Genomic DNA, 57,389 nt, shown 5'->3' with positions numbered 1-57,389 from the left:
TCATCTGATCCTTTTTTCATTGCCAATAAACTAGATATTATCATTATTCACGAAGACTTAGGAAACACCCTGGGATACTATAGCAAACATTTTCGTACGAAATTCATTCACATTAATGAAAAGGTAAGTGAAAAAAGTGGTTTCTTTGTTTGCGCTCACGAACTAGGACACGCCTTGCTTCATAGTGATTCTAATACTCCATTCTTGAAAAAAAACACTTTCTTTTCAACAGAAAAAATTGAACTGGAAGCAAACTTTTTCGCAATGCATTTATTGTTTTCTTCCGTTCAAAGGGGTATTACTTTTTGTGAATTCAAGGAATATGGCATTCCGAAAGAACTTGTACAAAATTACCATAGTATTTTTTTAAGCAAAAAGCGAACAAACGTTCTTGAATAGATCTGAAAATAAAAGCAGGGAGTGAATTATTTTGGCTAGTTTCAGACAACATGAAAACGGTACGTGGGAATATAGAATTAGATATAAAGATAAAAGAACAGAGAAGTATAAAGAGAAATCAAAAAGGGGCTTTAAAACAAAAAAAGAGGCTAGGATCGCTGCGGAAAAAACAGCGCACGATCTTGAATATGTTGGTTTTGATTCAACAAACGAAACAGTCGGGGGGTACTTTCCCGTTTGGTTAGAAGTATATAAAAAACCATCCGTAAAAAAAACAACCTACTCTTTGCAAGAAAGAACTATTAGAATCAATATTCTACCTAGATGGGAACATTACCGTTTAAGAGATGTTGAACGGAATGAATATCAAAAATGGTTAAATGAATTGATTGAAAAATATAGTGAAGGAACTATTAGAAGAATTCACAGTATAATGAATTCAGCTTTAAATGAAGCTGTACATGATTTTAGAATCCTTCAAGAAAACCCGTTGGTAAACATAAAAATACCTAAAAAGAAGGAACAGAAAAAAACATTAAAATACTTTACCCTTTCAGAAACTGAAAGATTTTTAAATCAAGTCAAAACACCTGTTAAAAATGCAAAATATACACATTCAATTCAGTATTACGTCCTTTTCACTTTAATTGCAAGAACAGGTTTACGAATCGGAGAGGCTCTCGCATTAACATGGGATGATATAAATTTAAAAAACGGAGAGTTAACAGTCGATAAAACTCTAGTATATCCCTTGAACACTCAACCTTACATTTCAACACCTAAAACACAATCTAGTTACAGAACAATAAAACTTGATGATCATACAGTGTCGTTATTGAAAAAACACCGAGTTAACAGACACGAAGTCGTTTTAATGTACAACAATTATATTCAGCCTGAAAATAACATTGTCTTCTTTCAGCATGAAGGTAAGTGGTTAAAAACAAATGTTGTGAGAGAGTATTTTAAAGAAGTCTGTAAAAGAGCTAATCTTCCCGTTCTGTCTCCACATACATTGAGACATAGCCATGCTGTACACCTTTTAGAAGCAGGTGTGAATATTAAATATGTATCGGAACGGTTAGGGCATTCTAGCATAAAAACAACCGCAGATACGTATCTCCATGTCACCAAAAAAATTGAAGACCAAGCAATGGAAATGTATCTGCGGTATGTTCATTAATTAAATTTTGTGGGTGTTTTGTGGGTGCTTAATATAAATACAATGCCTAAACACCTTTAATCCCCGGTATATCAACGGTTAACCTATACTACCTTCCATTTCAAACTTAATCAATCGGTTCATTTCAACGGCGTATTCCATTGGCAGTTCTTTTGTGAATGGCTCGATGAAGCCCATGACGATCATTTCTGTTGCTTCTTCTTCAGAAATTCCGCGGCTCATCAAGTAGAATAGCTGTTCTTCTGATACTTTCGATACCTTCGCTTCGTGCTCTAATGAAATGTTGTCGTTTAAGATTTCATTGTAAGGGATCGTATCAGATGTTGATTTGTTATCCATGATGAGTGTGTCACACTCGATGTTTGAGCGTGCACCTTCTGCTTTGCGTCCGAAGTGAACGATTCCGCGGTACGTTACTTTACCGCCTTGTTTCGAAATTGATTTTGATACGATCGTTGAAGATGTGTTTGGTGCAAGGTGAATCATTTTCGCACCTGCATCTTGGTGCTGACCTTTACCTGCAAGGGCAATACTTAATGTCATACCACGAGCGCCTTCACCTTTTAGGATGACTGCTGGGTATTTCATTGTCAGCTTAGAACCGATGTTTCCATCAATCCATTCCATTGTTGCATTCTCTTCACAAATCGTACGTTTTGTCACAAGGTTGAAGACGTTGTTTGCCCAGTTTTGAATCGTTGTATAACGGCAGTAGCCGCCTTTTTTGACGATGATTTCAACAACCGCACTGTGAAGTGAGTTTGTTGTGTAAACTGGAGCCGTACAGCCTTCTACGTAATGCACATGTGCGCCTTCGTCAACGATGATCAGTGTACGCTCGAACTGACCCATGTTTTCAGAGTTGATACGGAAGTACGCTTGAAGTGGAGTATCTACTTTTACGCCTTTTGGTACGTAGATAAATGACCCACCAGACCATACAGCCGAGTTAAGCGCAGCAAATTTGTTGTCAGTCGGAGGAATGACTTTTGCCCAGTGCTCACGGAAGATGTCTTCGTTCTCTTTTAATGCGCTGTCTGTATCTTTAAACACAATGCCTAGATCTTCAAGGTCTTGCTTCATGTTGTGATACACAACTTCAGATTCATACTGAGCAGATACACCAGCTAAATACTTTTGCTCTGCTTCTGGGATACCAAGCTTATCAAAGGTTTGTTTGATTTCTTCTGGTACTTCATCCCAAGAACGCTCAGAGCGCTCAGATGGCTTTACGTAGTACGTAATTTCATCAAAGTTTAATGCATTTAAATCTCCGCCCCATTGTGGCATCGGCATGTTGTAAAAGTGCTCAAGAGATTTCAAACGGAAGTCGAGCATCCACTGAGGCTCTTCTTTCATACGAGAAATTTCTTCAACGATCTCTTTTGTCAGTCCGCGCTCTGAACGGAAAATGGAAACGTCTTTATCAGAAAAGCCGTATTTATATTCACCAACATCTGGCATTTTTTTAGCCATCCATTTTCACTCCAATCTTATGATTTGCCGTTATCTTCGGCAGATGCGCCTTTTTCAAGCGCCTTCCAGGATAATGTTGCACATTTGATGCGGGCTGGGAATTTTGCCACTCCCTGCAGCGCTTCAATGTCACCAAGATCAATGGAATCGTCGTATTCTTTTCCTTGCATCATATCGGAGAAAATCCGAGACATTTTCAAAGCAGTTTCAATATCTTTCCCTTTAATCGCCTGCGTCATCATTGAGGCAGATGCCATCGAAATCGAGCATCCTTCTCCTTCAAATTTCGCATCAGTGACTTTTTCGTCTTCGATTTTCATCGTAAGACGAATACGGTCACCACACGTTGGGTTGTTCATATCGACGACAATGCTGTCGTTTAACACACCTTTGTTTCTCGGATTTTTATAATGATCCATAATCACTTGTCTGTACAGTGTGTCTAAGTTTACATTAAAAGACATTCGTAAAATACTCCTTTGTCTTACGGAGCGCTGCAATAAGTTGGTCAATCTCTTCTTCTGTATTATACAGGTAGAAGCTTGCTCTTGCAGTCGCTGATACACCAAGCCATTTCATGAGCGGCTGTGCACAGTGGTGTCCAGCACGAATGGCGACACCTTCCGTATCCAGAACAGTTGACGCATCATGCGGATGGACGTCGTCTAAGTTAAACGTCACAAGCCCAGCTCGGTGCTGCGGTCCATAAACAGTCGCACCTTCAAGCTCCTTAAAGCGCTCAAGCGCGTAAGTGGCAAGCTGATGCTCGTAACGGCTGACTTCCTCCATACCGATGTCATTTAGGAAGTCAATTGCTTTTCCTAGTCCAACTGCTCCAGCAATAATCGGTGTTCCCGCTTCAAATTTCCACGGCAGCTCTTTCCATGTGGAATCATACAAATCCACAAAGTCGATCATTTCACCGCCAAACTCAGCAGGCTCCATATTATTCAACAGGTCCTTCTTCCCGTAAAGCACACCGATGCCAGTCGGTCCACACATTTTATGCCCAGAGAATGCGAAAAAGTCACAATCTAGATCCTGAACATCAATTTGCATGTGCGGAGTGCTTTGTGCACCGTCGACGACAATGATTGCCCCATGTTCGTGGGCAATTTTGGCGATCTCTTTAATCGGGTTGATGGTTCCTAATACGTTTGAGACATGTGTGACAGCGACGATTTTCGTTTGATGTGTGATCGTTTGCTTCACATCTTCAAGCGATAGCGTGCCGTCTTCCTGTAACGGAATGTATTTCAATGTGGCGCCAGTTGCTTTCGCTGCTTGCTGCCAAGGGATGATATTCGCATGATGCTCCATATGCGTAATGACAATCTCATCGCCTTTTTTGAGGTTGGCTCTAGCATAGCTGATCGCCACTGTGTTTAGTGCAGTTGTTGTACCTCTAGTAAAAATAATCTCCTGGACAGATGAAGCACGGATGAATGCACGAACTTTCTCTCTCGCACCCTCGTATGCGTCCGTTGCTCTTGTGCCAAGGGTATGAACACCCCGGTGGACGTTCGAGTTGTAAGACCGGTAATACTCATTCATTGCATCAATGACCACTCTTGGTTTTTGAGAAGTCGCTGCACTGTCCAAATACACCAAATCATGTCCGTTCACTTGCTGATGAAGGATTGGAAATTGCTCACGAACGTCTTTGATATTCATTATTTTACTTTCCTTTCAATTACAGAAATCAGCTGCTTTTTAACTCCTTCAATCGGCAGTTCTTTCACAACTGGATTTAAGAAGCCGTAAATCACAAGTCTTTCTGCATCTTCTTTGGAAATTCCACGGCTCATGAGGTAGTACAATTGAATTGGATCGACACGTCCAACAGAAGCAGCGTGCCCTGCTGTCACATCATCTTCATCAATTAATAGAATTGGGTTTGCGTCACCGCGTGCTTTCTCACTCAGCATGAGGACACGTGATTCCTGCTCTGCATTTGACTTTGTTGCGCCATGCTCGATTTTGCCAATTCCGTTAAAGATAGAGGATGCTTGATCCTTCATCACACCATGCTTCAAGATATACCCTTCAGAGTTTTTACCGAAGTGGATGATGCTTGTTGTGAAGTTTTCAGTTTGGTTTCCTCGGCCGACAACAACTGATTTCGTATCACCGAATGTACCGTCGCCCATCAGTTTTGTGATGTTTTCAGACACGACATCTCCATCATTCATCAGGCCAAGCGCCCATTCGATTTTACTGTCACGGCCATTTGCCATACCGCGTCTGTTCACATATACTGTGACACCTTCTGCAAGGTTATCTACAGCGCCGTATGTGACGCGGGCGTTTGCGCCTGTGAATACTTCAGAAACGATATTGAAGATTGCTTCTTCTGGTTTTGCTGTACTGATGTAGTTTTCTACATATGTCACAGCACTATGATCGTCTGCTACGACGATGACATGGTTGAACAAAGTCGTTTCGTCATTTTCATGAAGATAAACAGCTTGAATTGGTGCTTCAAGCTCTACGTTTTTCGGAACATAGAGGAAAGCTCCGCCATTGACTAAAGCAGCGTGTAAAGCTGTAAGTTTATGCTCATCCACTTTCACTGCATCTGTCATGAAGTATTGTTTCACTAAATCTCCATGCTCACGAATCGCTGTATGAAGATCCGTGAAGATCACACCTTTGTCTTTCGCTTCAGCTGAAAGAGACAAATAGGCCGGCGTTTGATCACGCTGAATGTAAACTGTCTTATCTGTGTCCTCTAAATCAATAAGAGATTTCACTTCTTCTGGAAGCTCTTCTAATGATCCAAATGGTGCACTTTCGACTGTATGCTGTTTGAAATTCGTTAAATTCCATTTTGAAATATTCGTTTTGTCAGGCTTTGGCATTGGGAGGTCTTCTGCTTTTTCAAGAGCCTGTAAGCGAAGGGAGCTCATCCATGCCGGTTCCTGATGCTTCTCGGAGAAGCTTTTGACATAATCTTGATCTACTGATAATTTCGTTTCTAATGTCATCAATAATCCTCCTAACGCTTACGCTTCTTGACCAACAGTTTCGTCTTCAATTCCTAACTCTTTTTTAATCCAGTCATAGCCTTCTGCTTCTAGACGCTGTGCGAGTTCTGGTCCGCCAGATTTCACGATACGACCTTGCATCATGACATGAACGTGATCTGGTGTGATGTAGTTCAGTAGACGCTGATAGTGAGTGATCATTAAGCAGCCAAAGCTTTCGCCGCGCATTTTGTTAATTCCTTTAGAAACAACTTTCAGGGCATCGATATCAAGACCAGAATCGATTTCGTCAAGGATGGCGATCTTTGGTTCAATCATCATTAATTGAAGAATTTCGTTGCGTTTTTTCTCCCCGCCTGAGAAACCTTCGTTTAGGTAGCGCTGTGCCATATCTGGATCCATTTCAAGGAACTCCATGTTTTCGTCCATTTTGCGGATGAATTTCATAAGAGAGATTTCATCGCCTTCTTCTCTGCGTGCGTTAATAGCAGAACGAAGGAAGTCAGCATTTGTGACACCGCTGATTTCAGATGGGTATTGCATCGCAAGGAAAAGACCAGCTTGAGCGCGCTCATCTACTTCCATTTCAAGAACATCTTCGCCATCAAGCAAGATGCTGCCTTTTGTTACTTCATATTTAGGGTGACCCATAATTGCAGCAGATAAAGTAGATTTACCTGTTCCGTTTGGTCCCATTACTGCGTGGAATTCTCCACCTTTTATCTCGAGGTTTACACCCTTTAAGATTTCTTTCCCTTCAATCTCAACGTGCAAGTCCTTAATTGTTAATGTCGAAGCAGTCATATATCGATACCTCCAAAATAATCATTATTCTCAATTTATTCTCATTCTAATTTTATAACAAATTAAAACTGAATACAACACATTCACGATAAGCGTGAGAGGATGCTCTCAAAATTCTAACAAAAAAAGCAGGTAGATAAAAGGATTTATGTCGAAAAGACTGTTTTCATAAAGAAAGGGCGGGAAACTGTTCTCCCCGCCCCTCAGCTATTATTAGCCTCTTATATTCATTTTTGCGAGCTGTCTTTTCTCATCTCGATAGGACTGCTCTCGTTTATATTCCACTTTCATCCTTAAGTCATGGTCTCTTTCGTACTCTGCATAGCTCATGCCATGAGCTTGATGCATGGCCTTTTCCATCTCGGCGGTATAATCCAATCCCAGTGTACTATGGTCCGAACAAATAATAAACCATTCCCTTCCTTGAGTGTAGCTTTATTGTAGCAAACGTATGCGGCTTCACTCAAAAGGGATATGACGCTCTATGACGTCATATTTTCTCACACATTCGGTTGAGAAGTACTCAACTCCTTGATATGGAAAAATACCTTGTTTTCCTTCTTTTAATGCGTCTGTCCTCCAAATTCATCAATACATTGCTGAACGACAGTGATTCCTTGGCTTAGTGCTGCCCCGCCGCCAAAAGCTGCCGCCACGCTCACAACCTCTAGCAGATTCTCTTCTGTCGCCCCTTGATCGAGCGCTCCCTTTGTATGATAAATCATGCAGTATTCATCCTGTGCATGAATACTGATGCCGAGGGCAATCATTTGTTTTTCCTTTTGCGTTAATGAATCGCTTTGAAAGCACTGCTCCGTAAATTCATTAAATTTCTTTCCAAACACCGGCATTTTCTTCTGGAATTCACCCATTGCGGTTTTATAATCAGTCAGTGATTGCTGCATGGATCCGCTCATATGCTGTTCATTCATTTTGATTCCATCCCTTCAGGTCATTTGTACGTTTTTATTATGAGCGAGATTTGAAAAAATACACAAAAAACCTCGCTTTGAAAGAAGCGAGGTCGAAATGTTGTTATTCAGATACAGGCAATACTGCACCGTCATATTTTTTGTCGATGAATTCTTTGATTTTATCAGAGTGAAGAACTTCCATTAATGCCTTGATCTTATCTGATTTTTCGTCACCTTTGCGAACCGCAACGATGTTTGCATATGGATTGTTCTTTGTTTGCTCAAGTTCGATTGAATCTTTTTTCGGATTCAATTTATTTTGGATCGCATAGTTGACGTTGATAAATACAGCATCGCCTTCACTGTTTTCATAAGCTTTCGCAGTTAATTCAGGCGCGATTTTTTTGAATTTTAGGTTCTTTGGGTTTTCTTTAATGTTCTTTACTGTTGCGTTGATTGTATCAACCTTTGGATCAAGCTTGATGACACCAGCATTTTGCAGAAGGGCAAGCATACGGCCTTGTTCAGCTACGTTGTTTGTCATGATGATTGTGCCGCCGTTTGGAATATCTTTTACTGATTTGTATTTCTTAGAGTAGATACCGAAAGGCTCAAGGTGAACCGCACCAGCACTCACTAGGTTATAATCTTTGTTTGATTTATTTTCTTCGTTTAAGTAAGGGATATGTTGGAAAAAGTTCGCATCCACTTCTTTTTCAGCTAACGCTTTGTTGTACATTTTATAATCGCTAAGCACTTTCACTTTTAAATCGTAGCCTTTTTCTTTTAGAAGTGGTTTTGCTTCTTCAAGAATTTCGGCATGCGGCGTTTTTGAAGCGGCAACCGTAATGGTTTTGCTTTCACTTGCGTTATTAGATGAACCGCACGCAGCTAAAATACCTGCAAATGCTAGAAATAGTGCACTTAAAATCAATTTCTTCATGAATAAATCCTCCCTTAACGTTTATCAATTTTATTTGTAATCAAATCACCGATTATTTGAATAATAAAGACGATGATGAGAATAAACACAGTGGCTACAAGTGTGACATCTGTATTACCAGATTGGTACCCTTCCACATAGGCGAGGTCACCAAGTCCGCCTGCTCCAATTGCACCTGCAATCGCAGTAGAGCCAATTAGAGCAATCGCTGTTACGGTAATACCTGAAATAAGGGCTGGCAATGATTCTGGCAGCAATACTTTGAAAATGATTGTTGACGTTTTCGCTCCCATTGATCGTGCTGCTTCAATGACTCCTTTGTCTACCTCACGCAGTGCAATTTCGACAAGACGTGCATAGAATGGAGCTGACCCTATGACAAGGGCAGGGAGTGCTGCATTAGGACCAAGAATCGTATGCATTAAGAATTTCGTGAACCCTAGTAAAAGAATAATTAAAATGATAAAAGGAATCGATCTGAAAATGTTGACGACAGCGCCGATGACAGCATTAATCGGTTTATTTTCCCAAAGACCGCCTTTACTCGTTAGAAAGAGTAATAGTCCAAGGATAATACCAATGGCAAAGGCAAATGCCAATGAAATCAGTGTCATATACACCGTTTCACCTGTTGCACTCCAGATGACGTCTAAATCAACGTTCGGAAACCATTTCTCAAACATGTGTCATCACCTCGATTTCAACCTGTTTGCTTTGGATATAGGCGATGGCTTTTTCTACCTCAGTCTCTTCTCCATTAATGTGGATAAAGAGTGTTCCAAACGCGCCTTCCTGCGTTTGAGAAATCTTCCCTTGAAGGATATTCACATCGACATTGAAGGATCGAATGATTTCAGTGATCAGCGGCTGCTCGGCAGAGTCTCCAATAAAGGACAACCGTACGACCTGACCTTCTTTTACTCGTTCTAAGACGTGCTCGATTGTTTCTTTCGCTTCCTCTGGTTCCGCAAGCTGTTTCACAAATCGCTTCGTCATTTCTTCCTTTGGCTGTCTGAAGACGCGTAATACTTCGCCTTCTTCAACAATACGTCCATTTTCCATGACTGCGACGCGATGACAAATTTTGCGAATGACGTGCATTTCGTGTGTAATGAGCACAATCGTGAGCCCTAGTCGTTTATTAATATCGGCCAAAAGCTCAAGGATTGAATCGGTCGTTTGCGGATCTAGCGCAGATGTCGCTTCGTCACATAGAAGAACCTTTGGATCATTCGCTAATGCTCTCGCAATGCCGACACGCTGTTTTTGCCCGCCGCTAAGCTGAGAAGGATACGCATTTTCTTTTCCTTCTAAACCGACCAATTTAATCAGTTCATTCGCACGCTCTCTCCGTTTCGATGTCGGTACACCTGCGATCTCAAGCGGGAACATAATGTTTTGTCTCACCGTTCTTGACCAAAGTAAATTAAAGTGCTGGAAGATCATGCTGATTTCTTGTCTTGCTTTCCGAAGTTTCGCATTCGATACTTCATTGATCCGGTTGCCTGCCACTTCAACAATTCCTTCTGTTGGCAGCTCCAGACCGTTTAATAGGCGAATAAGCGAGCTTTTTCCTGCACCGCTATACCCGATAATTCCGAATATTTCACCTTTATCAATATCCAAGTTGACGTCTTTCACGGCATCAACATTTCCGCTTTTTGAATGATACGTTTTTGATACATTCTGTAAATGAATCACAGTCTGATCACCTGCTTTCTTGCTGAATCTATAGGTTTCCATCACATACGTTATTTATTCTTCTTTCTGTCATGACTCTAGCCTGACGTCAGGTCAGTAAAAAAGACCTAACTGCAACGCAAGCAGAAAGGCCTTTTATGTCAATTACGCCTTTCTCTCATCTTTCAAAGCGCTGCGGCTTTGAGTGAATTGGCACCAATTTCAGCTATGCTGACGGTTGCCGGGTTTCATAGGGCACGTCCCTCCACCTCTCTTAATAAGAGAAAATATGTTGTTTTATGTGATGTTCATGTTTTTACTAACGTAGAATATCATGCTATCTGAGATATGTCAACGCTGTAAATCGCTAATTTCCAAGTAAACAACTACGTTATCATTTTTCGAAAAAAACCGTTCGTCAGCCAAAGCACTGCCTCTAGTCTAAGGAGCGCACGGAATGACCCTTTGACTTTGACTTGTCCTCTGCTGATTAACTGCTGTAAGGACATATCTCCATCTAATAATTGTAGAATCTCTTTCCTCTCACCATAAAAGATGAGATCCGATAACTCAATTGCAGGTAGTTTCTTCACTTCACCACGTTCATCCACAATCAATGTACAAGAGTCAGTTTCCGCCTCAAATGTAATCTTCAAGGATGATGATGAGAGCAGCGGTTTTAATAATAAACGCTGCCCTGTGTTACCATGGGCTTTCACATTTTCCACATGTATAACCTCCCTGTCATTTGGTTATACATAACATTTCTCTACAAACATCTTCTTGTCCTTTATAAATAACTCGACAAATTTTCAAATGAATTTCTTGAAATATGACAAAAAACCGCTTTATTTAGCGGTTTCAATCATTTCATGAAGATATGGAACTGAGTGAAAGGCATAGCCTTTTTGCACCAATTCTCCTTTTTTAAACAGTAGAAAGCAAGGAACACTCTCGATCTCAAATGCTTTTGCAAAGCCTGGTGAATAGTTTAAATTGTTTTCGTAAAATGGTACATCCGGCTGCATGGCGTCTACGACTGCCAGCATTTTCTTTGCCAGCTGGCATGTTCCGCAAAACGGTGTATATAAGTATAAAAGAAATAAATCGTCCTCTATCTCTTTGAATTCGTGTTCTTCAATCTCTTTCATAATACGTCCACCCTCATAAATATTTCGAATGAACATCAATGTTTGCAGCTAATAGGATAGATGCAATGTGGGCTGACGGTGAAGCGGCCACTTCGCGGTACGTTCTGTCGACAAAAAGATGAAGTGCTTCAGGGAATTCTTTTCGAAATTGCTTCCGCAGTTTGTCGCCTGCATCGTCACTGTCTGCTAATATGTAAACGTCTTTCCCCACTAAATCGTCCACAAGCTGGTCCAGCTTCGATGTACTGATCGTGCCATTGGTGCAAATGATGGTAACAGGTTCACTTATGACTTCTTTCAGCTTTTGTTTGTCTGTTTTACCTTCTACAATGATGACCTTTTCTATCTCGACATTCATCACGATCACCCGGCCCTTTTGACGTTGATTCACTTCTTCCTTAGATTACAATCTTTCATTCAGGTTGTAAAGATTGGGCGCCTCGTCATCAAAAAGACTGCAGTTTTTGTTCACTGCAGTCTCCTCTGTGATTAGCACCACCCATTTTCATCGTCACAGTCTACATATTTTTCTGTCCCATCGGTCAATGTATCCGTTAGACGATAAAAACGATTTTGATCATAGGAATATCCCGATTTCAGCTCATATTGGTTTTCACTAATCATTGTGCCAATCTCTTCATTTTGATGATAAAGCACCATGCCGCTTTCTTTGAATCGTCCAGTGACATGCTCTGTTATATCCACCTGTTCTTTTTGAAAAGACAAATTGGACACCCCCCATAAAGGTAGAGTGTCCAATTTCACATGAATTAGTCTTCTTTTGTCATTTCTTCATATTGCTCAGCAGTCATTAAGTTCTCGATTTCAGATGCATCAGCTGGTTCTACAACGATCATCCATGCTTTTTCATATGGAGAGTCGTTGACGAATTCTGGGCTGTCATCCAGCTCATCGTTCACTTCGACGATTGTGCCATTGATCGGTGCATAAAGTTCAGAAACTGTTTTCACTGATTCTACACTTCCGAAAGGCTCGTCCGCTGTGATTTTGTCTCCTACTTCAGGAAGCTCAACGAACACTATATCGCCAAGCTCAGATTGAGCAAAATGCGTAATACCGATACGCACCTTATCTCCTTCTACTTTGACCCATTCATGTTCTTCTGAATAACGTAAATCTTTTGGTGTGCTCATTCAATACCCCTCCAGTCTTTTCTTACAATCTATATTGAAGATACCACAATCTGAATGAAAGTTACATCATTTCCAGACGCTTTTAAATGTATCTTCGTTAAATCCAACTGTTACTCGTTTACCGTCTGTTGTAATCGGGCGCTTGATCAGCATTCCGTTAGACGCGAGTAATTCTAGCTGCTCGTCCTCTGACATTGCAGGAAGTTGATCTTTCAGCTGCAGCTCCCGGTATTTTTGTCCGCTTGTATTAAAGAATTTCTTCAGCTCTAAACCGCTTTTTTCGTAAAGGGCTTTTAATGTTTCTTTATCAGGCGTCTCTTCGACGATATGTATGCTGTTGATGTCTTTATTGTGTGCTTCAAGCCACTTTTTTGCTTTTCGGCATGTACCGCAAGATGGGTATTCGTAAAAATCTAAAGCCACCATTTTCACCTCCTGAAATTGTGACAACATTTTATCACAAAATATTTTAAAAACCTAAATGTATGCTTACAAAAAGGTGCGGAGTGATATCCGCACCTTTTAAGCCATCCTTATACGATATATTTCTCTGCTTCAAAGATTCGTTTTGCCACTTCACGCTTTTTGGCGATGACATTGATTGGAGTAAATCTTGTCAGCTTGCGAAGGGCTGACAGGCTCATGCGGAGTGAATCTCCTTCCTCCATCGCAATCAAGGATTCTTTTGCATGGGCTTCAATCTTTAAGAAAGCCTCCTGCGTGAAAATTTGTGTGTAAGCCAGCTTTTGAGCGTTCTTTTCTGCGCCTGATGCAGCGACTGCCTTTTCCGTACGCAGAATTGCTGATTCAGCAGCAAATATTTCATTGACTATATCGGCTATGTTCACAAGAATTTCTTGCTCTTTGTCTAAGGCTTTCCCGTATTTCATGGCTGCCATACCAGCTACCATTAAGGCGACCTTTTTCGCATGGGCGAGCAAATATTTTTCTTGATCGAGCGGCTGATCGCCTGGCTCTTCCGGCATCATCATCATTAGCTCTTCCTGTAAAGTCTGCGCTTTTTGAAGCAGCGGAAGCTCTCCTTTCATCGCTTTCTTCAAGAATGTACCTGGTACAAGCAAACGGTTGATTTCGTTTGTCCCTTCAAAGATCCGGTTAATTCGTGAGTCGCGATAGGCTCTTTCGACCTCGTATTCTTGCATGAATCCATATCCGCCGTGAATCTGCACGCCTTCATCCACAATATAATCTAACGTTTCAGAGCCAAGGACTTTACAGAGAGAGCATTCAATCGCATATTCCGCAATGGATTGAGCAATTTGTTTGCCGTCTTTTTGCTCTTCGTCACTTAATAGACCCATCCGCTGTTCAAATAATCCAACCGTACGGTAAACAGCACTTTCCATCGCATAGAGCTTTGCTGACATATTGGCTGCTTTTTCACCAATTAAGCTGAATTGAGAAATTGGTGTTTTGAACTGCTTACGCTGGTTCGCATATTCTGCCGACAATTGAATGACGCGCTTTGATGCACCGATTGTGCCGACTGCCAGCTTATAACGTCCGATATTTAAAATGTTAAAGGCAATCACATGTCCTCTGCCGGCTTCACCGAGCAAATTCTCCTTCGGTACTTGGGCATCTTCAAGAATTAATGTTCTCGTCGATGATCCTTTAATGCCCATCTTTTTCTCTTCAGGTCCCGTTTTGACACCTGGAAAATCCTTTTCGACAATAAAAGCAGAGAAGTGTTCACCATCAATCTTCGCATATACAACAAAGACATCAGCAAATGCGGAGTTTGTGATCCACTGCTTTTCTCCATTGAGGACATAATGGGTACCTGCTTCATTCAGAACCGCAGTTGTTTTTGCTCCAAGGGCATCAGAGCCTGATCCTGGCTCAGTGAGTGCGTACGCCGCAATGGTTTCTCCAGAGGCGAGTCCTGGCAGGTACGTTTCCTTTTGCGCTTGATTTCCGAAGAGCACGATCGGCAGAGAACCAATACCGACATGAGCGCCATAGGAAAGTGAGAAGCTTCCTGCTCTAGCGAATTTTTCAGTAATGATTGCTGAACTGATTTTATCCAATCCAAGCCCGCCGAATTCTTCAGGTACATCGGCTCCTAAAAGCCCAAGCTCTCCAGCCTTTTTGAGAAGCCTGACCGAATGCTCAAACTCATGATTTTCAATTTGATCTATATGCGGAACCACATCTTGTAAAATATAATCCTCTGTTGTCTTTCCAATCATTTGATGTTCATCAGAGAAATCCTCCGGTGTAAAGATATGCTCATAATTCGTCTCATCAATTAAAAAGCTTCCACCCTTTTTTACATCTTCCAATGCTTTCATCCTGATTTCCCCCTTTAGATCAATTCAAAAATGCCTGCTGCTCCCATGCCCCCGCCGATACACATTGTGACAATGCCAAATTGCTCGTTTCGCCGTTTCATTTCATGAATAAGTGACAGCGTTAGTTTCGTTCCTGTACAGCCGAGCGGATGTCCAAGCGCAATTGCCCCGCCGTTGACATTCACTTTTTCTTCATCAATTCCTAAATGGCGAATGACTTGAATTGCCTGAGAGGCAAACGCTTCGTTTAATTCAAACAGACCAATATCCTTCAGCTCAAGTCCAGCGATTTTCAGCGCACGCGGTATGGCTTCAACCGGACCGATCCCCATCACCTCAGGCGGTACACCGCCAACAGCAAATGCTCTGAATTTAGCGAGCGGCTGAAGAGAAAGTGAGGATGCTTTCTCGCGGTCCATCATCATCACACACGCAGCCCCGTCACTTGTTTGAGATGAGTTCCCTGCGGTTACCGTGCCTTTTATCGAAAAGGCTGGACGCAAAGTAGAAAGAATCTCTTCCGTTGTACCTGCTCTCACACCTTCATCCTGTGAGAACGTGAATTGATGCTCTTCTAATTGATATTGCTCTCCTATCCGCCGGTCTGTTACATCAACGGGCACAATTTCATCAGAAAACTTCCCTTCTTGAAGTGCCTTTGCTGCCTTTTGATGACTCCTCACCGCAAAGGCGTCCTGATCTTGACGTGTGACCTGATACTTTTGCGCCACTTGCTCTGCCGTGTGCCCCATGCTCATGTAGTATTCAGGTGCTTGCTCTGCCAAGAGGGCATTCGGACGAATGGAATGCCCCATCATCGGCACCTGCGACATCGATTCGACTCCTCCGGCTAAAATCGTGTCTGCCTGCCCGAGCATAATTCGTTCACCCGCATAAGCGATAGACTGAAGACCAGACGAGCAGTAGCGGTTTATGGTGATGGCAGGTACCGTATAAGGCAGTCCCGCTAATGCTCCAATATTTCGTGCTACATTTAACCCCTGCTCTGCTTCTGGCGTTGCACAGCCAATGATCAAATCATCTATTTGACCGTCGTATTCACCGGCACGCTTTAACGTTTCTTTTACACATAATGCGCCCATATCATCAGGCCGGACATGTTTTAATGATCCCTTTTTCGCCTTCCCTACTGGTGTTCTTGCGCCAGCGACAATGACTGCTTCTCTCATTTTGACTCCCCCTTAGTTACGTAAAGGTTTTCCTTTGACGAGCATGTGCTGCATACGTGCCTGTGATTTCACTTCTCCTACAAGACTTAAAAAGGCTTCTCTTTCAAGCTCTAATAAGTATTGCTCCTCTACCTCTGTTCCAAATGGCAGTTTCCCGCCGGAAATGACATGAGCTAATTTTTTTACAATGGTCATGTCATGCTCTGAAATGTATCCAGACAGTCTCATATTTTCAGCAGCCAAAATCATCGCTGCATAGCCTGTTTCTCCCATGACCGGCACCTTTTGCTTGAGCGGCGCGCGATAACCGGCTTCATCAAGAGAGAGCACCAGTTGTTTTGCATCATAGATCAGGTGATCTCCGTTCATACTAATCCGGTCGCTCACGCGGAGCATGTTCATATCCCGCGCTTCCTCAGCTGAAGTTGATACTTTTGCCATTGCAATTGTTTCAAATGTTTTCAGCGTGGCATCCTGTATAGCCGTCTGCGACGGCTTCGCTGCTCCTTGCAGGTGACGAATATATAATTCTTTATTTCCACCGCCCCCTGGGATCAGTCCAACTCCCGCTTCCACAAGTCCCATGTAAGTTTCGCTGGACGCCTGTATAGCCGCTGCCGGCAGACAAACCTCCGTACCGCCTCCTAATGTCATCCCAAACGGTGCGGCTACAACTGGGCGGTCGCTATATTTCACCTTCATCATCGCCTGCTGGAAGCGCCTGATCACAAAGTCAATTTCAAAGAAATTGTCGTCCTGTGCTTCCATTAAAATCAGGGCAAGGTTGGCGCCAACACAGAAGTTCTTCCCTTGGTTTCCGATAACAAGCCCTTTGTAATTCTTTTCCGTCTCATCAACAGCGCGATTGATCATATCGATGACATCTAGTCCAATGGCATTGCTTTTAGAGTGAAATTCGAGCAAGGCGACATCATCACCAATATCAATCAGGCTCGCACCAGAATTTTTGAAGATGACGTCCTGTTTCTTTTTCAATCTAGCTAAAGAAATATGTTTGTCGTTCCCTTTTTCCTGTACGTAAGCCCCATCCTGATAAAACGCACGCTCACCATCAGCATTCTCTTGATAGAATGTGTCGTGTCCTTTTGACAGCATGTCTTGCACCCATGCTGGGATGCTGTGGCCTTCTGCTTCCATGCGCTCGGCGGCTTTTTTGACGCCTATTGCATCCCACAGCTCAAATGGGCCTTGCTGCCAGCCGAATCCCCATTTCATTGCGTTATCGATGGACTGAATATCATCCGCAATTTCGCCTTTTAGATGCGCTGAATAAAGAAGTACGGGCGCTGTCATATTCCAAAGCAATTGCCCTGCACGGCCATCTTGATAAATAAGCGCTTTCAACTTTGCTTTTGTTCCCTTTTGCTGTTTCGCCATCTCAATGCCTGGATCTTTGAGCTTTGTGCGCTCTCCATATGTGAGCGTCACTGGGTCAAGCTCTAAAATGACCTTGCCATTTTTTTGATAAAATCCTTGTCCTGCCTTGCTGCCAATCCATCCTTTTTCAAGCATTCTTTCAATAAACTCAGGCAGCTGGAAAATCTCTTTTTCCTTTCCTTCTACCTGTTCATAGACGTTTCGTGCCACATGAGAAAATGTGTCAAGCCCCACTACATCGAGTGTACGGAAGGTCGCACTTTTCGGTCTTCCAATGAGGGGTCCTGTGACTGAATCCACTTCTCCAATGGTGTATTTGTTCTCAAGCATTTCACGCACTGTGACAAGAAGCCCATACGTGCCAATGCGGTTTGCAATAAAGTTCGGTGTGTCTTTAGCTTCAACCACACCTTTGCCGAGTACATCCTCGCCAAACGTTTTCATAAATGACAGTACTTCTGGATCTGTTTCTTGAATAGGAATGATTTCTAAGAGCTTTAAATAACGAGCTGGGTTAAAAAAATGTGTGCCTAAAAAGTGGCGTTTAAAATCATCTGATCGCCCTTCTGCCATTTTTTCAACCGAAATACCAGATGTATTGCTCGAAACGATGCTTCCTTCTTTGCGGTGTTCGTCGATGAGAGAGAATACGTGTTGTTTTATGCTGAGCTTTTCAGTGACGACTTCAATGATCCAGTCAGCATCGTGTAATAAGGAAAGGTGGTCTGTGAGATTTCCCGGTGTGATGTATGATAGGTTTTTTGCTGAAGTAAGAGGTGCTGGCTTTTGCTTTAACAATTTTTTCATCGCTTCTTGACTTAATCGATTCCGAACACTAGGGTGATCAAGCGTTCTCTTTTTCGCCGTTTCTTCCTTTGTCAGTTCATTTGGCACAATATCTAGCAGTGTTACTGGTATCCCGATATTGGCTAGATGCGCAGCAATGCCTGAGCCCATGACACCTGAACCAATGACAGCCGCCTTGCGAATATGTTTGCCCATAAATATCCCCCTAAACATTTTGAATGAACAGTCATTCATTTTTTGTCCAAAAAAAAGCAATGCCTCTTTCTTTATCTTAAAAGATTTTCCGAAACAGTTCAATAGCGGATTTCAAAAATTTACACATTCTCATGTGCCTTATTTTGCGGTGTATGAATTAAAGATCAAAGGGAATTGTAAGAATGGAGGTGATGTCCACATGTCTCGTTTGAAGAAAAACCCATCGAAAGCAGGCGTAAGTGCTGCAAGTGTAAAAGGAAACGCAGGTCCATCACAGGAAGCAGACCTAGGCGGGAAAAAAACCAGTCAAAATCAGCAATATAAAAAGAATCAGTAAGGAAACAAAATCGTAAGGAGGAACACATGTTGAACAATCAGCCAATGAATATGCCCCCAGAAGTCATTTCAGTGAAGGATTCCTTGTACTTAGAGGATATGCTCAACTGGAACTTGATCGCCATGAAAAAGGCTCATTTTATGGCCGAGCATTGCCAGGATCAAACATTGAAACAAGAATTAAATCAAGTTGGCCAAATGCATCATCAGCATTACACACAAATTCTTCAGCATTTAGGCAGCTCAGGGCAAGGCCAGTCTACTGGCTTTATGCAATAGGAGGAAAAAACATGGAACAGCAAAACCAACAAAAAATCGGGAATCCACAAACCCCGGTTCCCACAACTACAAACATGAACGATCGTGATTTCGTTACAGATCTCTTGTCTACTGAAAAATACATGACAAGTGGATACAACACAGCGCTCAATGAATTCAGTCATGAATCTCTTTACCAGGATATTCAGCGAATTGCGCTGGAAACACAGAAAACACAAAGACATTTATATGATGTCATGTTCCGATATGGCTGGTATTCTGTTGAAGCGGCTGATCAGCAAAAGCTCCAGCAGACACACCAGAAATTCCAGCAAACACTGACAGATCAATCTCCGTACGGATCATCACAAATGTCATAAGAAAAAAACTGCCAGTCTGATGCTGGCAGTTTTTTAACGGTCTTTATTGGCGCGATGAGCTTCGTTCAACTGTTTGATTCGTTGAATCGTGTGTTTGATTTCTTCTTTTGCTTCTGGATACGTTTCATTGAAATGCTTTGCTAGCGGCGGCATGCTTTTGGCAATATGAGAGTAGATCACCCATTGTTTCACATCTTGTTTCAGCTCGTCTGTTGATTCACCGAGCAGCAGCTCTGTATATTTATCAAGCAAGCCTTCCAGCTTTTCTTCTAATTCATTTCCCATTGATATTCCGCTCCTTTTTCAGAAAAAAGCCTGACTCTGTGAGACACAGATGTCAGGCTTTTGACATACGATTATCTTGCAGCAAGAAATGTTTCAGCTTGCGCTTGCTGCACAATACAGCGTCCTCTACCGTGCGGAATACATAATGGTGTTCCAAATAGAGGATCTGTTGTCACTTGGCAATTCATATCAAAGACATTTTTCACGAGATCACAATTAATCACTGTTTCTGGTCTGCCTTCTGCATAAATTGACTTGTCTTTAATCGCGACAAGATGATGAGCATATCTGCATGCGAGATTGAGATCATGAAGAACCATCACAATCGTGCGCTGCTCTTTCTCATTTAAATCAAACAGAAGGTCCAAAATTTCGATTTGATGCGTCATGTCTAAATATGTCGTCGGCTCATCTAACAAAATAATATCGGTCTCTTGGGCCAGCGTCATCGCAATCCATGCACGCTGCCTTTGTCCACCTGATAATGAATCAACGGTCCGATCAGCAAGGTCTTCCATCTTTGTTGACTTCAATGCGCGATTCACTGCTTCTTCATCTTGCTTCGACCACTGCTTCAGCCAATTTTGATAAGGATATCTGCCTTGCTTCACTAACTGATGCACAGTTAATCCTTCTGGCGCTTCTGGTCCTTGTGGAAGAATAGCGAGCTGTTTCGCTACTTCTTTTGTTGGTAATTTTGCAATGGAATGACCTTCAAGCAGGACAGAACCACCCATTGGCTTCATGAGACGGGCCAAAGAGCGAAGTAGCGTGGATTTACCGCATCCATTACTGCCAATAAATACTGTGATTTCACCCTTAGGGATTGATACATTTAGTTCATCGATGATCATTGTTTCTCCGTAGCCTAAGCTTAAACCTTCAGTAGAAATGGCACTCATTCCGCTCAAACGCTCCTTTTCTCATCCAAATTTTTATATGAAATATCGTCTATGTACAGACGTAAAAGATCACTTATCTCAATTTAGTGTATCAGATTTAAGTGATCTTGAAAATCATTTTCAATTAAAAAATGAGAAAGTCTCGTTTATTTCTTCCTTTGGAATGTACGTTTGGTCCCATCCTCGAGCTTCAGATCGATCTGAATCCGCTGATAATCATCATCTAAATTAAAAGCAGCTAATAGTTCATTTACATACGCTTCATTGATCTTTGCACTAGGAATCGACATATCATTCAGCTTCATCTTCATCTCGCGCAAGGCTTCTTCCCCTTCATAGCGGACCCCATTCATATGATCACGAATGATTGCCTCCTCTTTGCCTCTTGCCTGACGGTAGGTCGCTTCGTATAATTCGTTTTTCTGTCCATATTGTACAAGCAGATGCATATGCTGAAATGGCAGTTCCTTCATTTGAACAGCTGACAGACTTTCTGCCTCTGCTTCATGTGTTTGTTGTAACGGTTCAATTGATTGACAGCCGGACAGCATAAAGAGCAGCACTCCTATTTGTCCCGCCTTCTTCCAACACATCATGTGTTTCCTCCTATTTCACAGCATCGCTTTTTATTCTTCTCCAGGCTCCTTTTTGTTATTCAATAAAACATCTCACTATGATAAATTTAAACAAAAAGGAGAACCGGATGATGAAAAAAACAGCCATTGTAACTGGTGCCAATAGCGGCTTTGGCAAGCTCATCACGATGCATCTCGCCAAGCAGGGCTATACAGTGATTGCCGGCGTCAGACAGGAAAACAATGCAAAAAAGCTCGCTGAAGAAATCGAGCAAGCCTCTTTATCCGGCATGATACATATTGAAGCGTTAGATGTGACTGATACGCAGTCGATCCAAGCATTTCAGAAGAAACTTCATGCCTACGCACCTATTACCCTGCTTGTGAACAATGCGGGAACAGCCTTTGCTGGTTTTGCGGAGGAGGTTCCTGTTGACACGTACCGCCAGCAATTTGAAGTGAATGTCTTCGGTGTGATGGAAATGACCCAAGCAGTCCTGCCGTTTATGACGAGCGGCGCAAAGATTTTCAATATGAGCAGTATCAGCGGATTAATGGGAATGCCTGCACTTTCTCCATATGTATCCTCTAAGTTTGCGTTGGAAGGCTATACAGAAAGCCTACGGATTGAACTAGCTTCGTTCGGTATCCAGGCGGCCTTAATTGAGCCGGGCTCTTTCCAAACAAATATTTGGAATACCTCCATGAACGAGCAAATGATTCAGCCAGCAGAGGGATCGAAATACATAAAACTCTATCAAAAGATGATGGCCCATATTGATACCCAGAAATCCAACTATGGAGATCCTCGTGAAGTGGCAGAGCTTGTTGTTCGGTTAGCAGAGAAGAAGCGGCTGAAACGGCTGAGATATCTTGTTGGAAAAGGCGTACGACTTTCATTCACAGCAAAACAGCTTCTGCCGTGGAACATGTGGGAACACCTCATACTGCGTACACTCTCTTCAAAAAAATAAGCACAAAAAAACAGGTGGATATGTTGACATCCACCTGTTTTTTTCATTTATTCGCTCTCTGACTGCCCAAGGGTAATATCTAGATTTTTGTTCTTTCCTTCACGGATGACAGTCATTGTGGTTTTATCGCCGACTTTTGTTTCTTTGTAAAGAATTTCTTTCAGCTGAGAGCTGTTCACTACGTCTTTCCCTTTGAACTTGATGATGACATCTCCAGATTTTAAGCCTGCTTTTTGAGCAGGTGAACCTTTTGAAACATCCTTTACGTAAATGCCTTTGCCGATTTGTTTATCAAATAAGCCGAGCGTATTTTCCTGATACGTCTCAGGCACTTGCTCAAGGTCAATCATTTGTACGCCAAGGTATGGACGTTCAACTTTTCCATTTTTCAACAGCTCATCTACAATCGGTTTGACATCGTTACTTGGGATGGCAAATCCGAGTGATTCCACACCGCTTTCGCTGATTTTCAAGCTGTTAATACCAATGACTTGACCATCTGTATTGATCAGTGGCCCCCCGCTGTTTCCTGGGTTAATGGCTGCATCAGTTTGCAGTACATTCATCTCCACTGTACCAGATGACGTATTTGCTTCAACAGTACGATCAAGACCACTAATGATTCCTTCTGTCACAGTACCTGAAAACTGTGCACCGAGCGGATTCCCAATGGCAATGACTTTATCTCCAGCACGAAGCTTAGAAGAATCACCAAAGCTTGCCACTTTATCAATGCCGTCAGCATTTATTTCCACTACAGCTAAATCTGTCATGACATCACTACCGACAAGCTTTGCGTCTTTTGTTTTTCCATCATATAGTGTGACCTTTAATTTATTGGCACCTTCGACAACGTGGTTATTTGTAATAATGTACGCTTTTTTGCCATCTTTTTTGAAAATGACACCAGAGCCTGTTCCAGCTTCAGCTTCTGTTTGATCACCGCTCAAGCCAAATGAATTTTGTGTAGATTGATAGTTTGAGACACCTACAATGGTGGGCTCTAAATCTTCTACCATATCAGCAACATTTGTGGCATTGGTGATTTGTTTTGTCGAGAAATTATCTGAGGCTGCCGGCTCACTTGATGCGGTCTGCGTTTGCGTGTTGGCAGCTGTATCCTGTGACTGCGGCAAAAGCGGTGTAATGCCAAGTACAAGACCCCCGCCAATAATTCCTCCAAGAATCGGGCTGAGCCATGCCGCCTTCCGCTTTTTCTCCTTTTTTGACGCACGGTCATCCACCATTTGAGGAGAATGGTTCGTCACACTCTCCTGCGCGGCAGATGCTTCGTTTTCATGCTGGTGTAAAACGAGTTCCTTCTCTTTTTCTGGTGCGCCTATTTGTTTCTCATTCTCTTGATGAGTATCTTCTTGATGGTTCATTTCATTGTCTTGATTCGTGTTTTCTGGATGATTCATCTTATTCTCTTCATCTTCTCTTCGGAAATCCATCGCTTGCACTCCTTTACATCATGTTTCATTTCATATGTCTAGATAGGACTCATGTCCTCTTAATGGAAAGATCATTGAAAAATACTTTATGGCAATATGTCAAATTATATAATACTTATTCATAGAAAAAAAGCAAGGTGCGCACATTGATGAAAAGCACCTATTCATCCGCCTTTTGTCTATGCCCTTTTTTCCCTTGACCTTATCATAATCAAACATTATGGGATAATGATGAGAAGAATATGTGAAATTGTGAAAAAAGCGTGTGATTGTTGACATGCCGCCTTTGTATCCCGTTATAATGACGTTGAGAGGATGTGGAAGACTTTGTCGTACACCATTTATTTAGTTGAAGATGAACAAAACTTAAATGAACTGTTAACCAAATATTTAGAGAGTGAGGATTGGAATGTCTCCTCTTTTTTAACCGGAGAAGCGGCACGCGAGGCAATGAACAAGCCGCCGCATCTATGGATTTTAGATATCATGCTGCCTGATACAGACGGCTACACCCTCATTAAAGAAATCAAAGCCGCATCACCTGACGTACCGGTCATTTTCATTTCAGCACGTGATGCCGATATCGATCGTGTCCTCGGCTTAGAGCTGGGAAGCAGTGATTATATTGCGAAGCCGTTTCTTCCGCGTGAGCTGATCATTCGGGTACAAAAGCTGCTGGAGCTAGTGTATAAAAACAATGATACTCCGCAGCAGCAAAGCGTCACAACCGTTTCTTCTTATGTCATTCATGAGGATGTAAGAGAGGTGTATGAAGAGGGTCAGCTCATTAACTTAACTTCTAAGGAATTTGACTTGCTGCTTTTATTTACACATCACCAAGGACATGCTTTTTCTCGTGAAGATATCCTCGTCAAAATTTGGGGACACGATTACTTCGGGACAGATCGTGTAGTCGATGACCTTGTTAGACGGCTGCGCAAAAAAATGCCCGACTTAAAGGTCGAGACCATCTATGGATTCGGTTATAGGATGCTGAAGGGATGAAGAACAAACCGCTCGCTTTTCAAATTTGGGTTGTGATCTCTGGCATTTTGCTCACCATTTCCATTGTCCTGATCATTCTATTTTCTAATACATTACGTGACTTCTTCACAAATGAAATTTATAAAAATATTGAAAATGAACAGCAAGTGCTGACAGAATATCCATTAAACCGAGACGGCTCGCCAAAGTCGACACCGGAAAACCGCTCCGTGCAGCACATTTTGATTCCGTCAAATGAATTAGATCAAATGGCGCAGTTTTTTCCGCATGCCTTTATTGAGAAAATCCAATCGTTTGTGAAAAAACAAAAAAGCGCAACGAAACGGTATTCTGAAGAGGTGAACGGCCAGCATATCTTTTTTGTCATCAAAAAGGTATCATCAGGCAATACACCATATATTCTTCTATCCTATGCACCAGATTCTTATCGAGACGACCTGTCCTTTACGCTGTTTAAACAGCTGATCTTTATCTTAGGCACCGTTATTTTACTAAGCTGGATTCCATCGATTTGGCTTGCCCGCTATTTATCCCGACCAATCGTTGCGTTTGAAAAACACGTCAAACGGATTGCACAAGAGGACTGGGACGATCCTGTCATCGTTGACCGGCAAGATGAAATTGGCAAGCTTGGTCATACCATTGAAGAAATGAGACAAAAACTCATTCAAAAGGATGAAACAGAACGGACACTTTTGCAGAATATTTCACATGACTTAAAAACACCTGTCATGGTCATCCGCGGCTACACGCAGTCCATTAAAGATGGTATTTTTCCTAAGGGAGATCTTGAACAAACGGTGGAAGTCATTGAAGGTGAAGCGGAAAAGCTTGAGAAGAAAATCAAGGATCTGCTGTACTTAACTAAGCTTGATTATTTATCAAAACAACATCCCGCACATTCTTCCTTCCTACTCAGTAATACGATGCTGGAAGTGGTCGACCGAATACGCTGGTCGAAAAATGAATTGCAGTGGAACGTGGACTTAGATGATGAGGCTGCTCTTGAAGGCGATCCAGAACAATGGAGCAAATTATTTGAGAATGTACTAGAAAATCAACTTCGCTATGCAAAAAGTAAGATTGATATTCAAATGAAACAAGAAGAGGATCAAATCCGCATTGTTATTCGAAATGACGGTCCTCCAATTGAAGAACATATGCTGTCCAACCTATACGAACCTTTTAGTAAGGGAAAAAAGGGCGAATTCGGCATTGGATTAAGCATTGTCAAAAGAATTCTTTCAATGCATCAAGCGTCCATATCTATTGAAAATGATGATCTAGGTGTACGTTATACAATCATAGTTCCAAAGAAGAGACTGTAGGTTTTTGACCGCAGTCTTTTTTAGATGAATGAATACCCATTGAAATCACGGTATGTGGCTTTAATCTTTTTGCCAGCTTGATACATCCATTTCTTTTCAATGGTTGTCTCTTTCGGCATTTTGACTTTTTCTACTTGAATCCCTTTTGTTCGCAAGCGTCTAATCATATCATCAATTTCTCTCATGGAACATCATCCTTTCACATATTTTGACCAGTTGGTCACCTTACTTTATAATATAAAGAATTACACTGTAAAAAACAAGTTACAATCTGATTAATTTTTGAAAACTTTCGTCGTTTATGACCGATAAGTCACATCTCTTTGCGCACGTTTCCTAAGACATTTGTCTCTCGGTAAGAAAGGATGACATTCATATTGAAAAAGAAAGAAAAAATGATCATTGAGGCTGGCATGAAATTATTTGCCAGCAAAGGCTACAACGCAACGTCTGTTCAGGAAATTGCGGATGAATGCCACATGTCAAAGGGTGCTTTTTATCTTTATTTTAAATCAAAGGAAGCACTGCTCATTTCGATCCTTCATTACTATTACGATAAGGTATTTACCCGGATTCATGAGGTTCAAACAGAGGGCGGCACACCAAAAGAAGCCTACCGAAAACAGCTCACTGTCTATTACGATAATATTTTGCAGCAAAAGGATTTTATTAAAATGCAGCTGAGCGACAGGGCGCTTCCACTGAATGAAGAAACGCAGCAGCTCGCAAAACAAATTAGGCTTGCGACCGTCCAGCTTCACATTGATAACATTAAACAAGTATATGGAGATGCTGCTATTCCTTATATGGCTGATTTATGTTTGACGATTGAGGGCATGAGCCACGTTTATTTCGAGCTGGCGATTTTATATGATTTTCAGCTGGAAGCAGAAGAACTTGCCACAACCATGATTCATCGTATCGATGATTTGATGGGCGGTATGATGAAGCGCAATGACCTTCCTCTCATTTCTGTAGATCAAGCGAGCGATTGGTTTGGTCCGATTTATGAACGGTCATTCGATCCGCTCACAGAATCTCTTTTAAAGGAGTTAAGAGAGATTGCTGAATCACACTATGAAGTGAAGGACGAACCCGATTTATTTGAAGCGCTTGGCATACTAGAAAATGAATTAAACAAACAAAAACCAAGACAAGTCATCGTCAAAGGCATGCTGTACCAATTAAAATTATACGCACCGCTTCAAACCAACTCTGAGTCACTTTTGCGTATTTTGAAAGAGGATCATTTGTAAACGCATCACTTTTAATGAAAAAAACCAGGGGCAGCCGCCCCTGGTTTCTTATTTTGCTTTCGGTGTCACCATTTCTTCTGGTTTCACAAATTGCTCGAACTGCTCTTCTGTTAGCAGCTCTAATTGAAGTGCTGCTTCTTTAAGTGTTAATCCTTCTTTGTGAGCAAGCTTCGCAATTTTTGCTGCATTTTCATATCCGATGTGCGGGTTAAGTGCCGTCACAAGCATCAATGAATTGTTCAAGTTTTTCTCAATCGTTTCAAGGTTTGGTTCGATTCCAACTGCACACTTGTCATGGAATGAGTTCATGCCGTCAGCAAGTAGTTCAACTGATTGCAGGAAGTTATAAATGATGACTGGCTTGAATACGTTCAGCTCAAAGTTTCCTTGGCTTGCCGCAAAACCGATTGTGGCATCATTCCCCATGATTTGTGCTGCAATCATAGTTAAAGCTTCACTTTGAGTTGGGTTGACTTTTCCTGGCATAATAGAGCTTCCCGGCTCATTTTCAGGAATGATCAATTCGCCAATTCCACAGCGTGGGCCACTTGCAAGCCATCTGACATCATTGGCAATTTTCATTAAATCAGCTGCAAGTGCTTTTAAGGCACCATGCGCATACGTAATTTCATCATGGCTTGTCAGCGCATGGAATTTGTTTGGTGAAGAATTGAATGTTTGACCTGTCAGCTGGCTGATTTCCTCAGCAACATATTGACCGAATTCAGGATGTGCGTTAATGCCTGTACCAACAGCAGTTCCGCCAATGGCTAATTCTCTCATTTTTTCAGTTGATTCTAGAATCATTTCTTTTGAACGGTCCAGCATGTATACCCAGCCGCTAATCTCTTGGCCTACTGTCAGCGGTGTTGCATCCTGCAAGTGCGTACGGCCGATTTTCACAATCTCTTGATACGCTTTTGCTTTCTCATCAAGAGTTGTTCTTAACTGATCAATAGCAGGCAGCAACTTTTTGTACACAGCTAAAACAGCTGCCACATGCATAGCCGTTGGGAATGTATCGTTTGAGCTTTGGCTGCGGTTAACGTCATCATTCGGGTGAATGCTGAACTCACTATTTTTATCTTTCAAATAAGCAGTTGCTCTATTTGCAACGACTTCGTTCATGTTCATGTTACTTTGTGTTCCACTACCTGTCTGCCAAACAACAAGCGGGAAATGCTCGTCATACTTTCCGCTGATGATGTCATCACATACAGCAGCAATTGCTTCTGCTTTTTCGCTTTCAAGGTTGCCAAGACGCTCGTTGGCAATCGCTGTGCTACGTTTCAAAATTGCAAACGCATTCACAACTTCCTTTGGCATTTTCTCAGAACCGATTTTGAAATTTTCTTTGCTTCGTTGTGTTTGTGCACCCCAGAACTTGTCCTTCGGCACTTTGATTTCGCCCATTGTATCTTTTTCGATTCTAAATTCCGTCATTATGTATCCCTCCATAGCTTCTCATCACTCAACTCTATTCTATACAAAAAACGAAAATCCTTTAAGCGTTTTCAATTAAAATTTTATCTTTATTTTAATTTTAGTTCAATATAAACGCGAACATCCTTCGAATATTTGTATTTTGGGTTCGTTTTTCCGTAGTCCTTTGATGTATAAGTCACCTCATAATGCTTGTCAAACGACTGTAGAATACGGTCGATCTCCTCTTTTGTTCCTGCTAAACGAATCTGTGCCATCTTGTTTCCTCCAAAACCCTCATTCTTTCTTTTACCACAAAATAATGTAACACAGAATATTGTTTTTTCAAGCAGGTAATGCTAAGAAAAAGATTTGAGGCGGGTGATCCGAATGAATCAAACTCCATTAAAAGAGCACTTATACGATAATCTCTCCGTCATCCTTCCACAATTAAAAGAAATGGACGACTTGGTTCATGAGAAAAAAACGCTGCCTCATGGACAGGTTGTTTACTATTTATACATAAAAGAAATGAACGAAACGATGGAGATTCAAACCTTTTTAAAGCTGCTTCTCCAAGATCATACGTCTCTCACAAAAGAGAAGCTGGAATCCAATTTATCGATGATGACCACCCGTTCGGTGAAGACTTCTGAGGAATTGGTCGCTGCGATTTTTGATGGGCATTGCGTGGTACTGATTAACGGTTTTCAGCATGCGTACATTTTAGAAACGCATGGAACGAAGAAACGCAGTATAGGGGATGCTACCTCTGAAACAGTTGTGAGAGGACCGAAAATTGGCTTTATTGAAGATTTAGATACGAACTTAGCTCTTGTGAGGCAGCGCTTGAAAAACCCCAATCTTAAAACCGTCGACATGAAGATTGGTCAAAAAAAGTACACCCAAGTGACCATCATGTACATAGATGGCATGGCTCAATCGTCTGTTTTAAAAGAAGTGAAAAAACGACTCAAGCAAGTCACCATTGATGATATACAAGACTCTGGGGTTCTTGAGGAACTGATTGAAGACAATGTGTACTCTCCTTTTCCGCAAATCCAAAACACAGAACGGCCGGATAAAGTGGCGTCTGCTTTAAATAATGGACGTGTCGCCATTTTTGTTGATCATTCTCCTTTTGTGTTAATTGTACCTGCTTCCCTCGCGACGATTATGCAATCACCTGATGATTATTATGAAAGGTGGATCGCCGCCTCTCTCATTCGGATGCTGCGATTTACCTCTATCTTTCTGACATTATTTTTATCAGCCATTTATATTGCGCTTGTGTCCTTCCATCAAGGACTTTTACCAACAACACTGGCTATTTCGATCTCAAGTACAAGAGAAAATGTCCCATTTCCGCCTATTGTGGAGGCACTCATTATGGAAATAACAATTGAACTGCTGCGGGAAGCGGGTTTAAGGCTGCCAAATCCGCTCGGTCAAACGATTGGACTTGTAGGTGGAGTTGTCATCGGACAGGCGGCCGTTCAGGCTCATATTGTGAGCTCAATCATGGTGATTATCGTCAGTGTGATTGCCCTTGCGTCCTTTACTGTTCCTCAATACGGGATGGGCATGTCGTTCCGCGTGCTCCGCTTTGTGTCTATGTTTACGGCAGCTACTTTGGGTTTATATGGGATTGTGCTGTTCATGCTCGTTCTCCTTACTCATTTAACACGGCAAAAAAGTTTTGGTACGCCTTATTTTTCACCAGATTTTGTGTTCAGCTATAAAAATGAAGACAATTCCATCATTCGATTGCCTTTGAAAAATCAAAAGAAAGGAGAACGATATGGTCAATCATAAAGAGTCGATCACCAGCTATCAGGCAAGTGCCATAATTGCCAATACAACATTAGGTGCCAGTATGATGATTCTGCCAAGAGCAATGGCTCAAGCTGCAGCTACACCTGACGGCTGGATTGCGCTCTTACTCATGAGTGCCATTTACATTGTATTTATTTTTGCGAATGTCCTTATGATGAAAAAAGTCCCCTTCTCCTCTTACTATGATTATACAAATGAGGGTCTTGGAAAGTGGGTTGGCGCTCTTGCTAACATATTGATTATTATTTATTTTCTTGGCGTTGCCAGCTATGAAGTACGGGCGATGTCGGAAATGGTGAAGTTTTTTTTGCTTCAAAACACACCTGTAGCGGTGACAATGATCAGCTTTATTTTGGTTGGACTTTATCTTGTAGTCGGCGGGATTGGTGATTTTGCCAGACTGTGCCCCTTTTTCCTCATTGTCACCTTGATTATCTTATTTGTTGCATACGGACTCAGTGTTCAAGAATTTAAGTTAGATAACCTCCGGCCTGTTTTAGGAGAGGGATTCTCTCCTGTCTTCAAATCCCTTAACGCATCAGCCATTTCGTTTGTCGGCATTGAAATGATATTGTTTATGCCTGTCTATATGAAAACGCAAAAACACACCTTTGCTTATGGCGCAGTCGGCTTTTTGATTCCTGCGATCATCTATATTTTCACTTATATTCTTGTCGTTGGTGCGTTCACGGTGAAAGAAACAGCGACTTTGACTTGGCCGACGATTGCCTTATTTCAATCGTTTGATATACAAGGAATCTTTATTGAGCGAATCGAATCCTTTTTGCTCATCGTTTGGCTTGTTCAACTTTATACGAGCTTTGTAGGATATACGTTTTTTGCTGCAATGGGGTTATCAAAACTCACAAAATTCCCCAAAAAGATCGTGCTCGCGCTGATGGGAATTGTCATCTACTTTGCCGCCATTTTCCCAAAGGATGTTGATACAGTGCGCAATTATTTAACCTATGTAAACCATTTATTTTTCCTTTTATTCGGTATCCTCCCGTTTCTCTTATTTATCATCGTGTTTTTGAAAAGGAGGCGGAAAGCAGCATGAAAAAGAAGAAGGTCTTTGCATTACTCGCCCTTGTTCTATTAAGTGGATGCTGGGATAGTACCAATATTGAGGAGCTCAACATGGCGATTGGTTATGGCTTAGATAAAGGAGATAACGGTCATAAGCTGAAAATATCTATGCAAGTCCTTGTTCCTCAAAAAATTGAACAAGAATCCAGCGTAAAAGACCCAACAAAGATTATTGAAACTAACGGTGATTCCGTACATCAAATATTTCGAACAACGACTCTCAAAAGTCATCGGATTTTCGCCCAGCAGCTGAGGGTGTATTTATTTTCTGAGGAGCTTATCAATGAGAATAATTTTGACCTCGTCATTAATCAATTCATTCGCGACAATGAAACGCGGAGAGGAAGCCTCGTCTTTATGACCTCTGAAAAGCCTGGGGACTTGCTGAAAATCAATGATGATGGGCAGCCTGCTTCTTCTACATTATATGATATTTCGGGGAATACAAAATCGACCATCCGTATGTTAAAGCCTGTTTCATTAGGAGATATTTCTACTGCTATGCAAAACAACGTATCTTTTGCTGTTCCGAAAGTCAGTGTGGATCAAGGGAAATTAATACTCGACGGTGCCTCTATTATTAAAAACAAACGATTTCTCACCGACATCTCTCCGTTAGCCGTGCAGTCATACAACCTGTTGACAGGGGAAGGAAAAGGCGGAGTCATTGAATTTGAATATGACCACAGCATCTATTCTTATGAAATATTTAAACTGAAACACAACATTGAAACGAAGAAAACAGCCAGCGGAAGATATCAATTTGATGTATCCGTAGAACTTGATGGAAGATTATCTGAGGATTGGAATGAGCGTGAGAATGCATTTAATGAGAAGTATCTTCAAGAGATTGAGGGTGCAGTGGAGCGTCAATTAAAGAAAACTGTAAAAGATTTCATTGGGGAATTACAGCATGAGATCAAAGCAGATATTTGCGGGTTTTCTCAAAAAGCGAGTATTGCGTATCCGAAGGACTTTCGAAAAGAAGCGAAGCATTGGGATGAGATTTTTAGTGAATCGGACATTCGTTACAAGGCAAATGTGAAAATCCGTGACTTCGGGACTAAGGGCGCAACACAATCTTTATAGAGTATGTTAAAATGGTAAGAAAAAAAGGGTGTCAATCATGAAACGAGCTTTACTTTCGGCCGGCATTCTATTTTTGATTCTAGGGATACTTCTGTTAATCGTTGTATTCATGCAATCAAAAGAAGATTTCTTCATTGAAGCCGACAGCTTTTCAAGCACATTTTTGATCGTGGTTTATTATGGACAAACCCCTGCGCTCCTTCTGTTGGGAGGCGGATTATTCGTCGGACTTTCACAGATCATTGATTTGCAGGAAAAAAAAGCGGCAGCAGCAAAGGAGAGCGTAAAGCTTTTATCCGAAATGAAGAAAACCCTGGAAGAAAAATCGGCCAAGGAGCAGGAGGCTTTTCCAGTTCCTGAGCTCCATCAACTATCCGAACGTCCGATCACAGGACAGAAGGACTAATTTTACGCATGTTCTAGCAGCTTTCACTTGAAAGCTGTTTTTTTATTGAATCAGCTTATGGCGGTGGGCATACACAGCCGCTTGCGTTCGATCTTCCACATCAAGTTTGGAAAGAATGTTGGTAATATGGGTCTTCACCGTTTTAATTGTAATAAATAATTCCTCGGCAATGACCTTATTCGATTTCCCATCCGCAATCAGCTTCAAGATCTCCATTTCTCTTGCTGTTAATGAATCGTGAAGGATAGACCCATTTGATGAATGACGGAGTTTATTCATGACCTTTCCTGCCACTTTCGATTCAAGTCTTGGTTCGCCGATGCTTGCAGATCTGATGGCATCCGCAATTTCTCCTGCCTTGGATGTTTTTAATAAATAGCTTAAAGCACCCGCCTCAATCACAGGATAGACTTTATCATCGTCAATAAAGCTCGTCAGAACAATGATCTTGGCATCTTCAATTTCCTGACAAATTCTTTTCGTTGCTTCTATGCCATCCATCCCTTCCATGACGAGATCCATTAAAATCACATCTGGCCTTAATTCAACGGCTAGCTCTACACCTTTTTGTCCATCTGACGCTTCACCAATGACTTCAATATCAGCCTGCGCCTCTAAAAAGGCCGCAAGCCCCATTCTCACCATTTCGTGATCGTCGATTAAAAGCACTCGAATCATCGAACGTTCTCTCCTTTTCCTTCATCAAAAATGGGAACCTTCACATCAATTTGTGTGCCTTTTCCCTCAAATGACATAATCTCTGCGACACCGCCTACCTCACTTGTTCTTTCTCGAATCGATTCCAGTCCGTAGGAGGCCGTCTTCACATGGTCTGTTTGAAAGCCAATACCATTATCAATAATCTTTAGCTGCACTTGACGGTTTCTTATGAGCAGACGCACTGTCACTTTTGTCGCCTTTGCATGCCTAAACACATTCGACAGTGCTTCTTGCACAATTCGGAAGAGGTGGTCCTCTACTCCTTTAGATAACGGAACATCATCTTCGATTTCCCAATCAATATCAATCGGCTGCTTTGCTTGAAATTCATTTAGCAGCTCAATTAAGCCTTTTTTCAGGTCTTTTCCTTCTAGAGTGATCGGTCTCAAATGAAGCAGAAGAGCACGCATCTCATTTTGTGCATCGCCAGACATTCGTTCGACAAGCTGCATTTGTTTTAAAATCTTTTCGTCCTTTTCCTTCATGCCTTCAAGAATAGCTGAGGTCATCATCGAAATCGCAAATAACTGCTGGCTGACCGCATCATGGAGCTCTCGTGCCAGCCGCTGACGCTCTTCTGAGACAACCGATTTCTTCATTTGAGCCTGCCATTCAGCCCGTTCATTCGAAAGCTTTTGCAAAGAGGCTACTTGCCCTTCCACCCGCTTCGCCATTTCGTTTAATTGATCGGCGGCTAAGCCAATTTCATCATCGCCAAGCGACGGCAGTCTGTATGCAAAGTTTCCATTTTCGAACTTCAAAATCGACTCTACAAGCTGGTCGAGCCTCTTCTTATGCTGATAGCCAAATACACTCGCGGCAGAAATCCCAATCGCAAGACTAACGATGAGTAAAATACAAAAAAACGGTATGCCAAACCAGCGGGTAGAAAGCAGGATCATTGGATCAAGCTGATAATAAAAAAACATCAGCAGTGTCGTCATCGTTACAACACCGAGCGAGACGCCGACTCCAAGACGAACAGATTGCCACTGGATACCTAAATGCAATTTCCTCATAAGTATCTCACATCCACATCTCCGATCAGTAGAGAGATGGAGATTTTCACTTTTCGTTTGCTCTCATCATAATCGTTGGTCATCACATACACTTTACTGCCGAAGCCGCTTCTTTTTTCATCTATGATTTTCATATCACCAATCGCGGCGGAAGCACTCACACATACTTCAATATCCTGCGGTACGTAAATATCCACATCGCCGATCAGTCCGCTAATCACGATTGTGCTCTCTTCTTCTGCAATGATCGCCTTTGATAAATCGATTTTAACATCGCCAATAAAACCTGAAATCGTCAAATCACTTAGTTGAAAAGGCTTTTTCATCAGCCTGACTTCACCGATAAAAAAGTCATGCTCTTTGCGCGGCTTTGTCTGGCTTTTTGTTTTCTTCTGATCGCCCTCTTTTTCAAGATTGACTTTCAGTGAAGGCTTCCCATCGTCTGATGTTTCCTTTTTATCGACATCAAAAACAGGTTTATTTTTCAATAAACGATAGCCCGCATAAATCAAAAAAGCCGCAAATAAGTAACCTGTTAAACTAAATGTAATATTGAGCAGAAATTTTAAGAAGAGAAAGCCGGCAAAAATATAGGAAACTGAACCGAGCCAACGTTTGGATCGTGAGTGCAGCCAATAACCCGCCAGCGCAAAAAACACAGGCCAAAACAGATCTGCTCCGATCCCAATAATTTTGAGAAATAAATTAATACCAAAAATCACCACAATGATGCCTAATATTTGATTCCTTGTAAAACGCAGTTGACTCGCCTCCTTCCTTTCTTTCATTCATTAACGCAGCTTGAGGTTACCACTTGTCATTTCAATATCGACTAAATGTGTCCCTTTTCCCCGCGTACCTTTAAAGCCTCGACCTTCATTCTCCACTTGATCAAAATCATACGAGTGATCGACGCTTCCACTTGTTTTTTTCACCTGAACGTTGAAATCTCCGTCGTCTGGCAAATTAAATTTCGCGCTCCCTGATGTCATCTGAAAGGAGACAGGTGACTCAATTGTATCAAAACTTGCCGTCATTCGGCCGCTTGTCATGCCCAATTGCAGTTTGCCTTTGACATCATTAATATCGGCACGCCCTGAAGTTGCCCCAATATCACTATCCTTCGCATCGATATGCGACACTGCCATCCTGCCAGAGGTTGCTTTGATTTCTACATTTTTTGCTGAAAAATTCTCGGCTGTGAGGTTTCCACTCGTTGATTTGAGTATCACATCTTGAAGGGACAGCTTTCCTCCTCCGTCAATCTCACTGACGCCACTTCCACCTGTAATCTTCACATTTTTATGATAATCTGTTGGAATTTTAACTAAAAGCTCTCCTTTTTCAAATTGAGTGAAAAACAAGAAGCTTTTATTTTCAGCACGAATTTTGAAGGTACCACCTGTTTGCTCCGCATACATTTTCCCTTTTCCATTGACAGCAGTCACGGAAATATCGGAACGATTTTCAGGTTTTACCTTCACGCGAAACCCAGAAAGAGAAATATCTAATTGATCAATCTCCTTTGTCTTTGCTGAAGCTGTTGTCACTGGTTTTTCACGGGAAAAACTTAAATAAAAGAGACCTTCATTTTTGAAAAGCATGCCAATCATTAAAAAGATACCTACAAGTATACAAATTAGACCGATTAATCGCTTCATTCATACCATCCCTTTATCTTCTGACCTTTTCATTATAAGGAAAAGCGAAACAGAAAGAAATCAAATATCGGAAGAAAAAGCCTGCTTTTCTTCCGATGTGATCTCTATACGTTTGCTTGCTGCTGTTCAGGCTTTTTCTCAAGCTTCAGTTTCTGCCATTCTTTTTCAACCTCATCGGCATAGTCTAAATGAGCATATGCCCCTTGATCCGCAAATTGTGCATAGCTGCCTGCTTTTGTTTCCATTTCTTCAATACGGTTCTCCATTCGAAGAAATTCTTTATATGCACTTTCACTGTCTACTTTATTGATGGAATCATTCATATGCTGCTTTGCCTGTGCGGCATTGGCTCTTGCAATCAGTGCCTGTTTCTTGTCTTTTATATCACGCAGCTTCGTTTCTAAGTGCTGTAATTGCTCTTTCAGCTCTTTCAATTGTTTCACAGATTGCTGATACGCTTCCTGATATTCGTTGTGCTTTTCTTCAAAATACTTCATTTCTGTGAGCGCTTTTCGTGCAAGCTCCTCTTCTCCCGCATGATATGCCATCTCTGCCTGTTTCTTTCGCTTTTCAGCAAATGCTTCCGTCTCTTCTGCTTTTCGCAGGAAGCCTTGCTGAATCGTTTGCTGTTTGATGATGGCATGTTTCGCTTTCGCAACATCATCCTCCATATCACGAACGTATTGATTCAGCATGACACGCGGATTCTCCAATTTATCTAACCCTTCATTGACAGTTGCAACAAACATATCTCTTACTCTTCTTAATACCATTTGATGTTCCTCCTTTTATTTTTTCTTTAAAAAGTCTTCCCATTCTTGATCAAATGACGTGTGAATCGGTTCTTCCGTATTGGGTGCCGTGTTTGGCTCCATATAGGCTCTGCTTGATGATTTTTTGGTAGATTCACCACTAATCATCGACCAGCCAAAATAAAGAAGTACCCCTGCAAATGCGATGCCGAGTAAAAACGGCAGGAATTGCACGACGATCAGTACACCAATGACTGCTAGAATGATCCCTGAGGTTTTACTGCCTTTTTCATATTTTTTAACACCTACATAGATGAGCCATGCCCCAATCAAAACCGGAATCAGTCCACCTAATGAACCACCAAAAAAGATGGATAAACCGACAAACAATAAAATTGAACCGATAATGGTTTTACTTGTTATTTTCATCTTCATGCCTCCTTTCTTGCTCCTTGCTTTAACTATAGTCAAAAAAGAAAGCCGGCAAAACGTGTCACAGATTGATCTTTGATTGCGACTAGAGTCGTAACAATGCTCAGACTGAACGGTTGAATCAAACAAAAAACACTCTTCGAAAAGAAGAGTGTTGTTAAACGTATGGTAGAATCACAGAATAAGTTGTATCTAAATCAAGTCAGAGGCAGGTGTCATACATTGATAAATAGAGATCAACTAGCTGACCTATTTGCTAGTTATTCTTTTCACATACAAGAAATCTATCGTTTAGTCATCCAGCCCCATAGTACATTAAGGGAGTTTAAGACAGAAAGTGCTGGCTTTCTTTTCAGTATTCGCGGGGAAGCTAGACTGAATGTCAATGGAAAAAGCTACAATTTGCAGCCAGGGTCCGTCATCCATGTAACACCAGGATGCCAGCTTGCCCTGCAGGTGATCAGTCAATCAGAATACGAGTATCATTCGCTTTTCTATCATTTGGATTGTGATAAGAAATCTGACTGTGACACTGTTTTCAAGCTGGAAACGGGAGCAAATCCGAGAATCATTGAAATACTCACCATGCTCCATCAGAATGTCCATACACCTGGCGGAATGGGGAAACTTCGAGTCAAAGAATTATTTTTACGCATCCTATATCAAATACTAATGGGCTGTAAGCAGGAAGAGAGCTCTCCTCATGAAAGGGTCATTGAGGAAGCCATCGCTTATATTAGAGGACAATATATGATTCCATTAACACTTCAGGATCTCGCTGAACTGTTCGATATGAACCCTAAAAGCTTCTCATACTTTTTCCATAAATATACCGGACTTCACCCAATTGACTATGTCATCCAGTATCGTATGGAAAGAGCGCTTGAAATACTAAAGGCAGGCAATATTTCGATTCGTGACGTTGCTATGACTGTCGGCTATCCCAATCCGCTATATTTTAGCAGACTATTTAAAAAGAAATTCGGAGTGCCGCCTAGCGCATATATCGCTAAATAAATCTGTCGTATTTCTTCTCAAAACGATAGACGCCAGCCTCATTCCTTAAAGGAATTCCACAGCTCTCTATGAAATAACCAGCCTAACTGCCTCAGAAATTGAAGTCGATCAAGATCATCTCTCTTCTGTCAGTCCAGATTAGATAATAATGCATATGATATTCGCTATTTGTGTATTCGCATTTCACGAGGTCCTTGCTATACTATTCAATGATAATGATTATCAATATCGATTATTACTGACTAATAATCAGCAACGACTGGGAGGCAGATGATGTGAACAAAAAAAGGCAGCTTTGTATCGGATTGTCCTTGTCAGCGACCTGGTTGAAGGGAAAAGGCTGGCAGCATCCGAGCAGCATGGTAGAACACTTATTTTCAACCAACTTTTACGTTGAGCTTGCAAAGAGAGCAGAGATGGCCAAGCTTGACTTTCTTTTTAAGCCGGATGCACTGACACTCCACATAGAGTCATTGGATCACTCCCCTGGCTTTGGCGGTCTTGATCCAACGGTTCTGCTTGCTTCGATTGCTCATGAGACGGATCGAATCGGACTTGTTTCAACTGCCTCGACTACGTTCAACCCTCCCTATGTAGTGGCGAGACAGCTTCAGTCCTTGCACTCGATCAGCAATGGACGTGCCGGCTGGAATATTGTCACTTCGATCGACGGAGCCGATAATTTTAGCCATTCACCCATGCCAACCTCAGAAGAACGATATAAGAAGGCGATGGAATTTACGGATGTTGTACGCAAGCTTTGGGAGAGCTATCCAAATGAGGCGCTGCTCATCAATCGAGCGACAGGACAGTTTGCTGACAAGGAGAGAATTTATTCTATTCAACATGAAGGGCATTTCTTTCAAATTAAGGGGCCGCTTAATGTGCCAGCTCATCCGTCAGGAACCATTCCTTTGTTTCAGGCAGGTGCTTCGGAAACGGGGCGGGATTTTGCCGCTTCAACTGCAGATGCGATGTTTGCAGCAACCCCTGATATGGCCTCAGGCATTGAATTACGGAAAGACATGAGGAGAAGAGCATGCAAGCATGGCCGCCAGCCGGATGAGATCCGTGTGCTGCCTGGCTTGTACTTTTTTATAGGAAAAACACGTGATGAGGCGCATGAAATGTATCGAGAGGCTCATTCCCATTTAAGCACTGCACAAGGTTATGCAGCGATACAATCGATTCTAGGTCTCGATATTCGTCACCTTCCCTTAGATCAACCCGTTCCTGCCGATATGCTGCAAGGATTGGATGAGCAGGTACGCAGTCAGACTCATGCTGATTTGCTGCGCAGGTTGATTGTACAAACGCAGCCTACCGTAAGAGAACTACTCTCCAGACCAGAGGTCATTGGATCGGCACACTGGGTCATCGTGGGAACAGCTGAGGATGCACAGAGAGAAATAACCAGATGGTTTGAAGCAGGCGCTTTAGACGGTTTCATTGCTCTTCCGGGCTCAGTACAATCACTAGAATTATTTTTTGACGAATTGGTCCCCTTACTCGTCCAACATGGCTTATTTAGAAGTGAATATATAGGATCCACCTTACGTGAGCATCTGGGGATGAAATAAAGCACGACTACAATAGACAGTTTGAGAGGAGTTTTGAAAAGATGAATAAGAAATTAATGATCATCGGCTTCATTTCCTTATTGATGCTGATCATGGCGGCATGCGGCGGAGGAGACAAGCCTAAGCAATCAACTACTGCCTCCGGAAGCAAAAATGCCGGAATTGAAAATTCAGGTGATGCTGCTACGAAAACAATAGAGTATCTTGGGAAAAAGTATACCATCCCGAAAAAAGCCGAAAAAATCGTCATTACTGGGGCAATGGAAGCGATGGAAGATGCCGTTGTACTTGATGTTCATCCGGCAGGGGCAATATCAGTAGGAGGAAAGTTTCCGAAAATATTTGCTTCAATCACAAGCGATTCCGAATCAATCGGTGAAAAACAGCAGCCAAATTTTGAGAAAATATTAAGTTTGAAACCTGATGTTATTTTAGGCTCCTCTAAATTTCAACAAGTCGTACTGAACAAGTTAGAGAAAATTGCGCCGACCATTCCAATCTCCCATATCGCGACAAATTGGGAGGCTAATTTAGAGCTAATGGCCGAATTAACAGGAAAACAAACGAAAGCAGAGAAAATCCTCACTCAATACAAAACAGATGTCAAAGACGCAAAAGCTTCGTTAAAGGAAAAGCTCAAGGATAAAAAAGTAGCCATCATTCGCATTCGGGGAGCACAAGCCTTCGTATATCCAGAAGATGTTTATTTCAATCCTGTCTTGTATAACGAATTGGGTCTCGCCGTTCCTCAGCCGATTAGTTTGGCAAAGACACAAGAAGCAATCTCTGTCGAGCAGCTAGGAGAAATGAATCCGGATTATCTATTTGTACAATTTTCTACGGATGAAAATCAAGAGGCAAGCCAGGCATTTGATGACATGAAAAAGAATCCTGTTATTCGAAATATGACGGCCTTTAAAAAGGATCAGGTTTATATCAATGTGGTACATCCACTCCTTGAAGGAGGACCTGCTTATAGCCGCATCCAGTTTTTAGAAGCCTTGCAGCAGCAATTAGAAAATAAATGAGACTGCATGAATCAGCTATGAAATCATGACTATGGTCATTTTTAAAAATAAATGAAGCAAAAGAAGTGGGGAGAATTGTACGATGCAGGATATGGAAGTTTATGATGTAACCATTATTGGCGGCGGACCTGCTGGATTGTTTTCCGCCTTTTATAGTGGATTGCGTGAAATGAAAACGAAACTGATTGAATTCCAGCCTTTCCTTGGAGGAAAGGTTCATGTTTATCCAGAAAAGATGATCTGGGATATAGGAGGATTAACGCCAGTTCCAGGCTCGCAGCTGATTGAACAAATTGTTACTCAAGGACTGACCTTTGATCCAAAGGTCGTACTCGGAGAAAAGGTGACCTCTATTTCTCAAGACGAAACAGGTCAATTTGTTCTCCACACCGCGTCCAATCAAAAACATTACTCCAAAACCGTCATTTTAGCTGTTGGAGGAGGTATCCTCAAGCCGATTAAATTAGATATTGAGGGTGCAGAACGATTTGAGGTTCAAAATTTGCATTATACGGTCAAATCCCTTGCACGTTTTAAAGATAAAACCGTGTTGATCTCAGGAGGTGGTAATTCAGCCATTGACTGGGCGAATGAGCTGGAGCCGATTGCCAAGCAAGTGTATTTAACCTACCGGAAAGATGCTTTAAAAGGCCATGAAGCCGAAATATCGCGCCTTAAAAATAGCTCTGTCCAATGTCTGCTTCATACCTCGATTGAAAAGCTCATCGCAGCAGACGATCATGAGCGGATTGAAACGGTTGTCCTCAAAAATAATCAGGACAATACTTTATTTAAGCTAGCCATAGATGAAGTCATTATCAATCATGGATACGAACGAGACAAAGAATTACTTGCGAATAGTACCATTAAACTAGAGCAGAAGGATTACTGGATTGCAGGAACTCCACTGAGTGAGACGTCAGTCCGGGGCATTTATGCAGCAGGCGATATTTTGCATCATGAAGGAAAATTACATTTGATTGCTGGGGCTTTCCAGGATGCTGCGAATGCGGTAAACCAAGCGAAGCAATACGTAATGCCTGATGCAAGCGCTCGTGGAATGGTTTCTTCGCACAATGACATATTTATTCAAAAAAACAAAGAGCTGATGAAGCATTTGTATACGAAATAAAGTGTTCATTGCACAAGCAAGACTTGGAATCCCTTCTGTGCTTACAGAACGAAGACGTTTAGCACTCTTCTCATTCGAAGAGTGCTTTCCTTATTTAGAACGAAACACGTCGGCACTTCGTTCATATTCAACATCAGCTTCACCAAGCCGATGATTCACGATTCGGGCAGCAGCAAATAAATAATCGGATAGACGGTTTACATATGTGAGCGCAACGGTTGGAATCTCCTCCTGTTTCGCAAGCGTCACAATATGCCGCTCTGCTCTTCTAACGACTGTCCGCGCCACATGTAAAAGAGCAGCACCTTCCTGACCGCCCGGTAAAATAAACTTGGTGAGCGGCGCAGCTTCTTCTACATAGACATCCATTCTTTCCTCAAGGACTGCCACAGAGGCTTCTGTTAATTTGCCCTCTTTAGGTGGTTTCACTGCTGCCAAATCACCGCCGCAGTCAAACAGCTCATGCTGTATAACGATCAGCTCTGACAAAAGGTCCTGAAACAATTCGCCATGCTGCCGTAAATTTGCATGCGCAAGTCCAATGAAGCTATTCGCCTCATCTAATGTGCCGTAAGCTTCAACTCTCACGTCATCTTTATCGGCTCTTCCTCCGATCAAGCCTGTTTGTCCCTGATCCCCGGTTTTCGTATAAAGTTTCAACGGTATTCCCCCTTTTCTACTGCTTTGTCCTTTTAGTATAACCCGAACTAAATAGGATGTAGTTGTTTTACTAAAACATGGTGAATGAATGTCATTAATGAAACAGAAAAGTGAACCATTTGTCCATTATGACGGCCAACCACCCCTTTTATTTCCTTATAAAATAATGATTGAAGATATAGTTTATAGTGTCTAAAATGTGATTAAGACAAAATGAAGGAGGATGGTATGAGTAAATTTAGTTTATTTAACAAGTTTATGGTACAAGAAGGCGAAAAAGAAAAAATGGTTGATATTCTGTTAGAAGCAGCAGAATCAATGAAGAATTTGGATGAATGTGAAATATATCTTGTGAATATTTCCGAGAATGAACCAAATTCTGTTTATGTTTATGAAGTGTGGGCAAACGAAGATGCCCATCAAGCATCTCTAGGTCATGAAGCTACCCAAACATACTGGTATTGATAGAATCAATACTTTAATAACACAAGGCGGAAAGGGCATTTCATCTAATTAGAATTCAACCGTCTTAGATATAAAATTAGAACTGGTTGTCATTGTGGCAGCTTTTTTTCTTAAGAACAATTGTAATGACTACACATTTTAGATATGTGTAGTCATTACAATATCAACTGTTTTACTCAACTAACCTAAATATAACTGTACGTTCACTTTTGAATGACTTTCAACTTATGAAGAAGCCCATACACCTTTTGTCCTAATCTTTCGTGTAGAAGGTCAACATCTTCCGTTTCCTGCGTATTGGGTGCAGCAATACAAAGATGATGGATTGGAATGCTTGTTTCTTGCTTTATGATGTGCATAAGCTGACCTATGAGCTGAACAGCTGCGCCGTCTGATAAAGATCGTTTCAGGATAAGCCAAATGTTCAACTTTTCCTGCTGAAGCATGCTGTAAAGGATCATATCGTCTTCGGCGTCTTCTGCAGCGTATTTCGCTAATCCTTTAGCTTGCTCGAAAAACAGCATATCTTCAGTTGGCTCTAACTGATGATAAAGCGTCTTCGTTCCCGTTCCAATCGACCTTTTCCAAAAGAACCCGCCGTTTTCCTTATGTGAGGTAAGGATGCGAAGAGGCTGATTAATGGAAAATGTCATTCCTTCTGAGCCATATGTCCTCCAGCCATCCGCTATGTTTACAATTGATGTTTTAGAAGGGGCGGAAGGTTCAACCATCAGCTGAGGGTTTGCCCTAATTGGATGCTGGAGCGGTGTCACATTTGTTTCATACACACGGTTGATTCGTTCGGTGGTCAAAACGTGATGCGGCAGTCCTAACATGTCAGTCTTTCCTTCATGAAGCAGCAGCAGCCGATCACAATATAAACTAGCAATGTTCACATCATGGAATACGCCAATGACCGTTAACCTAGAGGAAGTCGTTTCTTCTTTAATTAAATCAAGCAAATCTTTTTGATAGGCTAAGTCAAGGAAGCTGGTTGGTTCATCCAGCAATAAATATTCAGGCTGCTGCGCCAATGCCTGTGCCAAATACACACGCTGCTGTTCACCGCCACTTAACTCATGGATGGGTTGATCCTTAAACTGTGCAACACCCGTTTGTTCCATTACTTTTCTGACGACCTGCACATCTTCTTGCGTGGCAGATTGCAGCCACCCTTTTTGATATGGATAACGGCCGAATTGGACGGTTTCTTCCACCGTAAATGAAAAAACTTGATCCGTTTTCTGCGGCAGAACTGCCATCTTTTGCGCAAGCGCCTTTGGCTGATAGGATTGAACAAGGTGACTGCCGAGGCGCACTTCACCGCTCTCAGGGGCTAAAATTCCTGCCATCATTTTAAGCAGGGTCGTCTTCCCGCTCCCGTTTGGGCCGAGTATACCGAGAAATTCTCCTTGCTTTACTTCAAGGCTAATGCCACGAATGATCTCTTTCTCTCCATAGCCACCTCTGATTTCCTTCACTTGAATCATACGTGCGTCCCCCCTCTATATTGACGAATGAGGATGATGCCAAATACAGGTGCACCAATTAACGCAGTAATGATGCCAATCGGTAATTCAGTCGGCTCAATGATGGTACGGGATAACACATCTGCTAATACGAGAAAGGAAGCACCGTTCAACATAGACAAAGGCAGCAGATGCCGATGATCCGTGATAGTTAAGAGGCGGATAAAATGCGGAATCACAAGTCCTACAAAACCGATCGTCCCTGATACCGCTACTGCACTTCCGGTCAGAATCGAGCCTGCCAGGAGCACAATATATTTGCTCCTTTTCACATGGACACCTAATAGCTTTGCCTTCTCCTCGCCATATGTCATGACATTCAAATCTCGCCCCATCAACATTAACGTAAAGGTCCCAATAAGAAAGAAAGGAAGAAAAAGCGCAATATAACGCCAGCCTCTCATGGACACACTGCCAAGCAGCCAATGAATGATCTCTTTTAGATCATCACCTGTTAAAGCAATCATCAATGAAATGAGCGCACCCAAAAAAGAGCTAAAAATCACTCCTGTTAAAATTAAAGAAGAAATGCTCATCCCCCGATGAACAAGACGCGCAAAAAAGAGAACGAGACACAGGGTCACAAGCGCCGTTGTCATACTGAATAATGGCAATGTGAAACTGCCAACAAGCGGGAGCTGCAAGCTAAAAAACAGAGTCGCTACGGCTCCAACTGATGCCCCTTGAGATACCCCCAGCGTATAAGGGTCAGCGAGAGGATTTTTTAATAAACCTTGAAAAGCTGCACCAGATAACGCCAGTGCTGCTCCGACTAATGCCGCTAATATGACTCTTGGCAGCCGAATGTTCATCATAATATTGCGATCGATGGAATCAATGGTTCCAAACTGTATTCCGAATAGTTCATGAACAAATATACGAAGAATAGAAGGAATGGGAATCCCTAAGCTTCCAAAGGAGATTCCCATTCCAATGCTCATCACAAGAAATAAAGCACTTAGTGTATAAGCGATGATCAATTTATTTGAACGTGTCAGGATAGACGCTTTTCGCAAGAGCCTCGACTCCTTCAACCAATCGCGGTCCCGGTCTTGATGCGAGATCCGTATTCAATTGAAAGACTTGTTTTTCTTTCACTGCTTTCATTGCATTCCAGCCGTCTCTTTTTTTCAAATCAGCTAAGCTGGAACCATCAATTGTCACGATGACATCAGGATTTCGTTTGATGATCGATTCTTCTGTCATTTGCACCCAGCCAGTTTGATCGCCAGCAGCATTTTTGGCATGGATAACAGAAAGCATTTCATCCATAAATGTATTTTTACCAGTTGTATAGATTTCAGGCGCACCTGACACTTCGACAAAGACAGTTTTTTGTTTGTCTTTTGAAATCGTCTCTGCTTGTTTCTTGATGTCATTCAATTTTGTTTTCATCTCGTCTACAAGTTTTGTTGATGCTTCTTTCACGCCAGCTGCTTCACCGATCATATCGATTGATTTGTACACATCCTTAAAGGAGGTTGCATCATTTACAGTCAGAACTTTTATCCCTGCATCTTCAAGCTGTTTAAATCCTTCTTTTGATCCCATTTGAGATGCATGTGCTAACACAAGATCTGGCTTTAATGAAATGACCTTCTCGACATTGAATTCAAGTCCGCCAATCTTCTCTACCTTTTCGACTTCCTTTGGATAATTATCAAAGTCTGATCGTCCAACCATTTTATCTCCAAGGCCGAGTGCATAGGCAACTTCTGTATTACTTGGAATTAACGAAACAATTCGTTTAGGCTGTTCTTTGATTTCGACTGTTTTGCCAGCTGCATCTTTAATCGATACTGGAAATGCCGCAGTGGCCGTTTCTTTATTTTGTGACCCTGTTGCTTTATGATCTGTCTCAGCGCCTGCACATCCTGCTAAAACACCCATCACAAGCAATAACGATAGCCAAATAGCTGTTAACTTTTTCATGAGTGAACCCCCTGGTTTATGTACTGCTTAACGAAATCTCTTTCGTCAATTCTTTTCTAATTTCGGGAATATTATACTACAGTGCAGATAGGTTGTATATGTGATTTCTAAAAGCGTCTTTTCTGTTCATAAAACAAAAAACAGCCTCTAAAAAGACTGTTTTTCACTCTTCTATTGATTGATTGGTTCTCCATTGATGACGACTTTCTGAAAAGCAGGAGAAACTGCATGCTCTAAAGATAAGGGGTACGCCACTTCATCTATGACACAATCTTTCATTTTAAAATGAGTAACAGGAGAATGTGCGTATGCGGCTATTTTCACACCATATCGTCCGCCGCTGCTTTTGAGTCCTTCTACTTCAATATGACGTACAACAGGACGGTGCGGACCAGCATCTCCTTCCTCATACATCATGTCGATACAGATCACTTCATGCTTTAGACTTTTAACTGTATTATTTTTAAAATAAATATGTTCAATCGTACCGCCTCTGACAGAGTTGGTTTTAATACGCAGTGCCCGATCAAGGTTCGGACTGTCCATTACGTTATCTTCTGCATAAACATACTTTACCCCGCCAGAAATCTCGCTCCCGATCGTCACACCGCCGTGTCCATCCCGCATCTCATTTCTACGAATGACGATGTTTTCAGATGGAACCCCTATTCTCCGTCCATCCTCGTTTCTGCCCGATTTGATGGCAATACAATCATCTCCGTTATCAAAATAACAATCTTCGATGAGCACATTCCGGCAAGACTCCGGATTGACACCATCTGTGTTTGGTCCATGCCCAATGATTTTAACGCCGCGGACGATGACGTGACTACTTAATACAGGATGAATTTGCCACATTGGTGAATCCTTCACTGTCACTCCTTCGATTAGAACTTGCTGACATTGGTATGGCTGAATAAAGCTCGATCTTAAATAATGGCCTTCTCCAAACACCCTTTCTTCTACCGGTATTCTCTTTTCCGCCATTTCAAACAAAAGCTGACGATCCCGATCCTGAGAAGGCTGGCCATTTGTCCCATACTTCCAAGGCCACCAATGATGCTCATCCCCTCTGCCATCAAGCGTTCCGGCTCCAGTAATGGCGATATTTTCTGCATGGTGTGCATAAATGAGAGGTGAATAATTATAAAGCTCAACCCCTTCATATCTTGTCAGTACGAGAGGCAGATAATCCTTTGGGTCTTGACTGAATGTCACATAGGCATTCTCATGCAGATGAAGTTCTACATTGCTTTTCAATTCTAAAGCACCTGTCACAAACGTCCCTCTTGGGATCAGCACCCTTCCTCCTTTCAACCGATGTGCATCATCGATGGCAGACTGAATGGCATTTGTAGATAACTCTTTCCCTTCCGCATCTGCTCCATAATGAACCACATTCAATTCACGATCAGGGAACTGCGGCGCTATTATCTGCTTTAACACTTGATCGATCCCGTTTGCTTTTTTATCTTTCTTCCCTTGCTTTGCTAAACGAGCAATTCCGATTCCAGTTAGTACCGTTCCTGCTGTGATATACATCAAATCCCGTTTTTTAGACACTTTCTCATCCCCAAGTCGCCTTAAAGTGTGACACCTGTTTTGAAAATAGCCAGCTCTCTAAAATTGTTTTTTTCATGATTTAACAGCTTCCCACTCGCCACATCAATAACCGTTGAAATGAATTTTTCTAACACGACATCTTCCGGTACATCTTCAAGCAGTTCTCCGGCATTAAAGTCAATCCAGTGCTTTTTTGTTTCATATAAAGCTGTGTTGGTCGATATCTTCATTGTTGGCACAAACGTACCAAATGGTGTCCCCCTGCCTGTTGTAAAAAGCACCATTTGACAACCGGAAGCAGCAAGAGCAGATGAAGCAACCAAATCATTACCAGGTGCACTTAATAAGTTCAATCCCTTTTGTTTTAGCAGCTCTCCATATTTCAATACATCTTTAATATCAGAAGTACCTGCTTTTTGCGTACAGCCAAGAGACTTATCCTCTAATGTCGAAATTCCACCAGCTTTATTTCCCGGGGAAGGATTTTCATATACCGGCTGTCGATGATCCAAGAAGTATTGTTTAAAGTCATTGATCATTTGCACAATATTGTCGAAAGTCGCTTCTGATGCTGCTCTCTCCATTAAAATCGTTTCAGCACCAAACATTTCGGGCACTTCTGTCAGCACCGTCGTTCCGCCTTGTGCGACAATAAAATCGGATAGCCTGCCTAAAAGCGGATTTGCAGTAATACCGGAAAATCCATCTGATCCTCCGCACTTCAAGCCAATTTTCAGCTCAGATAACGGAATGTCTTCACGATGATCTTCTTTCGCCGCATCATAAATTTCCTTGAGTAAAGCGACTCCCGTCTCAATCTCATCTCCTACTTCTTGGCTTCTTAAAAATTTCACTCTCGTACGGTCATATTCACCTAATGTGGACTGAAAATCCTCAATGTCATTGTTTTCACACCCAAGTCCAAGAACAAGTACTCCTCCAGCGTTAGGATGCTTCACCGCATTTTGTAAAATGGTTTTCGTATTTTCATGATCGTCCCCAAGCTGGGAGCATCCATAATTGTGCTTTAATACGAGGGCTGTTTCAAAAGGATGGATGTTTCCACCCATTTCAGCGGTGAATATTTGGATCATTTGATCGGCGATGCCATTCACACATCCAACGGTAGGAACAATCCAAAGCTCATTGCGGATTCCGCTTTCGCCATTTTTTCGTTTATATCCTTTAAATGTAAGATTCGTTTTTTCATAGGGGTTTTCTGATAATGAAGGCTGGTATTCGTATTCTAGCTTGCCAGATAGATTGGTTTTAATATTATGCGTATGCACCCATTCCCCAGCAGAAATGGCAGTCACTGCATGACCAATGGGATAGCCATATTTGATAATATTCTCTCTTTGCTTGATATCAGCCAATGCAAACTTATGACCTTTGCCAACGGTCTCTTTTAAGATAATCGTATGTCCTTGATGCTGCAGCTCTTCCCCTTGTTCCAATCCTTTTAAAGCAATACCGACATTATCTGAAGGGTTGATTAAAATAAAGTCTTTCATGCCTTCTCCCCCTGATTTTCATATTGAAGACGCATCATTTGGTGAACAGCCGCACTCATCCCGTGCTTCTGTATGAGGGTAAGCTGATCAGCTACAGCTTGACTCAATCCATTTACATCCGTTAAATCTCTGCCCCATAATGATTCGTATGAAAGGATACTCGCTGCAACCGCTTCATTGGAACGGTTTTCCCATGCTTCCTTCATGAGCGTGAGCACAGTTTCATCATCCTTTACCCTTCCTGCATGTGCTCTGTAGAAATAAATGAGACTGCTAAGTGAAAACACAAGTTTCATTGGCAGCTGTTTCTTTTGCTCGACATAATCAAGCAATGACGGAAGATTACGGGTTCGGAATTTGGATACCCCATTCAGTGCAATATCCAGCAATTGATGCTTTACAAATGGATTGCAAAAACGATCCCAAACGGATTGTGTATAAAGAAGAAGCTCATCTTGAGGAAGTTCAAGTCCTGGCAGTACTTCCTCCTCTAGCATACGCCGGATGAACGGACCAACATGCTCATCATCCACAGCTTCTTTTACAGTTTCTATACCGCATGAGTAAGCAATCGGCACCATCGCTGTATGTGCACCATTTAAAATTCGTACCTTGCTCATACGATAAGGCGCAATATCCTCTACAAAAAGAACTTTTAACCCTGCTTCTTGAAAGGGGAGCTCCTTTTGTACGAAGGCAGGTGCTTCAATGACAAAAAGATGATAATATTCTGCCGTGACAAGCAATTCGTCAATATACCCTTCTTCCTTTTCTACGATTTCAGCCGCTTCCTTAGAGAATCCAGGGACAATCCGGTCCACAAGCGTATTACAAAACGTGTTGGCCTCTTTTATCCATGTCATAAACGCAGGCGGCAATTCCCACTCAGCTGCCATACTGATCACATATTCCTTCAATCGATCACCATTTTGTTCAACCAATTCACAAGGCAGAATGATCAGACCTTTCCGCTCATCTCCAGCAAAAGCTTTAAACCGGTGATACAAGAACGCTGTCAGCTTTCCTGGAAAACTGGCTTGCGGCCGATCCTCCAAACGGTCCTCCTTTTTGAGCACAAGTCCTGCCTCCGTCGTGTTTGAGAAGACAAAGCGGAGATCCGGGTTTTCCGCTACGTTTAAAAACTCCTCGTAATCCGTATACGTACTAATTCCTCTGCTAATCGATTGGATGACCATACGTTCATTCATTTCTTGCTCGGCATGATATCCCTGAATACATAATGTGTACAAGCCATCTTGTTCATTTAAGGCTGCCACTGATCCTTTTCGAGGAGGGACAACAACCGCTCTTCCTTTAAAATCTGTGCAGTCGTTCAGCTTCTGAATGTGCCAATTGATAAATCCTCGCATAAAATTTCCTTCGCCAATCTGCAAAATCGTTTCCGGATACTCAGGTGCCGGGTATATGGCTTTTGATAATCGTTTCAAATGGATTCCCCTCTCCAAGTAATATGCACACGTGAACATTTTTCTGAAAAGGTGCTGATTACTGCACCTTTTTAACTGAATCTCTGATCATCAGCTCTGTGTGAACATACACTTTTTCCATATGATCTTCTTCTTGCTCTTCACCGTTTATTACTGAAAGGATGGCTTCTGCTCCAAGTGCACACATTTTTTCAATCGGCTTTTTCACCGTTGTCAATGCAGGTGTGGTATAGGATGAAAATGCAATATCATCAAAACCAATAATAGAAATATCATTTGGACACGTTTTGCCTTTTGCAAATAAAGCATTCATTGCACCGATCGCCATGTCATCATTTGAGCAAAAGAGCGCTGTTGGCGGTTCATCAAGGGCCAGCAGCGATTCCATTGATTCATAGCCGCTTTTCATGTGATAATCGCCTTTCATCATATATTCTTTCTTCATAGGTATTTGGTGATCAATTAACGCTTGCAGGAAACCAGCTTTTCTTTCTTGAGTTGATTTAAAGCCTTCTTTCCCTTCAATGATGGCGATTTGTTCATGACCTTGCTGAATGAAATGTTGTGCAGCCTGGTAAGCTCCTTGACTATCATCTGCTAATATATTCATGACTTCATGACTTTCTACACGGCGATTCAGCACAATGATGGGAATGCCCTGTTTCTTCACATGATGGATAAACGCCTCATCGTGCTCGCTTTGACTCATGAGCAAAATGCCATCATAGCGTTGTTTATGAATGGTTGTATAATCGTGAAAGTCATCAATTCCTCTGACAAAGAGATTATAATACTCTGTCATGACGCTATTGACACCTTTTAACGCATCCACAAAGAAGCTTGAAGATGTGCCCTCTGTTAAACTCGTAAAAAACAGACCGATTGTAAATGATTTTTGTGATACAAGGCCTCTCGCATGGACATTCGGTGAATAATTCAGCTGTTTTGCAATCGACAAAATCTTTTGTTTTGTCTTCTCTTTAATAAAAGGACTGTTATTCAAAGCCCTTGATACCGTGGTATGAGAGACGTTTGCCAATTTTGCTATGTCTTTAATTGTGACTGTCATGCTATTCCGCCTTTTATGATTTTTTTACCATCTTATCATAAAATCGCTTTCATTTTCTTCATGTCATTTTGTTCGGATGCTGGAGCTGCTTCGCCCGGTCAAATTGGAAATACTGTCTGGCATTTTCATAGCTGATTCCTTTCACGATTCCCCCTAACAGATCAAGATCATATGGAGCTTCCCCTTTTTCTACCCAATCTCCGATGATATCGCAAAGCAGTCTTCGAAAATATTCATGCCTTGTATACGACAAAAAGCTTCTTGAATCTGTCAGCATCCCAATGAAACGGCTGATCAGTCCAATACTGGATAGAGCCATCATCTGCTCTGTCATCCCTTGTTTCGTATCGTTAAACCACCAAGCTGTACCGTGCTGAATCTTCCCAGGTGCCGTTCCGTCTTGAAAGCTTCCAGCCAATGTGGCAATCACAACATTATCCCTTGGATTCAAGGAATATAAAATGGTTTTTGGCAGTGCCTGTTCTTGTTCTAAACGATCCAATATTCGGCAAAGCGGCTTGGCAATGTCTTCATCATTCATCGCATCATACCCTGTATCTGGCCCAAGCCGCTCAAACATTTTCGTATTGTTGTTCCTAAGCGCATTGATATGAAGCTGCATCGCCCAGCCCCGCTCATAGTAAGCCTGACCAAGCTTAATGAATGTTTGTGTTTTAAATTTAATCTTCTCTTTTTCCGTCAATGCATGCCCAGACATTCTTTTATGAAAGATGGTTTCCACTTCTTCTTCCGTCGTTTCTTTAAACGTCATTTCGTTAATAGCATGATCTGAGATCAAGCAGCCCTGTTCATGGAAAAAATCAATTCTTGCACGGAGTGCTGTTAAAAAGTCTTGATAGGATTGTATTGGAGTAGATGAAGCCTCTGCCAGTTCGTGAACATACGCTGTAAATAGTTGATTCGTTATATCAAGTGCCTTATCAGGCCGAAATCCGGGCAGCACTTGCACAGTGAATCCTTCTTCCCGCAGTTTTTGATGATAGCAAAGCGAATCGACTGGATCATCTGTCGTCACGACTGTTTCAACATTCGATTTCACAATGAAGTCTCTTGCACCAAAACCCTCTCCTTGCAGCTTTTCATTTACTTTTTGCCAGATGATGTGTGCGGTTTTTTCGTTTAAAAGTTCCTCAACTCCAAAATATCGTCTCAATTCTAAATGAGTCCAGTGATAGAGCGGGTTTCCAAGGGTCATGGGAACAGTCTTCGCCCACGCCAGAAATTTCTCATAGTCTGAGGCATCCCCTGTGACGTGTGATTCTGGTATGCCGTTTGCTCTCATGGCACGCCATTTGTAATGATCTCCGTAAAGCCATGCTTCGGTGATATTATGGAAGGTTTTATTTTCATAGATTTCTTTGGGGCTTAAATGACAATGGTAATCTATAATTGGAAGGTCCTTAGCAAACTCATGATATAGCTTTTCCGCCGTTTGATTGTTGAGTAAAAACTGATCATCTAAAAAGGCTTTCATCAAACTCCCCCATCTCTCTTATAAATAAAAATGATTTGTTCACGTTAACAATTTTATTGTAATCGTTTACAAATTTGATTTCAATCCTAAAACAGGAAAAAACGATCTCCTTTAGAAAAGAAAATCGTTTTTTGCCTATTTTACAGGTGATGATTTTTTTAGGATAATCGCAATAGTTGTTCCAGTGCCTAGTTCACTTTCAACTTGAATATCACCGTCATGCAGCAAGACAAGCTCTTTTGCTATCGCAAGCCCGAGACCAGTTCCATTCGTTGGATCATTTGTATTTGTCCCTCTGTAGTAGCGGTTAAATAGGTGATCCACCGTTTCCTGTGCCATTCCGCGGCCATTGTCTTTCATTTCGATCCGAACTTCTTCATCTGTTTCAGATAAAACAGCTGTAATATGAGTGCCTTTTTCGTTATGCTTCACTGCATTCGCCAACAGGTTCTCAATCACTCGTCTGAACCAGGCTTTATCGATCTCAAATATGACACCATCTGTTTGATCTTCAAAGGTGGATGGATAATCCTCTGATGAGGAGCTTCTTGAGAACTCGTCCATAATGGAAGCTAAAAATTCACTGAGTTCAACCGGTTTCCGATTAATAGGCAGGGCGCCATTCTTCAATCGATACGTGAGGTTTAAATCCTCAATCAGTGTCGACATGTATTCTGATTTCTCACGAATCACCTGTCCCATTTCCATGACTTCTTCCTTGGACCATTGATATTGATCGGATTCAAGCATGAGTCCATAGCCGTAAATCGTACTTAAAGGCGTTTTCAAATCATGAGACAATCCTGCAATCCATTCTTCCCTTGTGGTTTGAATTTTTCTTCGGTTTGCTTCATTCTCTTTTAACGTATGTGTGAGCTGATCCATTGTTTTTAGGATATCCTCAAATAAACGGTATTCCCGCTTAATACGGCCTTTTTTATTTTTACTGACTGGAATTCCCTTTCTATTTGTTGGTTCCTGCAATTTATTTTTTGATAAGAAAATCAGCCAGCGAATAATGTGATAAATTGGCAGCCCATAGCGATACGAATACCATAATGTCATGACAATGATAATAGTGAGCGCAAGACCTGCAATTAAGATGGTTGTATATTGATTTAAAGCGTCTCTTTCTTTATCGTAAAGCTCATCTGGGCTGTATACTTTATTTGGTACCGAAACGATGATATACAGGTTTTTATTCACTTTCATATAAGTGAGGTCACTTCTAAACTCCCAAGGCTTCGATTGATACTTGAGCAATTCAATATCTGTTACGTTATGTTTCAAACTTGTGTTGGTCCGAATGCCTTTTAAATATTTTCCTTCTTCATTGAACAGATGAACCGATCCGTTCATTCTCTTCAAGAATTCTTTCGTTTCAACCGAATATTGAGATAATGCAGCCAAATTTTTCTCGTGCTGCTTCAGATAATTGGCTACCTTTGTACTGTTCGTTTTGAACCCGTATAACACAATAAAGCTTTTTTGATCAATCTCAATTGGCCAGAAGTACATCTTGTAATCTTTAAATTCTCTTTTTTCAAAGATCTTGATCATTTCATCCTTTTGATAGGATGTTGGAATGGATTTAGGGCGGTGATAGCTATAAACGTTTTTCTTTTTCGAATCAATCACTTGCAGCCAGCCGTCTCGTTTTTTCACTGCTTGCTTGAGCTGATCGTCGGCTTCCATTTTTCCATCCTCATTAAAATAAAGCCAGCTCATGAGTGTATCTCCATCAGCTTTAGTTAAACCAGTTTCAGTCATGTTCTCATAGTGTTTTGTTAAATATAAGTTCTCAGAGAACGTATTCCCGATCATCAGAATGGCAATGACAATAAACATTTGTCCGACAAAGTGAAAGAAAAGTTTTGCTCGTAAATTCATAAACTATTGAAGGACCTTTGCAGGGTGTGGTATAAATTTATATCCCATACCACGGATCGTCACAATATATTCGGGCTGACTCGGATCTAATTCGATCTTTTCTCTCAACTTTCGAATATGAACCATGACAGTGTTGTTATCACCATATGATGGGACGCCCCATACTTTCTCATAGATTTGATCTTTTGAAAGAACCACATTCGGATGATCACAAAAGTACTTCAGCAAAGAAAGAAGCTGAGCTGAGCATGCCGTCACCTCTCCTCTTACTTTCAATTCGGCTGCATGAGGATGATAGGAGAAATGGGCATAATGATATTGGCTTTGAGTGTCTTCTTGTTCCTCCTGTAAGGAGATATATGTTCGGTTTAGGTGAGCCTTAATTCTAGCCACTAGCTCAAGTGGATTAAATGGCTTCGTGATATAATCGTCTGCCCCCTGCGCAAAGCCCGTCAGTTTATCGACATCAGACGTTCTTGCAGTTAAATAAAAAATAGGCGCTTTCGTTACTTTTCTGATTTCAGGCAGAACGTCAAAGCCAGATTTACCGGGCATCATCACATCTAGAAGTAAGAGGTGGATGTCCTCGTTTTTGACAACATCTAATGCTTCATCTGCATGGTAGGCTTTATAAATATGCTTGAATCCTTCTTTTTTTAATACGCGTTCAACCATTTTCACAATTGCTTCTTCGTCATCTGCAATCAATATTTTTGCTGTTTCCACGCATCTCTTTCCTTTCTAGCTATGATCTCTAACCGTATATTACCATTGTCTAAAGTAAAAAAGTACCTCTTTTCTGCATAAAAGCGAAAAAAATCAACTGGAGAAAATAGCAGCACTAGGAATTCTCAAACACGCAAAAAAACCCGGCATCTGCACCGAGTTCCTTTACATCTATTATCCATTTACAGCTTCTAGCTTTCGTTCATGATTCATTAAATCATATGTTAAACAAATCGGCTTATTCGTTCTAGGATCAAGCACAATTTCTGCATCAATATGGAATACCTGACTGAGTACCTCTTTGGTCATGACCTCATGAGGCGTACCGTCTTTTATGACTTTCCCTTGATTGAGGGCAATCATGTAATGTGAAAAACGCGCCGCATGATTCAAATCATGGATGACCATCAACACAGTTCGCCCCTGCTCTCTATTTAAGCGTTCTAACAGCTGCAGAATCTCGAGCTGATGTGCAAGATCCAAATACGTCGTAGGTTCATCCAATAGGAGCAGCTCTGTTTCCTGGGCAAGTGCCATCGCAATCCATACTCGCTGGCGCTGTCCGC

At 41.7% G+C, this 57,389-nt stretch carries 62 protein-coding genes and 1 riboswitch (2 of these 63 cut by a window edge); of the genes, 18 read left to right on the top strand and 44 right to left on the bottom strand.

Translation table 11 applies throughout. The features are described 5' to 3' along the window. A protein-coding gene (locus OIT90_RS04005) for an ImmA/IrrE family metallo-endopeptidase (RefSeq protein ID WP_474892260.1) crosses the window boundary here: on the top strand, positions 1-399 show its 3' portion. The gene continues 48 nt to the left of window position 1, outside the view; 399 of the gene's 447 nt are visible here — the last part of the coding sequence; the start codon falls outside the window, past its left edge; it ends in the stop codon at positions 397-399. Between the two features lie 31 nt (positions 400-430). After that, positions 431-1,582, top strand: coding sequence for a site-specific integrase (locus OIT90_RS04000; RefSeq protein WP_474892259.1), 1,152 nt, complete (start codon positions 431-433; stop codon positions 1,580-1,582). 78 nt (positions 1,583-1,660) lie between these two features. On the opposite strand, the gene sufB is transcribed toward OIT90_RS04000, so the two are convergent. The 19 genes from sufB to OIT90_RS03905 form a co-directional block, all read right to left on the bottom strand. Then, positions 1,661-3,058 (bottom strand): Fe-S cluster assembly protein SufB, encoded by a 1,398-nt coding sequence (gene sufB / locus OIT90_RS03995; protein WP_017368012.1) that lies wholly within the window; start codon positions 3,056-3,058, stop codon positions 1,661-1,663. A 17-nt stretch (positions 3,059-3,075) separates the two neighbouring features. Beyond that, positions 3,076-3,522, bottom strand: a complete 447-nt coding sequence (gene sufU / locus OIT90_RS03990; RefSeq protein WP_039181277.1) for a Fe-S cluster assembly sulfur transfer protein SufU — start codon at positions 3,520-3,522, stop codon at positions 3,076-3,078. After that, on the bottom strand, positions 3,512-4,732 hold the full coding sequence (locus tag OIT90_RS03985) for a cysteine desulfurase (protein WP_327842166.1): 1,221 nt from the start codon (positions 4,730-4,732) through the stop codon (positions 3,512-3,514). The genes sufU and OIT90_RS03985 overlap by 11 nt, the downstream gene beginning before the upstream one ends. Further along, positions 4,732-6,045: a Fe-S cluster assembly protein SufD gene (gene sufD, locus OIT90_RS03980; protein WP_024423399.1), complete on the bottom strand. Its 1,314-nt coding sequence runs from the start codon at positions 6,043-6,045 to the stop codon at positions 4,732-4,734. Before sufD ends, OIT90_RS03985 begins: the two co-directional genes overlap by 1 nt. Before the next feature lie 18 nt (positions 6,046-6,063). Then, positions 6,064-6,849 carry a Fe-S cluster assembly ATPase SufC gene (gene sufC / locus OIT90_RS03975; RefSeq protein WP_007500355.1) on the bottom strand — a complete coding sequence of 262 codons (786 nt, stop codon included), beginning with the start codon at positions 6,847-6,849 and terminating at the stop codon, positions 6,064-6,066. A gap of 213 nt (positions 6,850-7,062) precedes the next feature. Then, positions 7,063-7,197 (bottom strand): YuzK family famiily protein, encoded by a 135-nt coding sequence (locus OIT90_RS03970; protein ID WP_254965641.1) that lies wholly within the window; start codon positions 7,195-7,197, stop codon positions 7,063-7,065. Positions 7,198-7,412: 215 nt separating this feature from the next. Continuing rightward, positions 7,413-7,781 carry a carboxymuconolactone decarboxylase family protein gene (locus OIT90_RS03965; RefSeq protein ID WP_003212803.1) on the bottom strand — a complete coding sequence of 123 codons (369 nt, stop codon included), beginning with the start codon at positions 7,779-7,781 and terminating at the stop codon, positions 7,413-7,415. Positions 7,782-7,884: 103 nt separating this feature from the next. Continuing rightward, positions 7,885-8,706 (bottom strand): methionine ABC transporter substrate-binding lipoprotein MetQ, encoded by an 822-nt coding sequence (gene metQ, locus OIT90_RS03960; protein ID WP_024423400.1) that lies wholly within the window; start codon positions 8,704-8,706, stop codon positions 7,885-7,887. A 14-nt stretch (positions 8,707-8,720) separates the two neighbouring features. Continuing rightward, positions 8,721-9,389 (bottom strand): methionine ABC transporter permease, encoded by a 669-nt coding sequence (locus OIT90_RS03955; RefSeq protein WP_034280845.1) that lies wholly within the window; start codon positions 9,387-9,389, stop codon positions 8,721-8,723. Next, positions 9,382-10,407: a methionine ABC transporter ATP-binding protein gene (locus tag OIT90_RS03950; RefSeq protein ID WP_024423402.1), complete on the bottom strand. Its 1,026-nt coding sequence runs from the start codon at positions 10,405-10,407 to the stop codon at positions 9,382-9,384. Before OIT90_RS03950 ends, OIT90_RS03955 begins: the two co-directional genes overlap by 8 nt. A 154-nt stretch (positions 10,408-10,561) precedes the next feature. Continuing rightward, positions 10,562-10,670, bottom strand: a riboswitch (SAM riboswitch). A gap of 102 nt (positions 10,671-10,772) precedes the next feature. Next, on the bottom strand, positions 10,773-11,114 hold the full coding sequence (locus OIT90_RS03945) for an SCP2 sterol-binding domain-containing protein (RefSeq protein ID WP_024423403.1): 342 nt from the start codon (positions 11,112-11,114) through the stop codon (positions 10,773-10,775). 120 nt (positions 11,115-11,234) lie between these two features. Continuing rightward, positions 11,235-11,537 (bottom strand): thioredoxin family protein, encoded by a 303-nt coding sequence (locus tag OIT90_RS03940; RefSeq protein ID WP_024426005.1) that lies wholly within the window; start codon positions 11,535-11,537, stop codon positions 11,235-11,237. A gap of 13 nt (positions 11,538-11,550) precedes the next feature. Further along, positions 11,551-11,895 (bottom strand): toprim domain-containing protein, encoded by a 345-nt coding sequence (locus tag OIT90_RS03935; RefSeq protein ID WP_024423404.1) that lies wholly within the window; start codon positions 11,893-11,895, stop codon positions 11,551-11,553. 131 nt (positions 11,896-12,026) lie between these two features. After that, a complete protein-coding gene (locus tag OIT90_RS03930) occupies positions 12,027-12,263 on the bottom strand; it encodes a YusG family protein (RefSeq protein ID WP_039181284.1) in 237 nt (78 codons plus the stop codon). A 44-nt stretch (positions 12,264-12,307) separates the two neighbouring features. Continuing rightward, positions 12,308-12,691, bottom strand: coding sequence for a glycine cleavage system protein GcvH (gcvH, locus tag OIT90_RS03925; RefSeq protein ID WP_008347039.1), 384 nt, complete (start codon positions 12,689-12,691; stop codon positions 12,308-12,310). Between the two features lie 66 nt (positions 12,692-12,757). After that, positions 12,758-13,114 (bottom strand): arsenate reductase family protein, encoded by a 357-nt coding sequence (locus tag OIT90_RS03920; RefSeq protein WP_024423406.1) that lies wholly within the window; start codon positions 13,112-13,114, stop codon positions 12,758-12,760. 110 nt (positions 13,115-13,224) lie between these two features. Further along, on the bottom strand, positions 13,225-15,006 hold the full coding sequence (locus tag OIT90_RS03915; RefSeq protein WP_260774794.1) for an acyl-CoA dehydrogenase family protein: 1,782 nt from the start codon (positions 15,004-15,006) through the stop codon (positions 13,225-13,227). A gap of 14 nt (positions 15,007-15,020) precedes the next feature. Next, positions 15,021-16,196 carry an acetyl-CoA C-acetyltransferase gene (locus OIT90_RS03910; protein WP_064498065.1) on the bottom strand — a complete coding sequence of 392 codons (1,176 nt, stop codon included), beginning with the start codon at positions 16,194-16,196 and terminating at the stop codon, positions 15,021-15,023. Between the two features lie 12 nt (positions 16,197-16,208). Next, positions 16,209-18,596, bottom strand: a complete 2,388-nt coding sequence (locus OIT90_RS03905) for a 3-hydroxyacyl-CoA dehydrogenase NAD-binding domain-containing protein (RefSeq protein ID WP_474892258.1) — start codon at positions 18,594-18,596, stop codon at positions 16,209-16,211. Positions 18,597-18,795: 199 nt separating this feature from the next. Between OIT90_RS03905 and OIT90_RS03900 the strand changes: the two genes are divergently transcribed. The 3 genes from OIT90_RS03900 to OIT90_RS03890 are packed head-to-tail and all read left to right on the top strand — an operon-like array spanning position 18,796 to position 19,570. Next, positions 18,796-18,933, top strand: coding sequence for a YuzL family protein (locus OIT90_RS03900; RefSeq protein WP_003212904.1), 138 nt, complete (start codon positions 18,796-18,798; stop codon positions 18,931-18,933). Positions 18,934-18,959: 26 nt separating this feature from the next. Then, complete coding sequence (locus tag OIT90_RS03895) at positions 18,960-19,211, top strand: hypothetical protein (RefSeq protein ID WP_047202428.1); 252 nt, start codon at positions 18,960-18,962, stop codon at positions 19,209-19,211. Between the two features lie 11 nt (positions 19,212-19,222). Beyond that, a complete protein-coding gene (locus tag OIT90_RS03890) occupies positions 19,223-19,570 on the top strand; it encodes a spore coat protein (RefSeq protein ID WP_039181293.1) in 348 nt (115 codons plus the stop codon). A gap of 33 nt (positions 19,571-19,603) precedes the next feature. Here the strand turns inward: OIT90_RS03890 and OIT90_RS03885 are convergent, their stop codons facing one another. From OIT90_RS03885 to OIT90_RS03875, 3 genes are all read right to left on the bottom strand, one after another. Beyond that, entirely contained in the window at positions 19,604-19,855 is a 252-nt protein-coding gene (locus OIT90_RS03885) for a YusU family protein (RefSeq protein WP_059375001.1), read from the bottom strand. Positions 19,856-19,926: 71 nt separating this feature from the next. Continuing rightward, positions 19,927-20,757 (bottom strand): ABC transporter ATP-binding protein, encoded by an 831-nt coding sequence (locus OIT90_RS03880; protein WP_008347057.1) that lies wholly within the window; start codon positions 20,755-20,757, stop codon positions 19,927-19,929. A gap of 146 nt (positions 20,758-20,903) precedes the next feature. After that, positions 20,904-21,350, bottom strand: coding sequence for a YusW family protein (locus OIT90_RS03875; protein WP_186319803.1), 447 nt, complete (start codon positions 21,348-21,350; stop codon positions 20,904-20,906). A gap of 113 nt (positions 21,351-21,463) precedes the next feature. On the opposite strand from OIT90_RS03875, the gene OIT90_RS03870 reads away from it, so the two are divergent. Beyond that, positions 21,464-22,306 (top strand): oxidoreductase, encoded by an 843-nt coding sequence (locus tag OIT90_RS03870; protein WP_222126552.1) that lies wholly within the window; start codon positions 21,464-21,466, stop codon positions 22,304-22,306. Positions 22,307-22,353: 47 nt separating this feature from the next. On the opposite strand, the gene OIT90_RS03865 is transcribed toward OIT90_RS03870, so the two are convergent. Next, positions 22,354-23,760, bottom strand: coding sequence for a S1C family serine protease (locus tag OIT90_RS03865; protein WP_058838134.1), 1,407 nt, complete (start codon positions 23,758-23,760; stop codon positions 22,354-22,356). A 327-nt stretch (positions 23,761-24,087) separates the two neighbouring features. Between OIT90_RS03865 and OIT90_RS03860 the strand changes: the two genes are divergently transcribed. Further along, complete coding sequence (locus OIT90_RS03860; protein WP_047202423.1) at positions 24,088-24,765, top strand: response regulator transcription factor; 678 nt, start codon at positions 24,088-24,090, stop codon at positions 24,763-24,765. Beyond that, entirely contained in the window at positions 24,762-26,093 is a 1,332-nt protein-coding gene (locus OIT90_RS03855) for a HAMP domain-containing sensor histidine kinase (RefSeq protein ID WP_058838135.1), read from the top strand. The genes OIT90_RS03860 and OIT90_RS03855 overlap by 4 nt, the downstream gene beginning before the upstream one ends. A 20-nt stretch (positions 26,094-26,113) precedes the next feature. On the opposite strand, the gene spxO is transcribed toward OIT90_RS03855, so the two are convergent. Beyond that, positions 26,114-26,278: an anti-adapter protein SpxO gene (spxO, locus tag OIT90_RS03850; protein ID WP_003212782.1), complete on the bottom strand. Its 165-nt coding sequence runs from the start codon at positions 26,276-26,278 to the stop codon at positions 26,114-26,116. 192 nt (positions 26,279-26,470) lie between these two features. On the opposite strand from spxO, the gene OIT90_RS03845 reads away from it, so the two are divergent. Continuing rightward, positions 26,471-27,349, top strand: coding sequence for a TetR/AcrR family transcriptional regulator (locus OIT90_RS03845; RefSeq protein WP_058838136.1), 879 nt, complete (start codon positions 26,471-26,473; stop codon positions 27,347-27,349). Between the two features lie 48 nt (positions 27,350-27,397). On the opposite strand, the gene fumC is transcribed toward OIT90_RS03845, so the two are convergent. Together fumC and OIT90_RS03835 are read right to left on the bottom strand one after the other, a co-directional pair. Next, entirely contained in the window at positions 27,398-28,792 is a 1,395-nt protein-coding gene (fumC, locus tag OIT90_RS03840) for a class II fumarate hydratase (RefSeq protein ID WP_024423418.1), read from the bottom strand. 89 nt (positions 28,793-28,881) lie between these two features. Further along, positions 28,882-29,049 (bottom strand): YvzF family protein, encoded by a 168-nt coding sequence (locus OIT90_RS03835; RefSeq protein ID WP_003213147.1) that lies wholly within the window; start codon positions 29,047-29,049, stop codon positions 28,882-28,884. 112 nt (positions 29,050-29,161) lie between these two features. Between OIT90_RS03835 and OIT90_RS03830 the strand changes: the two genes are divergently transcribed. The 4 genes from OIT90_RS03830 to OIT90_RS03815 are packed head-to-tail and all read left to right on the top strand — an operon-like array spanning position 29,162 to position 33,191. After that, positions 29,162-30,586 (top strand): spore germination protein, encoded by a 1,425-nt coding sequence (locus OIT90_RS03830; protein WP_058838137.1) that lies wholly within the window; start codon positions 29,162-29,164, stop codon positions 30,584-30,586. Beyond that, on the top strand, positions 30,573-31,667 hold the full coding sequence (locus OIT90_RS03825) for a GerAB/ArcD/ProY family transporter (protein ID WP_058838138.1): 1,095 nt from the start codon (positions 30,573-30,575) through the stop codon (positions 31,665-31,667). Before OIT90_RS03830 ends, OIT90_RS03825 begins: the two co-directional genes overlap by 14 nt. After that, the gene (locus tag OIT90_RS03820; protein WP_058838139.1) at positions 31,664-32,785 is read left to right on the top strand and encodes a Ger(x)C family spore germination protein; all 1,122 of its coding nucleotides are present in this window, start codon (positions 31,664-31,666) and stop codon (positions 32,783-32,785) included. The genes OIT90_RS03825 and OIT90_RS03820 overlap by 4 nt, the downstream gene beginning before the upstream one ends. Positions 32,786-32,822: 37 nt before the next feature. Beyond that, entirely contained in the window at positions 32,823-33,191 is a 369-nt protein-coding gene (locus OIT90_RS03815) for a hypothetical protein (protein ID WP_039181321.1), read from the top strand. Between the two features lie 42 nt (positions 33,192-33,233). Here OIT90_RS03815 and liaR read toward each other — a convergent pair whose 3' ends face one another. The 6 genes from liaR to OIT90_RS03785 form a co-directional block, all read right to left on the bottom strand. Continuing rightward, entirely contained in the window at positions 33,234-33,869 is a 636-nt protein-coding gene (gene liaR / locus OIT90_RS03810; RefSeq protein ID WP_024426015.1) for a two-component system response regulator LiaR, read from the bottom strand. Beyond that, positions 33,866-34,930 carry a two-component system sensor histidine kinase LiaS gene (gene liaS, locus OIT90_RS03805; protein ID WP_039181324.1) on the bottom strand — a complete coding sequence of 355 codons (1,065 nt, stop codon included), beginning with the start codon at positions 34,928-34,930 and terminating at the stop codon, positions 33,866-33,868. Before liaS ends, liaR begins: the two co-directional genes overlap by 4 nt. After that, positions 34,927-35,718, bottom strand: a complete 792-nt coding sequence (gene liaF / locus OIT90_RS03800; protein ID WP_185847158.1) for a cell wall-active antibiotics response protein LiaF — start codon at positions 35,716-35,718, stop codon at positions 34,927-34,929. The genes liaS and liaF overlap by 4 nt, the downstream gene beginning before the upstream one ends. Positions 35,719-35,721: 3 nt before the next feature. Continuing rightward, complete coding sequence (liaG, locus tag OIT90_RS03795; RefSeq protein WP_474892257.1) at positions 35,722-36,591, bottom strand: LiaG family protein; 870 nt, start codon at positions 36,589-36,591, stop codon at positions 35,722-35,724. 104 nt (positions 36,592-36,695) lie between these two features. Then, positions 36,696-37,364, bottom strand: a complete 669-nt coding sequence (gene liaH, locus OIT90_RS03790; RefSeq protein WP_058838141.1) for a stress responsive protein LiaH — start codon at positions 37,362-37,364, stop codon at positions 36,696-36,698. A gap of 15 nt (positions 37,365-37,379) precedes the next feature. Continuing rightward, entirely contained in the window at positions 37,380-37,772 is a 393-nt protein-coding gene (locus OIT90_RS03785; RefSeq protein WP_047202415.1) for a hypothetical protein, read from the bottom strand. A 225-nt stretch (positions 37,773-37,997) separates the two neighbouring features. Between OIT90_RS03785 and OIT90_RS03780 the strand changes: the two genes are divergently transcribed. The 4 genes from OIT90_RS03780 to OIT90_RS03765 all read left to right on the top strand — a co-directional run bounded on the left by OIT90_RS03780 (position 37,998) and on the right by OIT90_RS03765 (position 42,532). Then, a complete protein-coding gene (locus OIT90_RS03780) occupies positions 37,998-38,792 on the top strand; it encodes an AraC family transcriptional regulator (protein ID WP_047202494.1) in 795 nt (264 codons plus the stop codon). Between the two features lie 275 nt (positions 38,793-39,067). Further along, positions 39,068-40,372 (top strand): NtaA/DmoA family FMN-dependent monooxygenase, encoded by a 1,305-nt coding sequence (locus OIT90_RS03775; protein ID WP_247543726.1) that lies wholly within the window; start codon positions 39,068-39,070, stop codon positions 40,370-40,372. 41 nt (positions 40,373-40,413) lie between these two features. After that, positions 40,414-41,400, top strand: coding sequence for an ABC transporter substrate-binding protein (locus OIT90_RS03770; protein WP_059375015.1), 987 nt, complete (start codon positions 40,414-40,416; stop codon positions 41,398-41,400). Positions 41,401-41,482: 82 nt separating this feature from the next. Continuing rightward, positions 41,483-42,532 (top strand): NAD(P)/FAD-dependent oxidoreductase, encoded by a 1,050-nt coding sequence (locus OIT90_RS03765; RefSeq protein WP_474892256.1) that lies wholly within the window; start codon positions 41,483-41,485, stop codon positions 42,530-42,532. 90 nt (positions 42,533-42,622) lie between these two features. Here the strand turns inward: OIT90_RS03765 and OIT90_RS03760 are convergent, their stop codons facing one another. Continuing rightward, on the bottom strand, positions 42,623-43,192 hold the full coding sequence (locus OIT90_RS03760; protein ID WP_064498056.1) for a cob(I)yrinic acid a,c-diamide adenosyltransferase: 570 nt from the start codon (positions 43,190-43,192) through the stop codon (positions 42,623-42,625). 228 nt (positions 43,193-43,420) lie between these two features. On the opposite strand from OIT90_RS03760, the gene OIT90_RS03755 reads away from it, so the two are divergent. After that, positions 43,421-43,657 (top strand): putative quinol monooxygenase, encoded by a 237-nt coding sequence (locus OIT90_RS03755; protein WP_474892255.1) that lies wholly within the window; start codon positions 43,421-43,423, stop codon positions 43,655-43,657. Between the two features lie 203 nt (positions 43,658-43,860). On the opposite strand, the gene OIT90_RS03750 is transcribed toward OIT90_RS03755, so the two are convergent. The 11 genes from OIT90_RS03750 to OIT90_RS03700 all read right to left on the bottom strand — a co-directional run. After that, complete coding sequence (locus OIT90_RS03750) at positions 43,861-45,147, bottom strand: heme ABC transporter ATP-binding protein (RefSeq protein WP_474892254.1); 1,287 nt, start codon at positions 45,145-45,147, stop codon at positions 43,861-43,863. After that, positions 45,144-46,202: a FecCD family ABC transporter permease gene (locus OIT90_RS03745; protein ID WP_427369167.1), complete on the bottom strand. Its 1,059-nt coding sequence runs from the start codon at positions 46,200-46,202 to the stop codon at positions 45,144-45,146. Before OIT90_RS03745 ends, OIT90_RS03750 begins: the two co-directional genes overlap by 4 nt. Continuing rightward, on the bottom strand, positions 46,168-47,118 hold the full coding sequence (locus tag OIT90_RS03740) for an ABC transporter substrate-binding protein (RefSeq protein WP_039181350.1): 951 nt from the start codon (positions 47,116-47,118) through the stop codon (positions 46,168-46,170). The genes OIT90_RS03745 and OIT90_RS03740 overlap by 35 nt, the downstream gene beginning before the upstream one ends. 171 nt (positions 47,119-47,289) lie before the next feature. Then, positions 47,290-48,681 carry a glycoside hydrolase family 28 protein gene (locus OIT90_RS03735; protein ID WP_058838149.1) on the bottom strand — a complete coding sequence of 464 codons (1,392 nt, stop codon included), beginning with the start codon at positions 48,679-48,681 and terminating at the stop codon, positions 47,290-47,292. Positions 48,682-48,701: 20 nt separating this feature from the next. Then, entirely contained in the window at positions 48,702-50,195 is a 1,494-nt protein-coding gene (locus OIT90_RS03730) for a UxaA family hydrolase (RefSeq protein ID WP_126682304.1), read from the bottom strand. After that, complete coding sequence (locus OIT90_RS03725; RefSeq protein ID WP_126682305.1) at positions 50,192-51,643, bottom strand: tagaturonate reductase; 1,452 nt, start codon at positions 51,641-51,643, stop codon at positions 50,192-50,194. The genes OIT90_RS03730 and OIT90_RS03725 overlap by 4 nt, the downstream gene beginning before the upstream one ends. Before the next feature lie 58 nt (positions 51,644-51,701). Beyond that, positions 51,702-52,712 carry a LacI family DNA-binding transcriptional regulator gene (locus OIT90_RS03720; protein WP_106025616.1) on the bottom strand — a complete coding sequence of 337 codons (1,011 nt, stop codon included), beginning with the start codon at positions 52,710-52,712 and terminating at the stop codon, positions 51,702-51,704. 58 nt (positions 52,713-52,770) lie between these two features. Beyond that, entirely contained in the window at positions 52,771-54,207 is a 1,437-nt protein-coding gene (gene uxaC / locus OIT90_RS03715) for a glucuronate isomerase (RefSeq protein ID WP_268464301.1), read from the bottom strand. 135 nt (positions 54,208-54,342) lie between these two features. Beyond that, a complete protein-coding gene (locus OIT90_RS03710) occupies positions 54,343-56,097 on the bottom strand; it encodes a HAMP domain-containing sensor histidine kinase (RefSeq protein WP_268464302.1) in 1,755 nt (584 codons plus the stop codon). 3 nt (positions 56,098-56,100) lie between these two features. After that, complete coding sequence (locus OIT90_RS03705) at positions 56,101-56,823, bottom strand: response regulator transcription factor (RefSeq protein WP_059375037.1); 723 nt, start codon at positions 56,821-56,823, stop codon at positions 56,101-56,103. A 174-nt stretch (positions 56,824-56,997) separates the two neighbouring features. Then, on the bottom strand, positions 56,998-57,389 hold the final stretch of the coding sequence (locus OIT90_RS03700; protein ID WP_039181374.1) for an ABC transporter ATP-binding protein. Its footprint extends 424 nt past the window's final position; only the last 392 of its 816 coding nucleotides appear in the window; its start codon lies off the right edge, out of view; its stop codon occupies positions 56,998-57,000.

The sequence above is a fragment of the Bacillus sp. ABR genome, assembly GCF_056172715.1.
Note: the sequence above shows the minus strand (reverse complement) of the source record. Positions and strands in the feature narration are given on the sequence as shown.

What these genes read in the sequence shown, in the direction of transcription:
- sufB (WP_017368012.1), bottom strand. Translation starts at nt 3,058, where the DNA reads ATGGCTAAAAAAATGCCAGATGTTGGTGAATATAAATACGGCTTTTCT.
- sufU (WP_039181277.1), bottom strand. Translation starts at nt 3,522, where the DNA reads ATGTCTTTTAATGTAAACTTAGACACACTGTACAGACAAGTGATTATG.
- OIT90_RS03985 (WP_327842166.1), bottom strand. Translation starts at nt 4,732, where the DNA reads ATGAATATCAAAGACGTTCGTGAGCAATTTCCAATCCTTCATCAGCAA.
- sufD (WP_024423399.1), bottom strand. Translation starts at nt 6,045, where the DNA reads ATGACATTAGAAACGAAATTATCAGTAGATCAAGATTATGTCAAAAGC.
- sufC (WP_007500355.1), bottom strand. Translation starts at nt 6,849, where the DNA reads ATGACTGCTTCGACATTAACAATTAAGGACTTGCACGTTGAGATTGAA.
- OIT90_RS03970 (WP_254965641.1), bottom strand. Translation starts at nt 7,197, where the DNA reads ATGCATCAAGCTCATGGCATGAGCTATGCAGAGTACGAAAGAGACCAT.
- OIT90_RS03965 (WP_003212803.1), bottom strand. Translation starts at nt 7,781, where the DNA reads ATGAATGAACAGCATATGAGCGGATCCATGCAGCAATCACTGACTGAT.
- metQ (WP_024423400.1), bottom strand. Translation starts at nt 8,706, where the DNA reads ATGAAGAAATTGATTTTAAGTGCACTATTTCTAGCATTTGCAGGTATT.
- OIT90_RS03955 (WP_034280845.1), bottom strand. Translation starts at nt 9,389, where the DNA reads ATGTTTGAGAAATGGTTTCCGAACGTTGATTTAGACGTCATCTGGAGT.
- OIT90_RS03940 (WP_024426005.1), bottom strand. Translation starts at nt 11,537, where the DNA reads ATGAAAGAGATTGAAGAACACGAATTCAAAGAGATAGAGGACGATTTA.
- OIT90_RS03935 (WP_024423404.1), bottom strand. Translation starts at nt 11,895, where the DNA reads ATGAATGTCGAGATAGAAAAGGTCATCATTGTAGAAGGTAAAACAGAC.
- gcvH (WP_008347039.1), bottom strand. Translation starts at nt 12,691, where the DNA reads ATGAGCACACCAAAAGATTTACGTTATTCAGAAGAACATGAATGGGTC.
- OIT90_RS03915 (WP_260774794.1), bottom strand. Translation starts at nt 15,006, where the DNA reads ATGAAAGCATTGGAAGATGTAAAAAAGGGTGGAAGCTTTTTAATTGAT.
- OIT90_RS03910 (WP_064498065.1), bottom strand. Translation starts at nt 16,196, where the DNA reads ATGAGAGAAGCAGTCATTGTCGCTGGCGCAAGAACACCAGTAGGGAAG.
- OIT90_RS03905 (WP_474892258.1), bottom strand. Translation starts at nt 18,596, where the DNA reads ATGGGCAAACATATTCGCAAGGCGGCTGTCATTGGTTCAGGTGTCATG.
- OIT90_RS03900 (WP_003212904.1), top strand. Translation starts at nt 18,796, where the DNA reads ATGTCTCGTTTGAAGAAAAACCCATCGAAAGCAGGCGTAAGTGCTGCA.
- OIT90_RS03895 (WP_047202428.1), top strand. Translation starts at nt 18,960, where the DNA reads ATGTTGAACAATCAGCCAATGAATATGCCCCCAGAAGTCATTTCAGTG.
- OIT90_RS03890 (WP_039181293.1), top strand. Translation starts at nt 19,223, where the DNA reads ATGGAACAGCAAAACCAACAAAAAATCGGGAATCCACAAACCCCGGTT.
- OIT90_RS03885 (WP_059375001.1), bottom strand. Translation starts at nt 19,855, where the DNA reads ATGGGAAATGAATTAGAAGAAAAGCTGGAAGGCTTGCTTGATAAATAT.
- OIT90_RS03880 (WP_008347057.1), bottom strand. Translation starts at nt 20,757, where the DNA reads ATGAGTGCCATTTCTACTGAAGGTTTAAGCTTAGGCTACGGAGAAACA.
- OIT90_RS03875 (WP_186319803.1), bottom strand. Translation starts at nt 21,350, where the DNA reads ATGTGTTGGAAGAAGGCGGGACAAATAGGAGTGCTGCTCTTTATGCTG.
- OIT90_RS03870 (WP_222126552.1), top strand. Translation starts at nt 21,464, where the DNA reads ATGAAAAAAACAGCCATTGTAACTGGTGCCAATAGCGGCTTTGGCAAG.
- OIT90_RS03865 (WP_058838134.1), bottom strand. Translation starts at nt 23,760, where the DNA reads ATGGATTTCCGAAGAGAAGATGAAGAGAATAAGATGAATCATCCAGAA.
- OIT90_RS03855 (WP_058838135.1), top strand. Translation starts at nt 24,762, where the DNA reads ATGAAGAACAAACCGCTCGCTTTTCAAATTTGGGTTGTGATCTCTGGC.
- spxO (WP_003212782.1), bottom strand. Translation starts at nt 26,278, where the DNA reads ATGAGAGAAATTGATGATATGATTAGACGCTTGCGAACAAAAGGGATT.
- fumC (WP_024423418.1), bottom strand. Translation starts at nt 28,792, where the DNA reads ATGACGGAATTTAGAATCGAAAAAGATACAATGGGCGAAATCAAAGTG.
- OIT90_RS03835 (WP_003213147.1), bottom strand. Translation starts at nt 29,049, where the DNA reads ATGGCACAGATTCGTTTAGCAGGAACAAAAGAGGAGATCGACCGTATT.
- OIT90_RS03830 (WP_058838137.1), top strand. Translation starts at nt 29,162, where the DNA reads ATGAATCAAACTCCATTAAAAGAGCACTTATACGATAATCTCTCCGTC.
- OIT90_RS03825 (WP_058838138.1), top strand. Translation starts at nt 30,573, where the DNA reads ATGGTCAATCATAAAGAGTCGATCACCAGCTATCAGGCAAGTGCCATA.
- OIT90_RS03820 (WP_058838139.1), top strand. Translation starts at nt 31,664, where the DNA reads ATGAAAAAGAAGAAGGTCTTTGCATTACTCGCCCTTGTTCTATTAAGT.
- OIT90_RS03815 (WP_039181321.1), top strand. Translation starts at nt 32,823, where the DNA reads ATGAAACGAGCTTTACTTTCGGCCGGCATTCTATTTTTGATTCTAGGG.
- liaR (WP_024426015.1), bottom strand. Translation starts at nt 33,869, where the DNA reads ATGATTCGAGTGCTTTTAATCGACGATCACGAAATGGTGAGAATGGGG.
- liaS (WP_039181324.1), bottom strand. Translation starts at nt 34,930, where the DNA reads ATGAGGAAATTGCATTTAGGTATCCAGTGGCAATCTGTTCGTCTTGGA.
- liaF (WP_185847158.1), bottom strand. Translation starts at nt 35,718, where the DNA reads ATGAAAGAAAGGAAGGAGGCGAGTCAACTGCGTTTTACAAGGAATCAA.
- liaG (WP_474892257.1), bottom strand. Translation starts at nt 36,591, where the DNA reads ATGAAGCGATTAATCGGTCTAATTTGTATACTTGTAGGTATCTTTTTA.
- liaH (WP_058838141.1), bottom strand. Translation starts at nt 37,364, where the DNA reads ATGGTATTAAGAAGAGTAAGAGATATGTTTGTTGCAACTGTCAATGAA.
- OIT90_RS03785 (WP_047202415.1), bottom strand. Translation starts at nt 37,772, where the DNA reads ATGAAAATAACAAGTAAAACCATTATCGGTTCAATTTTATTGTTTGTC.
- OIT90_RS03770 (WP_059375015.1), top strand. Translation starts at nt 40,414, where the DNA reads ATGAATAAGAAATTAATGATCATCGGCTTCATTTCCTTATTGATGCTG.
- OIT90_RS03765 (WP_474892256.1), top strand. Translation starts at nt 41,483, where the DNA reads ATGCAGGATATGGAAGTTTATGATGTAACCATTATTGGCGGCGGACCT.
- OIT90_RS03755 (WP_474892255.1), top strand. Translation starts at nt 43,421, where the DNA reads ATGAGTAAATTTAGTTTATTTAACAAGTTTATGGTACAAGAAGGCGAA.
- OIT90_RS03750 (WP_474892254.1), bottom strand. Translation starts at nt 45,147, where the DNA reads ATGATTCAAGTGAAGGAAATCAGAGGTGGCTATGGAGAGAAAGAGATC.
- OIT90_RS03740 (WP_039181350.1), bottom strand. Translation starts at nt 47,118, where the DNA reads ATGAAAAAGTTAACAGCTATTTGGCTATCGTTATTGCTTGTGATGGGT.
- OIT90_RS03730 (WP_126682304.1), bottom strand. Translation starts at nt 50,195, where the DNA reads ATGAAAGACTTTATTTTAATCAACCCTTCAGATAATGTCGGTATTGCT.
- OIT90_RS03720 (WP_106025616.1), bottom strand. Translation starts at nt 52,712, where the DNA reads ATGACAGTCACAATTAAAGACATAGCAAAATTGGCAAACGTCTCTCAT.
- uxaC (WP_268464301.1), bottom strand. Translation starts at nt 54,207, where the DNA reads ATGAAAGCCTTTTTAGATGATCAGTTTTTACTCAACAATCAAACGGCG.
- OIT90_RS03710 (WP_268464302.1), bottom strand. Translation starts at nt 56,097, where the DNA reads ATGAATTTACGAGCAAAACTTTTCTTTCACTTTGTCGGACAAATGTTT.